At 70.8% G+C, this 56,638-nt stretch carries 55 protein-coding genes (2 of these 55 only partly in view); 26 read left to right on the top strand and 29 right to left on the bottom strand.

Translation table 11 applies throughout. The annotated features are described in order from the left end of the window. On the bottom strand, positions 1 to 593 hold the start of the coding sequence (locus EV382_RS19810) for a penicillin-binding transpeptidase domain-containing protein (protein WP_130404024.1). Its footprint begins 1,372 nt before the window's first position; 593 of the gene's 1,965 nt are visible here — the first part of the coding sequence; the start codon lies at positions 591 to 593; its stop codon lies beyond the left edge, outside the window. A gap of 288 nt (positions 594 to 881) precedes the next feature. On the opposite strand from EV382_RS19810, the gene EV382_RS19805 reads away from it, so the two are divergent. Then, positions 882 to 5,963, top strand: a complete 5,082-nt coding sequence (locus EV382_RS19805; RefSeq protein ID WP_130404022.1) for an NAD-glutamate dehydrogenase — start codon at positions 882 to 884, stop codon at positions 5,961 to 5,963. Between the two features lie 71 nt (positions 5,964 to 6,034). Here EV382_RS19805 and EV382_RS19800 read toward each other — a convergent pair whose 3' ends face one another. Continuing rightward, entirely contained in the window at positions 6,035 to 6,739 is a 705-nt protein-coding gene (locus EV382_RS19800; protein WP_130404020.1) for a class F sortase, read from the bottom strand. 1 nt (position 6,740) lies between these two features. Beyond that, positions 6,741 to 7,829, bottom strand: a complete 1,089-nt coding sequence (locus EV382_RS19795) for a hypothetical protein (RefSeq protein ID WP_130404018.1) — start codon at positions 7,827 to 7,829, stop codon at positions 6,741 to 6,743. A 598-nt stretch (positions 7,830 to 8,427) separates the two neighbouring features. On the opposite strand from EV382_RS19795, the gene EV382_RS19790 reads away from it, so the two are divergent. Next, the gene (locus EV382_RS19790; protein WP_130404016.1) at positions 8,428 to 10,206 is read left to right on the top strand and encodes a glycoside hydrolase family 6 protein; all 1,779 of its coding nucleotides are present in this window, start codon (positions 8,428 to 8,430) and stop codon (positions 10,204 to 10,206) included. A 122-nt stretch (positions 10,207 to 10,328) separates the two neighbouring features. Here EV382_RS19790 and EV382_RS19785 read toward each other — a convergent pair whose 3' ends face one another. The 5 genes from EV382_RS19785 to EV382_RS19765 all read right to left on the bottom strand — a co-directional run bounded on the left by EV382_RS19785 (position 10,329) and on the right by EV382_RS19765 (position 14,522). Next, the gene (locus EV382_RS19785) at positions 10,329 to 10,715 is read right to left on the bottom strand and encodes a hypothetical protein (RefSeq protein WP_130404014.1); all 387 of its coding nucleotides are present in this window, start codon (positions 10,713 to 10,715) and stop codon (positions 10,329 to 10,331) included. Between the two features lie 128 nt (positions 10,716 to 10,843). Next, positions 10,844 to 11,152, bottom strand: coding sequence for a hypothetical protein (locus tag EV382_RS19780; protein ID WP_130404012.1), 309 nt, complete (start codon positions 11,150 to 11,152; stop codon positions 10,844 to 10,846). 16 nt (positions 11,153 to 11,168) lie between these two features. Further along, the gene (locus EV382_RS19775; protein WP_130404010.1) at positions 11,169 to 12,827 is read right to left on the bottom strand and encodes a sodium:solute symporter family protein; all 1,659 of its coding nucleotides are present in this window, start codon (positions 12,825 to 12,827) and stop codon (positions 11,169 to 11,171) included. 127 nt (positions 12,828 to 12,954) lie between these two features. Continuing rightward, complete coding sequence (locus EV382_RS19770; protein ID WP_130404008.1) at positions 12,955 to 13,917, bottom strand: hypothetical protein; 963 nt, start codon at positions 13,915 to 13,917, stop codon at positions 12,955 to 12,957. Positions 13,918 to 13,928: 11 nt separating this feature from the next. Further along, positions 13,929 to 14,522: a hypothetical protein gene (locus EV382_RS19765; protein ID WP_130409017.1), complete on the bottom strand. Its 594-nt coding sequence runs from the start codon at positions 14,520 to 14,522 to the stop codon at positions 13,929 to 13,931. A 135-nt stretch (positions 14,523 to 14,657) separates the two neighbouring features. Here EV382_RS19765 and EV382_RS19760 point away from each other — a divergent pair, with 135 nt between their 5' ends. The 8 genes from EV382_RS19760 to EV382_RS19725 all read left to right on the top strand — a co-directional run bounded on the left by EV382_RS19760 (position 14,658) and on the right by EV382_RS19725 (position 24,866). Beyond that, positions 14,658 to 16,145, top strand: a complete 1,488-nt coding sequence (locus tag EV382_RS19760) for a catalase (protein ID WP_130404006.1) — start codon at positions 14,658 to 14,660, stop codon at positions 16,143 to 16,145. A 226-nt stretch (positions 16,146 to 16,371) separates the two neighbouring features. Next, positions 16,372 to 18,747, top strand: coding sequence for a sensor histidine kinase (locus tag EV382_RS19755; RefSeq protein WP_130404004.1), 2,376 nt, complete (start codon positions 16,372 to 16,374; stop codon positions 18,745 to 18,747). Then, positions 18,747 to 19,169, top strand: coding sequence for a roadblock/LC7 domain-containing protein (locus EV382_RS19750; protein WP_130404002.1), 423 nt, complete (start codon positions 18,747 to 18,749; stop codon positions 19,167 to 19,169). Before EV382_RS19755 ends, EV382_RS19750 begins: the two co-directional genes overlap by 1 nt. Then, complete coding sequence (locus EV382_RS19745) at positions 19,159 to 19,545, top strand: DUF742 domain-containing protein (protein ID WP_130404000.1); 387 nt, start codon at positions 19,159 to 19,161, stop codon at positions 19,543 to 19,545. The genes EV382_RS19750 and EV382_RS19745 overlap by 11 nt, the downstream gene beginning before the upstream one ends. After that, positions 19,526 to 20,128 (top strand): GTP-binding protein, encoded by a 603-nt coding sequence (locus EV382_RS19740; RefSeq protein WP_130403998.1) that lies wholly within the window; start codon positions 19,526 to 19,528, stop codon positions 20,126 to 20,128. Before EV382_RS19745 ends, EV382_RS19740 begins: the two co-directional genes overlap by 20 nt. Positions 20,129 to 20,215: 87 nt before the next feature. After that, a complete protein-coding gene (locus tag EV382_RS19735; RefSeq protein WP_208758456.1) occupies positions 20,216 to 21,253 on the top strand; it encodes a lactonase family protein in 1,038 nt (345 codons plus the stop codon). 157 nt (positions 21,254 to 21,410) lie between these two features. Next, positions 21,411 to 23,168, top strand: coding sequence for a substrate-binding domain-containing protein (locus EV382_RS19730; protein WP_130403994.1), 1,758 nt, complete (start codon positions 21,411 to 21,413; stop codon positions 23,166 to 23,168). A gap of 216 nt (positions 23,169 to 23,384) precedes the next feature. Then, positions 23,385 to 24,866 carry a sugar transferase gene (locus EV382_RS19725; RefSeq protein WP_130403992.1) on the top strand — a complete coding sequence of 494 codons (1,482 nt, stop codon included), beginning with the start codon at positions 23,385 to 23,387 and terminating at the stop codon, positions 24,864 to 24,866. A 7-nt stretch (positions 24,867 to 24,873) separates the two neighbouring features. Here EV382_RS19725 and EV382_RS19720 read toward each other — a convergent pair whose 3' ends face one another. Continuing rightward, a complete protein-coding gene (locus tag EV382_RS19720; protein ID WP_130403990.1) occupies positions 24,874 to 26,004 on the bottom strand; it encodes a PP2C family protein-serine/threonine phosphatase in 1,131 nt (376 codons plus the stop codon). Positions 26,005 to 26,100: 96 nt separating this feature from the next. On the opposite strand from EV382_RS19720, the gene EV382_RS19715 reads away from it, so the two are divergent. Continuing rightward, a complete protein-coding gene (locus tag EV382_RS19715) occupies positions 26,101 to 26,727 on the top strand; it encodes a MarR family winged helix-turn-helix transcriptional regulator (RefSeq protein ID WP_130403988.1) in 627 nt (208 codons plus the stop codon). 28 nt (positions 26,728 to 26,755) lie between these two features. On the opposite strand, the gene EV382_RS19710 is transcribed toward EV382_RS19715, so the two are convergent. Beyond that, complete coding sequence (locus EV382_RS19710; protein WP_244236763.1) at positions 26,756 to 27,181, bottom strand: PP2C family protein-serine/threonine phosphatase; 426 nt, start codon at positions 27,179 to 27,181, stop codon at positions 26,756 to 26,758. Positions 27,182 to 27,248: 67 nt separating this feature from the next. Next, a complete protein-coding gene (locus EV382_RS19705; protein ID WP_208758455.1) occupies positions 27,249 to 28,487 on the bottom strand; it encodes an ROK family transcriptional regulator in 1,239 nt (412 codons plus the stop codon). 78 nt (positions 28,488 to 28,565) lie between these two features. Between EV382_RS19705 and xylA the strand changes: the two genes are divergently transcribed. The 3 genes from xylA to EV382_RS19690 all read left to right on the top strand — a co-directional run bounded on the left by xylA (position 28,566) and on the right by EV382_RS19690 (position 32,717). Beyond that, entirely contained in the window at positions 28,566 to 29,753 is a 1,188-nt protein-coding gene (gene xylA / locus EV382_RS19700; protein WP_130403984.1) for a xylose isomerase, read from the top strand. 9 nt (positions 29,754 to 29,762) lie between these two features. Beyond that, entirely contained in the window at positions 29,763 to 31,190 is a 1,428-nt protein-coding gene (gene xylB / locus EV382_RS19695) for a xylulokinase (RefSeq protein ID WP_130403982.1), read from the top strand. A gap of 93 nt (positions 31,191 to 31,283) precedes the next feature. Further along, positions 31,284 to 32,717, top strand: coding sequence for an MFS transporter (locus EV382_RS19690; protein WP_130403980.1), 1,434 nt, complete (start codon positions 31,284 to 31,286; stop codon positions 32,715 to 32,717). 318 nt (positions 32,718 to 33,035) lie between these two features. Here the strand turns inward: EV382_RS19690 and EV382_RS19685 are convergent, their stop codons facing one another. The 5 genes from EV382_RS19685 to EV382_RS19665 all read right to left on the bottom strand — a co-directional run bounded on the left by EV382_RS19685 (position 33,036) and on the right by EV382_RS19665 (position 39,292). After that, positions 33,036 to 34,709, bottom strand: coding sequence for a glycoside hydrolase family 13 protein (locus EV382_RS19685; protein ID WP_130403978.1), 1,674 nt, complete (start codon positions 34,707 to 34,709; stop codon positions 33,036 to 33,038). A gap of 33 nt (positions 34,710 to 34,742) precedes the next feature. Next, complete coding sequence (locus tag EV382_RS19680) at positions 34,743 to 35,789, bottom strand: LacI family DNA-binding transcriptional regulator (RefSeq protein WP_130403976.1); 1,047 nt, start codon at positions 35,787 to 35,789, stop codon at positions 34,743 to 34,745. Between the two features lie 69 nt (positions 35,790 to 35,858). After that, positions 35,859 to 36,827: a carbohydrate ABC transporter permease gene (locus tag EV382_RS19675; RefSeq protein ID WP_130403974.1), complete on the bottom strand. Its 969-nt coding sequence runs from the start codon at positions 36,825 to 36,827 to the stop codon at positions 35,859 to 35,861. Position 36,828: 1 nt separating this feature from the next. Next, positions 36,829 to 37,875 carry a carbohydrate ABC transporter permease gene (locus EV382_RS19670; protein ID WP_130403972.1) on the bottom strand — a complete coding sequence of 349 codons (1,047 nt, stop codon included), beginning with the start codon at positions 37,873 to 37,875 and terminating at the stop codon, positions 36,829 to 36,831. 70 nt (positions 37,876 to 37,945) lie between these two features. Continuing rightward, positions 37,946 to 39,292, bottom strand: a complete 1,347-nt coding sequence (locus EV382_RS19665) for an ABC transporter substrate-binding protein (protein WP_130403970.1) — start codon at positions 39,290 to 39,292, stop codon at positions 37,946 to 37,948. Positions 39,293 to 39,542: 250 nt separating this feature from the next. Here EV382_RS19665 and EV382_RS19660 point away from each other — a divergent pair, with 250 nt between their 5' ends. Next, on the top strand, positions 39,543 to 40,316 hold the full coding sequence (locus tag EV382_RS19660) for a M23 family metallopeptidase (RefSeq protein ID WP_130403968.1): 774 nt from the start codon (positions 39,543 to 39,545) through the stop codon (positions 40,314 to 40,316). A gap of 50 nt (positions 40,317 to 40,366) precedes the next feature. On the opposite strand, the gene EV382_RS19655 is transcribed toward EV382_RS19660, so the two are convergent. From EV382_RS19655 to EV382_RS19640, 5 genes are all read right to left on the bottom strand, one after another. Further along, positions 40,367 to 40,861, bottom strand: a complete 495-nt coding sequence (locus tag EV382_RS19655; RefSeq protein ID WP_130403966.1) for a TspO/MBR family protein — start codon at positions 40,859 to 40,861, stop codon at positions 40,367 to 40,369. A 139-nt stretch (positions 40,862 to 41,000) separates the two neighbouring features. Beyond that, the gene (locus tag EV382_RS32840; protein WP_165435832.1) at positions 41,001 to 41,144 is read right to left on the bottom strand and encodes a GPGG-motif small membrane protein; all 144 of its coding nucleotides are present in this window, start codon (positions 41,142 to 41,144) and stop codon (positions 41,001 to 41,003) included. Continuing rightward, positions 41,135 to 41,911 carry a metallophosphoesterase family protein gene (locus tag EV382_RS19650; RefSeq protein WP_130403964.1) on the bottom strand — a complete coding sequence of 259 codons (777 nt, stop codon included), beginning with the start codon at positions 41,909 to 41,911 and terminating at the stop codon, positions 41,135 to 41,137. The genes EV382_RS32840 and EV382_RS19650 overlap by 10 nt, the downstream gene beginning before the upstream one ends. 10 nt (positions 41,912 to 41,921) lie before the next feature. After that, positions 41,922 to 42,203 carry a hypothetical protein gene (locus EV382_RS19645; protein WP_130403962.1) on the bottom strand — a complete coding sequence of 94 codons (282 nt, stop codon included), beginning with the start codon at positions 42,201 to 42,203 and terminating at the stop codon, positions 41,922 to 41,924. Then, positions 42,200 to 42,784 (bottom strand): nucleotidyltransferase, encoded by a 585-nt coding sequence (locus tag EV382_RS19640; protein WP_130403960.1) that lies wholly within the window; start codon positions 42,782 to 42,784, stop codon positions 42,200 to 42,202. Before EV382_RS19640 ends, EV382_RS19645 begins: the two co-directional genes overlap by 4 nt. 138 nt (positions 42,785 to 42,922) lie before the next feature. On the opposite strand from EV382_RS19640, the gene EV382_RS19635 reads away from it, so the two are divergent. Beyond that, a complete protein-coding gene (locus EV382_RS19635) occupies positions 42,923 to 43,636 on the top strand; it encodes a dTMP kinase (protein ID WP_130403958.1) in 714 nt (237 codons plus the stop codon). On the opposite strand, the gene EV382_RS19630 is transcribed toward EV382_RS19635, so the two are convergent. After that, positions 43,621 to 44,313, bottom strand: a complete 693-nt coding sequence (locus tag EV382_RS19630; protein WP_130403956.1) for an SDR family NAD(P)-dependent oxidoreductase — start codon at positions 44,311 to 44,313, stop codon at positions 43,621 to 43,623. The two genes, EV382_RS19635 and EV382_RS19630, sit on opposite strands and share 16 nt — an antisense overlap. Positions 44,314 to 44,721: 408 nt before the next feature. Here EV382_RS19630 and EV382_RS19625 point away from each other — a divergent pair, with 408 nt between their 5' ends. From EV382_RS19625 to EV382_RS19615, 3 genes are all read left to right on the top strand, one after another. Continuing rightward, the gene (locus EV382_RS19625) at positions 44,722 to 45,636 is read left to right on the top strand and encodes a MurR/RpiR family transcriptional regulator (protein WP_030488123.1); all 915 of its coding nucleotides are present in this window, start codon (positions 44,722 to 44,724) and stop codon (positions 45,634 to 45,636) included. Then, complete coding sequence (gene murQ / locus EV382_RS19620) at positions 45,633 to 46,574, top strand: N-acetylmuramic acid 6-phosphate etherase (RefSeq protein WP_130403954.1); 942 nt, start codon at positions 45,633 to 45,635, stop codon at positions 46,572 to 46,574. Before EV382_RS19625 ends, murQ begins: the two co-directional genes overlap by 4 nt. Before the next feature lie 377 nt (positions 46,575 to 46,951). Continuing rightward, entirely contained in the window at positions 46,952 to 47,941 is a 990-nt protein-coding gene (locus tag EV382_RS19615; RefSeq protein WP_196919428.1) for a sigma-70 family RNA polymerase sigma factor, read from the top strand. Positions 47,942 to 48,013: 72 nt separating this feature from the next. On the opposite strand, the gene EV382_RS19610 is transcribed toward EV382_RS19615, so the two are convergent. Continuing rightward, positions 48,014 to 48,988, bottom strand: a complete 975-nt coding sequence (locus EV382_RS19610) for a C40 family peptidase (RefSeq protein WP_130403952.1) — start codon at positions 48,986 to 48,988, stop codon at positions 48,014 to 48,016. Positions 48,989 to 49,487: 499 nt separating this feature from the next. On the opposite strand from EV382_RS19610, the gene EV382_RS19605 reads away from it, so the two are divergent. Both EV382_RS19605 and EV382_RS19600 read left to right on the top strand, forming a co-directional pair. Further along, positions 49,488 to 50,009 (top strand): DUF6232 family protein, encoded by a 522-nt coding sequence (locus tag EV382_RS19605; protein ID WP_130403950.1) that lies wholly within the window; start codon positions 49,488 to 49,490, stop codon positions 50,007 to 50,009. A 40-nt stretch (positions 50,010 to 50,049) separates the two neighbouring features. Continuing rightward, positions 50,050 to 50,607, top strand: a complete 558-nt coding sequence (locus EV382_RS19600; protein WP_130403948.1) for a DUF3592 domain-containing protein — start codon at positions 50,050 to 50,052, stop codon at positions 50,605 to 50,607. A gap of 36 nt (positions 50,608 to 50,643) precedes the next feature. Here the strand turns inward: EV382_RS19600 and EV382_RS19595 are convergent, their stop codons facing one another. Next, positions 50,644 to 50,979, bottom strand: coding sequence for a DUF3817 domain-containing protein (locus tag EV382_RS19595; RefSeq protein WP_130403946.1), 336 nt, complete (start codon positions 50,977 to 50,979; stop codon positions 50,644 to 50,646). 25 nt (positions 50,980 to 51,004) lie between these two features. After that, on the bottom strand, positions 51,005 to 51,427 hold the full coding sequence (locus EV382_RS19590) for a hypothetical protein (protein ID WP_208758454.1): 423 nt from the start codon (positions 51,425 to 51,427) through the stop codon (positions 51,005 to 51,007). Between the two features lie 131 nt (positions 51,428 to 51,558). On the opposite strand from EV382_RS19590, the gene EV382_RS19585 reads away from it, so the two are divergent. The 3 genes from EV382_RS19585 to EV382_RS19575 are packed head-to-tail and all read left to right on the top strand — an operon-like array spanning position 51,559 to position 52,827. Beyond that, a complete protein-coding gene (locus EV382_RS19585) occupies positions 51,559 to 51,900 on the top strand; it encodes a DUF6158 family protein (protein WP_425271996.1) in 342 nt (113 codons plus the stop codon). Next, on the top strand, positions 51,900 to 52,238 hold the full coding sequence (locus EV382_RS19580; RefSeq protein ID WP_130403942.1) for a hypothetical protein: 339 nt from the start codon (positions 51,900 to 51,902) through the stop codon (positions 52,236 to 52,238). The genes EV382_RS19585 and EV382_RS19580 overlap by 1 nt, the downstream gene beginning before the upstream one ends. Positions 52,239 to 52,290: 52 nt before the next feature. Beyond that, the gene (locus tag EV382_RS19575) at positions 52,291 to 52,827 is read left to right on the top strand and encodes a DUF1360 domain-containing protein (RefSeq protein WP_130403940.1); all 537 of its coding nucleotides are present in this window, start codon (positions 52,291 to 52,293) and stop codon (positions 52,825 to 52,827) included. Positions 52,828 to 52,875: 48 nt separating this feature from the next. Here the strand turns inward: EV382_RS19575 and EV382_RS19570 are convergent, their stop codons facing one another. The 3 genes from EV382_RS19570 to EV382_RS19560 all read right to left on the bottom strand — a co-directional run bounded on the left by EV382_RS19570 (position 52,876) and on the right by EV382_RS19560 (position 54,908). Then, positions 52,876 to 53,070 (bottom strand): hypothetical protein, encoded by a 195-nt coding sequence (locus tag EV382_RS19570; protein ID WP_053653058.1) that lies wholly within the window; start codon positions 53,068 to 53,070, stop codon positions 52,876 to 52,878. Between the two features lie 23 nt (positions 53,071 to 53,093). After that, a complete protein-coding gene (locus tag EV382_RS19565) occupies positions 53,094 to 53,327 on the bottom strand; it encodes a hypothetical protein (protein ID WP_425271995.1) in 234 nt (77 codons plus the stop codon). A gap of 486 nt (positions 53,328 to 53,813) precedes the next feature. Next, the gene (locus EV382_RS19560; protein ID WP_130403936.1) at positions 53,814 to 54,908 is read right to left on the bottom strand and encodes a 3-deoxy-7-phosphoheptulonate synthase; all 1,095 of its coding nucleotides are present in this window, start codon (positions 54,906 to 54,908) and stop codon (positions 53,814 to 53,816) included. Between the two features lie 273 nt (positions 54,909 to 55,181). On the opposite strand from EV382_RS19560, the gene EV382_RS19555 reads away from it, so the two are divergent. Beyond that, complete coding sequence (locus EV382_RS19555; RefSeq protein ID WP_130403934.1) at positions 55,182 to 55,400, top strand: hypothetical protein; 219 nt, start codon at positions 55,182 to 55,184, stop codon at positions 55,398 to 55,400. Here the strand turns inward: EV382_RS19555 and EV382_RS19550 are convergent. Next, on the bottom strand, positions 55,367 to 56,104 hold the full coding sequence (locus EV382_RS19550) for a phosphodiesterase (protein WP_130403932.1): 738 nt from the start codon (positions 56,102 to 56,104) through the stop codon (positions 55,367 to 55,369). The genes EV382_RS19555 and EV382_RS19550 overlap by 34 nt on opposite strands. Positions 56,105 to 56,205: 101 nt before the next feature. On the opposite strand from EV382_RS19550, the gene EV382_RS19545 reads away from it, so the two are divergent. Continuing rightward, positions 56,206 to 56,638: the start of a M16 family metallopeptidase gene (locus EV382_RS19545; RefSeq protein ID WP_130403930.1), read on the top strand. Its footprint extends 857 nt past the window's final position; 433 of the gene's 1,290 nt are visible here — the first part of the coding sequence; its start codon is at positions 56,206 to 56,208; its stop codon lies beyond the right edge, outside the window.

The raw sequence follows: 56,638 nt of genomic DNA, 5'->3' as shown, positions 1-56,638 counted from the left end.
AGCTTCTTGAGGTCGGCGACGCCGTTGGGCTGCACACCCACCCGCACCACCGGGCGCGGGGTCACGAGCGGCTTCCCCGCGTTGTCCAACACCGCGGCGCGGGCCCCGACGTCGCGGCGCAGCGCCAACCGGTCACCCTTGGTGAGCTGCTCGTGCACCACCGTCGGCTCCCAGATCACCTGCCACTGGTCGTCGTCGCCGTGGGCGAGCCGCACCTCCCGGTCGTACGCCCAGCGGGTCTGACCGGGCAGGGTCCACTCCACCTGGACCGTCGTGGTCGCGATGTCCTTGGTGATCTTCGGCTCGCCGCGACGGGTCAGCGTGGGCGGGGTGGCGGCCAGCTCACCGGAGAGGTCCTTGATCTCGCGAGCCACGTCGGCTGACGGCAGTTTCGCGCCGAGCGGGTCGATCATGCCGACCGCCTGGAGGTCACCGCTGCGCCAACCCGCGAGGAAGGCGTCGAGGGTGCGTTGCGGCCCGTCGTCACCCGAGCAACCGACCAGGACGCCCGCCGCGAGCAGCGCCGTGGTGGCGGCGGCGGCCAGGCGGCGGGCGGGGTTCGGCCGATGGGGCCGGGGGTACGACAAGGCCATGAAGCTGGTCCTTCCGATCTTTGACTGCCCCCGCACGGTAGTACGCGAAGAGCGTCCCCAACGTCCCCAGGTGCTCAGCCGCGCTCAAAGACGCGGGCTACCCGTGTGATGAACATCGCGTGGCGGGGTATCCCGCAGCCGGCCAACCTCGGACCCGCAACGGGTGAAAGGACAAAGTCCCGATCCGGACGTCTGGTCAGTGGTCCGCCGACGAAGGCGCAGAACGGCAGGGCCTAGGCTGGGCGGCAGAGTGACCCACAACGCGGTGGGTCGAGGGGAGTGGCACCGATGGACCGGCGTCCGGCGATCAAACCGGAACCCGACCTCCGGCCGGATGACTCCGGCCGGGACGACGACAGCTTCGATTCGGCGACCGACGGGGACGGCTACGGCCGACTCGACACGGGCGTCACCGGGCTGACCGGGTCGAGCATCGACACCATCTACGAACTGGGCCTGCCGACCGAGGCGTTGGCCGACGACGTGGACGATGCCGACCTCGACGAACCAGTTCCCAACGCGGAGCGCCTGGTGGCCCAGGCCGTCGCGCTCGCGGGGGACGACCACGACGCGGCGACCCTTGTCGGCCGTTTCTGGCGGTTCGCCCCGGACGAGGAGCTGGTCGGCTTCACGGCGGAGGAGATGCTCGACGCGGCCCGGGCACACCGGGACCTGGCCCAGCAGCGGGTGCCGGGCGAGTTGAAGCTGCGGATCCACGAACCGCACGCGGACCAGCACCACACGGTCGTCGAGATCGTCACGGACGACATGCCGTTCCTGGTCGACTCGGTGACGGCGCTGCTCAACTCGTACCACCTCGACGTGCACCTGCTGGTGCACCCGCTGGTGGTGGTGCGGCGTGAGCCGCTGGGCCGACTCACCGAGGTCTCCGCGGATGTGGAGCCGGACGACGCGATCTCCGGCGACATCATCGAGAGCTGGATGCGGATCGAGATCGACCCGGTCCGGGACGCGGCCGAACGGGATCGGCTGCGCCGCGAGTTGCAGCGGGTGCTCACCGACGTGCGCGAGGCGGTGGAGGACTGGCCGAAGATGCGGCAGCGGGCCCTCGCGCTCGCCGACGAGCTGGCGTCCGCCCGTACGTCCGACAACCGCCCACCGGTGCCGGAGAAGGACATCACCGACTCGGTGGAGCTGCTGCGGTGGCTCGCCCACGACCACTTCACCTTCCTCGGCTACCGGGAGTACCGGCTGGTCGACGCCCCCGGGGGCGACGCGACCGACCCGGTCGACGGCAAGGCCCTCGAAGCGGTGCTCGGCACCGGGCTGGGCATCCTGCGCTCCGATTCGCCGGAAGCGCGGTCGCTGTCGTCGATGACGCCGGAGGCGCACGAGAAGGTGCTGGAGAAGCGCCTGCTCATCATCACCAAGGCCAACTCCCGGGCCACCGTGCACCGCTCGGCGTACCTGGACTACATCGGCTTCAAGATCTTCAACTCCGCCGGTGAGGTGATCGGTGAGCGGCGCTTCCTGGGCCTCTTCTCGACGGCCGCCTACCGGACCAGCGTCCGCGAGCTCCCGGTGGTACGCCGCAAGGTGGCCGAAGTGCTGGACCGCTCCGGCCTGAGCCAGCGCAGCCACTCCGGCAAGGATCTGATCCAGATCCTGGAGACCTACCCGCGCGACGAGCTGTTCCAGATCAAGACCGACGACCTGTACCACGCGGTGATCGGCGTGCTGCGGATGGCCGGCCGCCGGCAACTGCGGGTCTTCCTGCGTCGGGACGCCTACGGGCGGTTCATCTCCTGCCTGATCTACCTGCCCCGGGACCGGTTCACCACGCAGAACCGCCTGCGCATGCAGGACATCCTGCTGCGTGAGCTGAACGGTGTCGGGGTGGACTACACCACCCGCGTCACCGAGTCGATGCTCGCCCGGGTGCACTTCATCGTGCGTACCGACCCGACCCGGCCGCCCGGCGACATCGACGCCGACCTGCTGGCCGAGGAGTTGGCCGACGCCACCCGGCTGTGGGACGACGACTACCGGTTGGTGCTGGAGCGCAAGCTCGGCGACGAGCAGGCCAAGCACCTGTTCACCCGGTACGCCGACGCGTTCCCGGAGGGCTACAAGGACGGGCACACGCCGTACGAGGCGATGAAGGACCTGGCGAAGCTGGAGCTGCTGGAGGAGCCCGGCCAGCTGGAGATGCACCTGTTCCGCAAGCAGTTGGCGCCCCGACCGGGCACCCGGGTGCCGGGCGCCGACCTGGCCGAGGCGATGGACGTCCGGTTCAAGGTCTACCGGTACGGCGAACCGATGATGCTCTCCGCCGTGCTGCCGGTGCTGCACTCCCTCGGCGTACGGGTGGTCGACGAGCACCCGTACGAGGTGGACCGGATCGACGGTCGGGTCTACCTGTACGACTTCGGCCTCATGCTGCCCGAGGGGCATCAGGAGTTGGCCGAGGTGCGCCCGCACGTGGAGAACGCGTTCGCGGCGGCCTGGCGCGGCGAGGCCGAGGTGGACCGGTTCAACGAGCTGGTGCTGCGCGGCGGGTTGACCTGGCGGCAGGTGGTGGTGCTGCGGGCGTACGCGAAGTACCTGCGGCAGGCCGGCACGGTCTTCTCCCAGGACTACATGGAACAGACCTTCATCGCGTACCCGAAGCTCGCCGCGTTGCTGGTGGAGCTCTTCGAGACCCGGTTCGCTCCGGGTGAGTTGAGCGCCGAGCAGAGGCAGCAGCGCAGCGGTGAGCTGGTGGAGACGATCCGGGGCGCGCTGGACGATGTGGCGAGCCTCGACCAGGATCGGATCCTGCGGTCGTACCTGACGTTGATCGAGGCGACCCTGCGGACGAGCTTCTACCAGAAGCGCGCCGACGGGCGGCCGAAGGCGTACGTCGCGTTCAAGCTCGACCCGCAGGCCATTCCGGACCTGCCCGCGCCGCGACCGAAGTTCGAGATCTTCGTCTACTCGCCCCGGTTCGAGGGTGTGCACCTGCGGTTCGGGCCGGTGGCCCGGGGCGGGTTGCGGTGGTCCGACCGTCGGGAGGACTTCCGTACCGAGGTGCTGGGCCTGGTCAAGGCGCAGATGGTGAAGAACACCGTGATCGTGCCGGTCGGCGCCAAGGGCGGCTTCGTGCTGAAGCAGAAGCCGGGTGACCGGGACGAGGCGGTCGCCTGTTACCAGGAGTTCGTCGGCGCGATGCTGGACGTCACCGACAACATCGTCAGCGGGCAGATCGTGCCGCCCGAGGACGTGGTCCGGCACGACGGCGACGACCCGTACCTGGTGGTGGCGGCCGACAAGGGCACCGCGACCTTCTCCGACATCGCCAACGAGATCTCCAAGGCGCACAACTTCTGGATGGGCGACGCGTTCGCGTCCGGCGGATCCGCCGGCTACGACCACAAGAAGATGGGCATCACCGCCCGGGGTGCCTGGGAGTCGGTCAAGCGCCACTTCCGGGAGCTGGGCCACGACACCCAGACCCAGGACTTCACAGTGGTCGGCGTCGGTGACATGTCCGGCGACGTGTTCGGCAACGGGATGCTGCTCTCCGAGCACATCCGGCTGGTGGCCGCCTTCGACCACCGGCACATCTTCCTCGACCCGGAGCCGGACGCCGCCACCTCGTACGCGGAGCGCCGGCGGCTGTTCGACCTGCCCCGGTCCTCCTGGGAGGACTACAACCCGGAGCTGATCTCGGCAGGTGGGGGCATCTTCCCGCGGACCGCGAAGTCCATCCCGATCACGCCGCAGGTCCGGGCGGCGATCGGCCTGGACGACGACGTCACGCAGATGTCGCCGCAGGACCTGATGAAGGCGATCGTCACCGCTCCGGTGGACCTGTTCTGGAACGGCGGCATCGGCACCTACGTCAAGGCCTCCAGCCAGACCAACGCCGAGGTGGGCGACAAGTCCAACGACGCGATCCGGGTGGACGGGCGCAACCTGCGCTGCCGGGTGGCGGGCGAGGGCGGCAACCTGGGCTGGACCCAGCTCGGCCGGATCGAGTACGCGTTGACCGGTGGCCGGATCTACACGGACTTCATCGACAACGCGGCCGGGGTGGACACCTCCGACCACGAGGTGAACATCAAGATCCTGCTCAACACGGCGGTGGCCGACGGCGAGCTGAGCATGGCCGAGCGGGACGAGCTGCTGGCCGGGATGACCGACGAGGTCGCCGAGCTGGTGCTGCGGGACAACTACGACCAGGCTCGGGCGATCAACAACGCTCAGGCCCAGGCCGCCTCGCTGCTGCCGGTGCACCGCCGGATGATCAACGAGCTGGAGCGTTCGGGCGGGTTGGACCGGGCGCTGGAGGCGCTGCCGCCGGACGAGGAGCTGGCGGTCCGGAGCGAATCCGGCCTGACCGCGCCGGAGTTCGCGGTGCTGCTCGCGTACGTGAAGATCGTCCTGGAGCGGGAGATCCTCACCGACGGGTTGGCCGACGAGGAGTGGACGACCGACGTCCTGGTCAACTACTTCCCGACGCCGATGCGCGAGCGCTTCGCCGACCGGATGGGCCGGCACCGGCTGCGCCGGGACATCGTCACCACCGTGCTGGTCAACGAAGCGATCAACCGCGGTGGCATCTCGTTCATCTTCCGGGTGGTCGAGGAGACGGCGGCCAGCGCGGCGGACGTGATCCGGGCGTACGTGGTGGTCAGCGAGGTGTTCGGCCTGCGCGACCTGTGGGACGCGGTCGAGGCGCTGGACAACAAGGTGGCGCCGGAGCTACAGACCAGCGTCTACCTGGACACCCGCCGGCTGCTCGACCGGGCGGTGCGGTGGCTGGTCTCCAACCGGCGCTCGCCGATCGACGTGCCGGCCGAGATCGCCCGCCTGCGGGACGGGGTGACCCGGCTGCTGCCGGGGCTGGAGGAGCTGTTCTACGGCAACGAGCGCCAGGGCATCGCCGCGCACATGGACTCGATGACCGAGCGTGGGCTGCCCCGCGACCTGGCCGAGCGGGCGACCCGGCTGATGTACAGCTTCGGCCTGATGGACGTGGTGGAGACCGCGAACGCCAGCGGGCGGGACGTCAGCGAGGTGGCCTCGGTCTACTTCGTGCTGTCCGACCTGTTCCGGGTGGACTCGCTGCTGTCGAAGATCTCCCTGCTGCCGCGGGAGGACCGCTGGCAGACCCTCGCACGGATGGCGCTGCGCTACGACCTGTACGCCGCGCTGGCCGCGCTCACCGCGGAGGTGCTCGACTCCACCCCGGGTGACCTGCCGCCGCACGAGCGGGTGCAGCAGTGGGAGCAGTCGAACGCCACCTCCATCCACCGCGCCCGCCGGGCGATGGGGGAGTTCGACGAGTCGCGGGCGGATCTCGCCGCCCTGTCGGTGCTGCTGCGCCAGATCCGCACCCTGGTGCGGACCTCCGCCGCCGCCTGAGTCAGTGCGCCGGACGCGGTCCGGCCGGTCGGGGTGACCCGACCGGCCGGACCGCGGTTCGTTCGTCGTGGTCACGCCGCCAAGGTGGCGAAGACGACGATGTTGTCCGGGTAGCTCTTCGCGGCCTCGTCGAACTGACCGCCGCAGGTGACCACCCGCAGGCTGGGTCGGTCGCTCGGTCCGTACACCAACTCGGTGGGGAAGGCCGTCTTCGGGTACGCCTTGACCGAGTCGACCGTGAAGGTGGCCGGGACTCCGTCGGCGCGGCGCACGGTGATGGTGTCGCCGGGGGTGAGCGCGCCGAGGTCGAAGAAGACGGCCGGGCCGAGCACCGCCGAATCCACGTGCCCGACGATGACCGCGTTGCCCGTCTCACCTGGGCTGGCACCGGGCTCGTACCACCCGGCCTGGTCGGCCTGGTCCAGTGGAGGGACCTGGACGGTGCCGTCCGGGTTGGTGCCCAGCGACATGATCGTCGCGTCGACGCCGATCCGGGGGATCTCGATACTGGTCGGCGCAGAGCGGGCCAACCCGGCCGGGGCGTCTCCCGGACCGACCGGCTGCCCGTCGACGGCTGGGGCGTCGTCGGCGATACTCGCCGGCCCCGTGACGTCGGGGCCGGCCTGGGCCAGCGGCTGCGGCGGTCGGGGAGTGGGCGTGGTCTTCAGGGAGGCGCCGATCATGCCGGCGCCGATCATGGCCATGGTGACGACGACGGCCGTGCCGGCGGCACGCCACGGTCTCCCGCGGCGGCCGCCGGCCGGTGTCGTCGTCACGTCAGACGAGCGAACCATCGGTCCGCCGACGACGCATCAGCACGATCCCGCCGAGCGCGGCAGCGCCGAGCAGGCCCGCCCCGCCGGCAGCCATGCCCCGGTCGGTGCTGGTGCTGACGCCGCCGTCACCACCGTCGACACCGCCGTGCGGCAGCACGACGAGCTCGCCCTCGCCGCAGGAGCCCTTGAGCTCGTAGCGGCCCGGCTTGGCGTCCTTGTCGACCTTGGCTTCGCCGTAGTAGACGAACTCGCGCTCCTTGTCCCAGTCGCGCTTGTCCGAGCCGTGCTCGTCCTTGCTGTCCCAGCCCTTGTCGGAGCCGTAGTCGGAGCCGTGCTCGTCCTTGGACTCCCAGCCCTTGTCGGAGCCGTACTCGGAGCCGTGCTCGTCCTTGGACTCCCAGCCCTTGTCGGAGCCGTAGTCGGAGCCGTGCTCGTCCTTGGACTCCCAGCCCTTGTCGGAGCCGTACTCGGAGCCGTGCTCGTCCTTGCTCTCCCAGCCCTTGTCCGAGCCGTAGTCCGAGCCGTGCTCGTCCTTGGACTCCCAGTCCTTCTTGTCACGGCCTTCTTCGGCGTCCTGGCCGTGCTCCTCGCCCTTCCAGTCCTTGCGGTCCTCGTCGCCGTAGGCGTCGGCGGCAGCGCCGCCACCCTGGCCGCCCTTGTACTCGTCCTTGCCCTTGTCGTCCTTGCCCTTGTCGTCCTTGCCGTGCTCGTCCTTGCCCTTGTCGTCCTTGCCCTTGTCGTCCTTGCCCTCGTGGTCCTTGCCCTTGTCGTCCTTGCCGTGCTCGTCCTTGCCCTTGTCGTGGTCGGAGGAGTCCTCCTCGCGCCACTCGCGGTCCTCACCCCGGTCTTCATGCGCCGGCTTGAGCTTGACCTTGCCGGTGACCTTGGACCACACGAACGCGTGCTCCTGCCGATCCGGGCAGATCTCGAGGAGCTTGACCTCGTCGCCGGCCTTCACGACGTGCGGCTTGGCGTAGACCTTGCCATCGTCGTGGCCGTCGGCCGCCGCGATTCCCGGTGCGAACACCAGGAGCGACGCGCCGCCGAGCGCGGCGCCCGCAACGACCTTCCCGAGCATCTTCTTAGCCATGACCTGCGTCACTCCATCCCCTGTTGTCCTGAGCTCGGCGACAACCGAGCTAAGACCGACGTTAGACCGTTTCATGACTTATGAAGTGAAAGATTCGCGTTTTGACCTTTGATCCAAGTAAGAGGTGAAGGGGTGCTACGTGGCTTTCGCCGCCCGGGGTGCCGTCTTCGGCGTCCGCCGGTCTTCTGGGCGGGCTGCGGCGTTCGGTGCCCGGCGTTCCCGCCCGCCCCGGTCATCCGGTAGCGGCTGCTCCGGGACGCCCGTGGTCGCTCGGGCGGGCTCGGGGGTATCGTCCGAAACGGCTCGGGCAACGCATCGAGCCATTGCCATGGAAGCGCTCCCATGCAAGAATCGGCGAACGCGGTTCAGAGAGCCACACCGTGCAGGCAGGGGGTCGAGGGCACCCGGTTTCACCGGGGCGACATCCCGCCGCCGATCGACCGGCCGACGCTTCGGCTGGGCACCACCACCATCGCCCGTCCGGGTCGGGCGCCCCCCAAGAATCCCGTTGGCGCCGGCGGCCGTCCGTGTAGGACGCCTACCGGGCCGTCCCGCCGGGCCGCACCTGGGCCCGGTCTCGCCCAAGGAGATCAGTGGCATGAATGTGTGGAGAAGGCTATCCGGCCCACGCCGGGCCCTCGCGCTCGCCGGCGCGGGTGCCCTGGTCGCGGGTGGGCTCGTCACGATTCCGGTTACCGCGGCGCACGCCGCGACGCAGTGCGACATCGCGTACACGAGCAATGACTGGCCCGGCGGTTTCACCGCGAACATCACCATCAAGAACGTCGGCGACCCGCTGAACGGCTGGACGCTGGGCTGGACCTTCCCCAACTCCGGCCAGCGGGTGCAGCAGGGCTGGTCGGCCACGTACACCCAGTCCGGCAGCCAGGTCACCGCCCGGAGCATGTCCTACAACGGCACCCTGGCCACCGGTGCGTCGACGAGCATCGGCTTCAACGGCGCGTGGAGCGGCAGCAACCCCAAGCCGACCTCGTTCACCCTGAACGGTGTGGTCTGCAACGGTGGCACCACGACCCCGCCGACCGATCCGCCGACCGATCCGCCGACCGACCCCCCGACGGATCCGCCGACCGACCCGCCGACCACCAACCCGCCCGGCGCCAAGGTCGACAACCCGTACTCCGGGGTGCCCGGCTACGTGAACCCGGAGTGGAAGGCCAAGGCGGACGCCGAGACCGGCGGTAGCCGGATCTCCAACAACCCCACCGCCGTCTGGCTGGACCGGATCGCCGCGATCAACGGCACCCCGGACAGCAGCTCCAACGGAGCCTTCGGGGTGCGTGACCACCTGGACGAGGCGCTGCGCCAGGGCGCCGGTTACATCCAGTTCGTGATCTACAACCTGCCCGGCCGCGACTGCTCCGCGCTCGCCTCCAACGGTGAGCTGGGCCCGGACGAGCTGCCCAAGTACAAGGCCGAGTACATCGACCCGATCGCCGCGATCCAGGGTGAATCGAAGTACAGCAGCCTGCGGATCATCAACATCATCGAGATCGACTCGCTGCCGAACCTGGTCACCAACACGTCCGATCAGGCCGGCGGCACGGTCATGTGCGACACGGTCAAGGCCAACGGCGCATACGTCAACGGTGTCGGCTACGCCCTCGCCAAGCTCGGCGCGATCGGCAACGTCTACAACTACATCGACGCGGGTCACCACGGCTGGCTCGGCTGGGACTCCAACTTCGTCCCGACCGCCAACATCCTGAAGACCGCCGCGGTCGCCTCGGGCAGCACGGTCAACAACGTGCACGGCTTCATCACCAACACCGCGAACTACTCGGCGCTGCGTGAGCCGTACTTCAAGATCACCGACAACGTCAACGGTCAGTCGGTGCGGCAGTCCAAGTGGGTCGACTGGAACTTCTACGTCGACGAGCTGTCGTTCGCCCAGGCGTTCCGCAATCAGCTGGTCTCGGTCGGCTTCAACTCCAACATCGGCATGCTGATCGACACCTCCCGCAACGGCTGGGGTGGCTCCGCACGGCCCACCGGGCCGGGTGCCACGACCAGCGTCGACACGTACGTCAACGGGGGTCGGATCGACCGCCGGGCCCACCTCGGCAACTGGTGCAACCAGGCCGGCGCAGGCCTCGGCGAGCGGCCCCGGGCCAACCCGGAGACGGGCATTGACGCCTACGTCTGGGTGAAGCCGCCGGGTGAGTCGGACGGCTCCAGCAAGGAGATCCCGAACAACGAGGGCAAGGGCTTCGACCGGATGTGCGACCCGACGTACGGCGGTAACGCCCGCAACGGCAACAACCCGTCCGGGGCGCTGGACAACGCGCCGATCTCCGGTGCGTGGTTCTCCGCCCAGTTCCAGGAGCTCATGCGTAACGCGTACCCGGCGCTCTGACCGGAACGCTTCCGCGCTTACCCGCCACCGGCAGTAGGTGAGGCACTGCCGGCGGCAGGTTCCCCCGGGTCCCCGGCCCGACCGTCACAGGTCGGGTCGGGGACCCCCCTTTCGGGGCCCGATCAGGGCACCGTGCGTTCGATCGCGGCCCGACCCTGCTCGGCCAGGTCACGGCGGGCCTTGTCCAGGTTCTCCGGGGTCAGGTCCTGACCGCGGGCCATCACCAGGTCCTCCGGTTCCCAGGGCTGTTCGCCGCCGGTGCGGATGTTGTCCCCACCCGCGCCGGTGCCCGTCCCGGTCGCCCCGGTGCCGGCGGCGTACGGATCGCCGATCAGCTCGTCGGTGTCCGGTGCCAGGTCGGCGGGTCGGCCGCGGGGCTCGGCGAAGCCCGGCGTGTCCCGGTCGGGGCCGCCCCCGGTCCGCAGCTGCGGCACGGTGGCGTCATCATCCACCGCCGACGCCACCTCGGGGCTCTCCTCCAACGGCGGCTGGCGTTCGCGATCGGTCATGGTGCTGCCTCCTGGGTCCGACACGGTGCCTGCTGTCCCTCGCGTACCCCCTTGTGCCGCGCTCATGCCGCACGGCCCGGCGGTCAACCACCGGGCCGTGCACAGGACCTGCTCGTCGAGTCGGACGGTCAGCTGTCGGGCTGCTGCTCGTTGGGGGCCGGCGGTTCCGCCGGGCGCAGCCACTGCCAGAGCAGCATGAGCAGGCCGAACACGAGCATCACCAGCCCGGCCCAGAGGTTGATCCGGACGCCTTCGGCCTTGTCGATCTCGGCCCGGCTGTCGAAGATGCCGATCAGCGTCACGATGATCCCGTACGCGACGAAGAGGCCACCGATCACCCGGCGGATGTCGAACAGCCGGGCCGCGGCGGAGCGCCGCTGCGCCTCCTGCGTCTCGTCGATCAGTGGGTCCTGTGCCGGCTGGCCGTCGTTGCTCATCTGCCGACTCCTTTCCTCAGAAGACCGGGATGTAGAAGAGGGCGGCCAGCGCGACCGCGATCAGACCGAGCAGCACCGGGGAGCGGTACCAGGCGGCGTCCCCGGCGAGCACGTCGCCCTTCAGGTCGACGCCGCCCATGCCGTACACCAGTCCGCGCAGCTCCTCGTCCCGCTTGGGGGCGGTGAGCGGGGTGATGATCGCGGCGACCACCACCGCCGTGACGAACGCGAGACCGGCACCCCAGAAGCTCTCCTCCAGGTCGGAGTTGAAGTCGACCACGCCGCCCTTGTAGAGCAGGTAGAGGCTCAGCGACACCAGGGTCCCCAGCAGCAGCGACCAGAAGCCGGCCAGGGCGGTCATCCGCTTCCAGAACATGCCGACGATGAACGTGGCGAACAGCGGCGCGTTGAAGACGGAGAAGAGCGCCTGGATGTAGTTCATGATGTTGCTGAAGCCGGCTGCGATGAACGCGGTGCCGATGCCGACCACCACGGCCGCGACCGTCGCCCACCGACCGACCCGCAGGTAGTACTCGTCCGACCGGTCCCGCCGGACGTACGCCTGCCAGATGTCGTAGGTGAAGACGGTGTTGAAACCGCTCACGTTGGCCGCCATGCCGGCCATGAACGAGGCGAGCAGACCGGTGACCGCCACCCCGAGCACGCCGTTGGGGAGCAGGTCGCGCATCAGCAGCGGAATGGCGTTGTTGTACTGCAGGTCGCCGCTCTCCGCGCCGAGCCCCTTCACCGTGACCAGGGCGACCAGGCCGGGGATGACCGTGACCAGGGGGATGAACAGCTTCGGGTACGCGGCGATGATCGGCGTACGTCGGGCGGCGCTCATGTTCTTCGCGGAGAGGGCGCGCTGCACCTCGGCGAAGTTCGTCGTCCAGTAGCCGAACGACAGCACGAAGCCCAGGCCGAAGACGATGCCGATCCAGTGCGCGCCCAGCGGGTTCGCCGTGCTGCCGGTGTCCTGCCACGCGTGCAGGCCCGCCTCACCGAGCTTGGAGTCGCGGACGGCGTCCATCAGACCGTTCCACCCGCCGACCTTCACCAGGCCGATCACGGTGACCGGGATGAGGCCGGCGAGGATGACGAAGAACTGGAGCACCTCGTTGTAGATGGCCCCGGACAGGCCGCCGATGGTGATGTACGCCAGCACGATCGCCGCACCGACCACGATCGCCGTCCACAGCGGCCAACCGAGCAGCGCCTGCATGACGAGGGCCAGCGCGTAGAGGTTCACCCCGGCGATCAGCACCTGGGCGACGGCGAAGCTGAGCGCGTTGAGCAGGTGGGTGGGGCGGTTGAACCGCAGCCGCAGGTATTCCGGCACGCTGCGGACCTTGGAGCCGTAGTAGAAGGGCATCATCACGATGCCCAGGAAGACCATCGCCGGGACCGCGCCGATCCAGTAGTAGTGGACCGTCATGACGCCGTACTGGGCCCCGTTCGCGGCCATTCCGATGATTTCCAACGCGCCCAGGTTCGCCGAGACGAAGGCGAGACCGGTCACCCAGGCGGGCAGGGATCGGCCGGAGAGGAAGAAGTCGACGCTGGTCCGGATCGCGCGGCGCGCGGCGAAGCCGACCCCGAGGACGGTGACGAAGTACAGCGCCAGGATCAGGTAGTCCAGGCCATTCATGTTGAGCCGAAGGCCCTCGCCGTCCATCCCGTCACCTCTCGTCGACGTTCGCACTGGTTGGCGTGCGCGCGCCCTATTACCCCGTACGCACGGTTTCACTCCTGCGAAAAGGCGCCCCGGCCGTGTGGCCGGGGCGCCTTTTCTGATCGGTGACTCAGCGACCGAGTACGCGGTCCAGGAAGTCCCGGTAGTTGCGGACCGCCATCCGCAGTTGCTCGGTGTCGGCCGAGCCGGCGTCCTGCCACCCGCCCAGCGTGGTCTTCTGCGCCGCCAGCGCCGAGGAGAGGGCCTGGATGGCCTCCTCCACCAGCGACTGCGCTTCACCGGCCGCCGCCTGCGGGTCGTCGACGAAGCGCAGCTGCACGTCCCGCCAGCGGTCCCGGAAGCCCTGCGCGGTGTCCGGGTCGAGGAGCGTGGCCGGCTCGGCGGCGACGGTCGACCCGGCGGGTCGGTGTGTTCCGGCGGACTCCAACGTGGGGCTGGTGTCGTCGCCGGCGACCGGTTCGCCGTCCGCGTCCGGGTCGACCATCTCCGGCGTCGCGCTGCCGTAGCCCGCCGCGCCCGCGGTGGCGGCGTCCCGATCGCCGCTCAGATCGCTGCGCCGCTCGGGGCCGCCGTCCGTGCTGCCCGGCGCGACGACGGTCCGTGCCGACGTGTCCGCGTCGGTGCGGTCGTCGAGGTCGGCGCTGTCGTCGTCGAGGTCCGTGTCGCGGCGGTGCAGTTCGGCGGTGGGGTCGGCGCGCAGACCTTCCCGCTCGCCGTCCTCGGCGCCGTCGCCCGGCTGAGCGGTCCGCTCGGCCCGGGGGTCGGGCTGGTCCTGTGGGCGTGGGCTGGCCAGCGCCGAGGCGGCCACCGCGTCGGCCACCGTGGTGGCGCCGAACGTCGTGGGCAACGGCCCCGGCTCGTGGAAATCGCCCTCGTCGGTGGACCGGTCGTCGCGCCGGTGGCGCGGGTCGGAGTCGTCGGCGGCCTGCTCGTCGAAGGTGCCCCGCTCGTCGAGGGCGTCCTCCGGGACGTCGGAGCGGCCGGCCCGGTCGCTGGCCGGAGGTACCGGCACGGGCGCGGACCGAACTGCCTCCGGGTGGTCGTTGCTCACCTGCTGCTCTTCCTGGCGCATCGGTGGCCTCCTCAGCGGCTCGTGGCGTCGTGGTCCGGGTGATGGCGCTGTTCGGGTGTGCGGTGGCCGACCGGCTCCTCGCCGAGCAGATCGGCGAAGAGCGCGCGGTAGTGCACGACCGCCTGCCGCAGCTCCTCGGTGTCGGCCTCGCCCCGGGAGTTGCGCAGGTGGATCTCGTGCGCGTCCCGGTAGTTGGTCAACGTGCGGGCGTGCTCGACGGAGAGGTGGGCGATCTGGTCGGAGAAGTCACCGGTCGGGTAGCCCTGCTCCTCGATGAGTCGGGTGACCAGTTCGTCCGCGTCGCCCACGGTCTCGCCGGGGGAGTCGATGAAACGGACCTGGAGTTCCTCCCAGGCGGCGGTGTAGCGGGCCCGGGACTCCGGGCTCAACGGGGTGAGCGTCAGCTCGGCGTGCCGGCGTTCCCGGTCGCGCAGTTCGCGCTCCGCGGCGGACCTGCTGTCCTGTTCCGCCACCACCCGGTCGTACTCCGGGCCGAACCGGTTGCGCAGCGCGCGACGGTTGTTGAGTGAGCGGGCGGCCACGGCCAGCGCCGCGGCAATCACCAGCACGACGAGCACGATGACGATGATCTGCGTGGGCGACATGGGCTCCTCCTTCGTCATCTGCTATTCCCTCCGCGCAGTGATCGCCAATCCCGATCCGAGGCACTTTCCTGACCGGCCGCACTTGTGGGCCCGCCGAAACTTGACTCATTCCAGACAGGGCGATTGGGTGGGGTGATGCACCCACAGACCGGTAAGTCGATCCTCACCACCCGGCAGGGTCACCCCGTGCACAACAACCAGCAGCAGCGGACGGTTGGCTCGCGCGGCCCGGCCACGCTGGAGAACTACCACTTCCTGGAGAAGATCAGTCACTTCGACCGGGAGCGGATCCCGGAGCGTGTGGTGCATGCGCGGGGTTTCGTCGCCCACGGCGAGTTCGAGGCGTACGGGACCATCGGCGACGAGCCGGCCGCGACGTACACCCGGGCCAAGCTGTTCCAGGTCAAGGGCGCAAAGACGCCGCTGAGCGTACGTTTCTCCACCGTCATCGGTGGTCGGGACTCCTCCGAGGCCACCCGCGACCCGCGTGGCTTCGCGGTGAAGTTCCGCACCGAGGACGGCAACTGGGACCTGGTCGGCAACAACCTGCCGGTCTTCTTCATCCGGGACGCGATCAAGTTCCCGGACGTCATCCACGCGCTGAAGCCGGACCCGGTGACCTTCCGTCAGGAGCCGAACCGGATCTTCGACTTCATGTCCAACACCCCCGAGTCGATGCACATGCTGACCTGGCTGTTCAGCCCACGCGGCATCCCGGCCAACTACCGGACGCAGGACGGCTTCGGCGTGAACACCTACCGGATGGTCAACGCCGCCGGCGAGGGCGTGCTGGTCAAGTACCACTGGGTGTCGCAGCAGGGCGTCGAGTCGTTGACCGAGGAGCAGGCCGCGGCCATCCAGGCGACCGAGTTGGGGCACGCCTCCAAGGACCTCTACGAGGCCATCCAGCGCGGCGAGTGCCCCCGGTGGGAGCTGTGCGTCCAGATCATGGGCGACGACGAGCACCCGGAACTGGACTTCGACCCCCTGGACGACACCAAGACCTGGCCGCAGGACGCGTTCCCGCTGCGCCCGGTCGGCATGATGACGCTCAACCGCAACGTGAGCAACGTCCACAACGAGAACGAGCAGATCGCCTTCGGCGCCGGCGTGCTCGTCGACGGGCTGGACTTCTCCGACGACAAGATGCTGGTCGGGCGGACGTTCTCCTACTCGGACACCCAGCGCTACCGGGTCGGCCCGAACTACCTCCAACTGCCGATCAACGCGCCGCGTGAGGACGTCCCGGTCAACACCAACCAGGACGGTGGCCCGATGTCCTACCGGGTGGACAACCGGGCCGGCAACCCGCACATCACCTTCGAGCCGTCCTCGGTGGCCGGTCTCGACCAGGCCGACGAGTCGTACCGGGAGTACCGGCCGTTCGTCTCCGGTCAGGTCATCCGAGCCCCGATCGACCGGCAGAACAACTACGCCCAGGCCGGTGAGCGTTTCCGCACCATGCCCCAGTGGGAACGCGACGACCTGGTGAAGAACCTGGTCAACCTGTTGGGCCAGTGCGACAAGCAGATCCAGGAGAAGATGGTCTGGCACTTCAGCCAGTGCGACGACGGCTACGGTCGGCGGGTCGCCGAAGGCCTCGGCATCGCCGACCACTCGTGATCCTCGCCGCCCACGAACGCCCCGCCGGGGCATTCGCCATTCCCACCCTCCGCACATCCCGGAGCGTCGATGTGGGCGCGACGGGCGGTAGTGCAACCGCCGACGATTACGTATCCTGCCCAAGGCGCCCGCGCCGGTGCCCGGCGAACGGCCGGGCGCGCAGCCGGCCGGCGCGTTGCCCGGCGGTGCCGGCGCCCCTCCTGCCACCCTGTACGGGCGAGGTCTGATGAAAACCCGCGACTGGCCGATCCGCTCGAAGCTGACCGCGTTGGTCGTCGCACCAGTGACCGCGCTGCTGGCACTGTGGATCTTCGCGACCACACTGACCTTCGGTCCGGCCCTGAACCTGCTCTCCGCCCGCACCCTCCTGTACGACCTGGGTCGGCCCGGCGAGACGGTCGTCACCGAGCTGCAACGGGAGCGCCGGCTCTCGGTGGTGCAGCTCGCCGGCAGCACCGAGCTGCCCGCCCTCGCCGAACAGCGCGGGCGCACCGATCGGGCGATCGCCGAACTGCGCCGCCGGGTGGACTCCGAAGCCTTGCGCGACGCCGCTGACGACCTGCTGGAAACCCGGATCGACCAGCTGATCACCGCCCTGGCGGCGCTACCCAGCGGACGGACGTTCATCGACGACCGCAAGGTGGACCGGGCCGGCGCGATCGGCCTCTACAGCGGCATGGTCTCCGCCGCCTTCCAGGCGTTCGCCGGAATGGCCACCCTGACCGACCCGGACCTCAACCGGCAGGCGCTGGCGCTCACCGCGCTGGGCCGCTCCCGGGAACTGCTCGGTCAGGCCGACGCGCTGCTGGCCGGCGCGCTGACCGCCGGACGGTTCGCCGAAGGGGAACACACCCAGCTCGTCCAGGCCATCGGCAACCAACGGTGGCTCACCGAGAACGCCGTGGCGGACCTGCCCGAGAGCAGTCGGCTCGCGTACCAACGGTTGACCGAGGGCGAGGCGTTCACCCGGCTGAGTCGGATGCAGGACGCGCTCGTCGTACCCGACCGGTCCGGTCGGCCGGCGGTCGACGCGGCGTCCTGGCAGGCCAGCCAGGACGCGGTGCAGCAGCAGTTGCGGGACTTCGAGCTGTCCGAGGCCGACGCTCTCACCGACCGCTCGGTGCCGATGGCGGTCCGCATCCTGGTGCGGCTCGCCGCCGCCGGCGTGCTCGGGCTCGTCGCCGTTGTCGTCTCGGTGCTGGTGGCGCTGCGGGTCGGCCGTACCCTGGCCCGACGGCTCAGCAGCGTCCGCACCGCCGCGCTGGAACTGGCCGAGCACCGGCTGCCCGACGTGGTGACCCGGCTGCGCCGGGGCGAGCAGGTCGACGTCGCCCGGGAAGCGCCGCCGCTGGAGTACGGCCACGACGAGATCGGCGAGGTCGGGCGCGCCTTCACCGAGGTGCAGCGCACCGCCGTCCAGGCCGCGGTGGACGAGGTCACCCTGCGCCGCGGGCTCAACGAGGTCTTCCTCAACATCGCCCGGCGGAGCCAGAGCCTGGTGCATCGTCAGCTGCACCTGCTGGACCGGATGGAACGCCGCAGCGAGGACCCGGACGAACTGGCCGAGCTGTTCCAGGTCGACCACCTGGCCACCCGGCTCCGCCGGCACGCCGAGGACCTGGTCATCCTCGCCGGCTCCGCGCCGGGCCGGGGTTGGCGGAACCCGGTCGCGATGGTCGACCTGATCCGCGGCGCGATCTCCGAGGTCGAGGCGTACGAACGGGTGGACATCACCACCGTGCAACCGGCCGGCGTGCTGGGGCGGGCGGTCGGCGACGTCATCCACCTGCTCGCCGAGCTGGTCGAAAACGCCACCGCCTTCTCCCCGCCGGACACCCGGGTCACCGTCACCGGGGCGCAGGTGGCCAACGGGTACGCCCTGGAGATCACCGACCAGGGGCTGGGCATGTCCGAGACGGCGCTGGAGACCGCCAACACCCGGCTGGCCAGCTCGCCCGAGTTCGACCCGGCGCAGAGCGCCCGACTCGGACTGTTCGTGGTGGCCCGGTTGGCGGCCCGGCACGGCGTACGGGTGCGGTTGCGTTCCGCCGGGGAGGGCGGCGTGACCGCCGTGGTGCTGGTCCCCAGTGACCTGGTCACCACCGAACCACCGGCCGGCCCGGACCCTGCCACGCTCGGTGCCGCGTCGGCGGACCCGAGCCGGCGGCTGGCGCGGACGGCGCGTCGGGGCGCGGTCACCCGCCCGCGTACCCGCCCGCCGACGGCCCCCTCCGCCAGCACCGCCCCGCCCGCCCCACCCGCCGGAGCGCCGACCTCGGCCACCCCGCCTGCCGTGGGGCGCGACGGCGGGGCGGCGACCCCCGACGAGCCGGACGACGAGCTGGATGGCCTGCCCCAGCGGGTGCGACGTCGTACCCCCGCCGCCCAACCCCGCTCGACCGCCACCGACACGCCGTCGCCCCGCTCGCCGGAGGAGGTCCGTCAGGTGATGGCGGCGCTACAGGCCGGCACGGCGCGCGGACGCGCCACCGCCATCACCCCGAAAGCGCCGACCGCGCCGACCGGTCCGGCGGCCCCGCCGGCCACCACCGACCCGCCGCCGACCCCCGAACCCCCGACCGCGACTGAGAGGGACGCCTAGTGCGGCATTCGACGAAGCAGAGCGCCGGCCTCGACTGGTTGCTCGACGAACTGGTGCAACGGGTACCGGCCGCCCGGCAGGCGGTGGTGCTCTCCGCCGACGGCCTGCTGCTCGGCCGTTCGACCGAGCTGGAGCGCTCCGACGCCGAACACCTCTGTGCGCTCGCCGCCGGCTTCTCCAGCCTCGCCCGAGGGGCCAGCCAGCATGTGGACGGCGGCCCGGTCCGGCAGACCGTGGTGGAGATGGAGTCGGCGTACCTCTTCGTCACCGCCGCCGGGCAGGGCGCCAGCCTGGCCGTGGTGAGCGACGCCGACGCGGACATCGGGCTGGTCGCGTACGAGATGGCCATGCTGGTGATCCGGGTGGGGGAGAGCCTCGCCGCGCCGGCCCGATCGGCAGCGGGTGCCGGAGATGCGGACTGAGCCGCCCGGGCCGCAGCATGAGTGGCTCGACGGTGACGCCGGCCCGGTGATGCGCCCGTACACGCTCACCGGCGGCCGGGTACGCTCCGCCGTCGACGGTTTCAACCTGGTCGCATTCGTGTTGGCCGCCGCCGGCGATGCGGCAAGCCATCCGCACGTGCTGCCGGAGCACCGACGGCTGGTCGCGTTGGCCCGTCAGCCGGTGTCGGTGGCCGAACTGGCCGCCGAGCTGGACCTCGCGGTCGGCGTGGTCCGGGTCCTGCTCGGTGATCTCCTCGCCGAGGGACTGGTCACGGTGCACGAGCCGCCGACCGCCGGCATCCTTCCCGACGACGACATCCTCAAGGCGGTGGTCAGTGGACTCCGTGCGCTATGACCAGGTGCGCACCAGCACCACCATCCCGCTGGCCCTGAAGATCCTCATCGCGGGAGGCTTCGGGGCTGGCAAGACGACGTTGGTGAGCGCCCTGAGTGAGGTTCGTCCGTTGCAGACCGAGGAGGTGTTGACCGGTGCCGGGATCGGCACCGACGACATCTCCGGCGTGGAGGGCAAGTCCACCACCACGGTGGCGATGGACTTCGGCCGGATCACCATCAACGACGACCTGCAGGTCTACCTGTTCGGCACACCGGGTCAGGACCGGTTCTGGTTCCTCTGGGACGAGCTGGCCTTCGGCGCGCTCGGTGCGGTGGTGCTCGCCGACACCCGGCGACTGGCCGACTGCTTCCCCTCCATCGACTACTTCGAGCAGCGCGGCATCCCGTTCGTGGTGGGCGTGAACTGTTTCGACGACTCCCGCCGGTTCAACCTGGAGACCGTACGTCGAGCGCTCGACCTGGACCCGGACGTGCCGATGGTGCTCTGCGACGCCCGGGACCGGCAGTCCGGGAAGATGGTGTTGATCTCTCTGGTGGAGCACGTCGCCCGGCAGCGCGGCGAGCCGGTGCCGGCGGCCTGAGAACCGGGCCGAAAAGCTGGTTAACGGGCCGGCAACGCGGGCAGCCTCTGGTTGGATCAACGGAGGATGCCGGCGGAGGAGTTGGACGTGAGCGGTCAGGGCGAGGTCGTCCACATCGGGGGCTACACCGCGCAGAGCGGTGGACGGGGCAGCGGCATCGTCGCGGCGCACCGCGACCCGCGGACCGGGGCGCTGACCCCGCTCGGCACGGTGGCGGCCACGCCGTCCCCCTCCTTCCTGGCGCGGCACCCCAGCGAGCCGGTGCTCTACGCGGTCAACGAGCTGACGGACGGGGAGGTCAGCGCCTGGCAGGTCGGGGCGGACGGCGCGTTGGACCCGCTCGGCAGCCAACCGACCGGCGGCGCGGAGCCCTGCCACCTGGCGGTGCTGCCCGGCGGCGGTCACCTGCTGGCGGCCAACTACGGCAGCGGCAGCATCGCGGTCTTTCCGCTCGACCCGCGGGGGGTGCCCGGCGAGCGCACCGACCTGGTGGTGCACGAGGGGCACGGGCCCGACCCGGAACGCCAGGACCACGCCCACGCGCACATGGTCTCGCCGGGAGCGGGTCGGGGGCCGGTCTTCGCCGTGGATCTCGGCACCGACTCGGTCTACCGCTACGACCTGGACGACGCGACCGGACGACTGGTGCCGCGTGCGCCGCGGATTCGTACCACGCCCGGCACCGGCCCCCGGCACCTGGCCCGACACCCGGACGGACGGCGCTGCTACCTCGTCGGTGAGCTGGACGCCTCGGTCACCGCCTATGACCTGACCGACGACGGCGCGTTGCACCAACGCGGGCGGGTCGAGGCGAGCGGGCGGACCGGTCACGTCCAACCCTCGGAGGTCGCGGTCGCCCCGGACGGCCGGTTCCTCTACGTCGCCAACCGTGGGGTGGGGACCGTGGCGGTCTTCACCCTGGCCGGGGCGTTGCCGGAACTGGTGACCGAAGTGGACACCGGCGGCGAGTGGCCCCGGCACTTCGCCCTGATCGGGGCGCACCTCTACGTCGCCGACGAGCGGGCGGACATGGTGCGGGTGTTCCGGCGCGACGCCGACACCGGCGTCCTGGACGCGGTCGGCGAGCCGGTGCCGGTGCCGAGCCCGACGTGCGTGCTGCCCTGAACTCCACAGTGCGGACATGAGGTTGACCCTCGTTTGACGACGCCACGAGGCTGCTCCGTCACTCTGTGTTGTAAAAAGGGGGGCAACTGTTTCTCCTCCGTAACTTTAGGCCGAACGGATGTGGCAGAGACCGCACCTAGTACGCAAGATGGTCACCGTGTCAGCAGGCCGCCATCGCATGCGTTCGAAACTCCACCTAGCCGCCGCCGCCGCAACGGCCGGGGTGCTCGTCGTCACGACCGGCGCGTGGTTCGGCTATCGGGAGTTGATCCAACCCAGCTGCTCGGGGGAGATCCGCCTTGCCGTGGCGGTCGCCTCCGAACTCGCGCCGGCAGTGGACGCCGCCGCGTCCCAGTGGGTCAAGGACGGCGCGGCGGTAGGCCCGACCTGCATCCGGGTCGACGTCTCCGCGTCCGACCCGGTCGACGTGGCGGCCGTGGTGGCGGCCAAGCACGGCGCGGTGCTGGCCGGTGTGGGGCAGGCCAGTGGCACCGCCGTCAGCCCGGACGTCTGGGTGCCCGACTCCTCGACCTGGCTGCTGCGGTTGAAGAAGGACGCGACCGCGTTCGCCCCGACCAACGGGGCGTCCATCGCACGTAGCCCGATCGTCGTCGCGATGCCCGAGCCGACCGCCCTCCGGCTGGGTTGGCCGGACAAGAAGTTCAACTGGACCGACCTGCTCAAGCTGGTCAACAACCCGGGCACGCCGCTGCGGACCGGGATCGTCGAGCCGACTCGCGACGCGGCCGGTCTCTCCGGACTGCTCTCGTTGACCGCAGCCGCCAACGGCGCTGGTGGCAACGCCCAGCGCAACACCGTCGGCGCGCTGCGCGCACTGGCCACCGGGCGCTCCTCGCTCCGCAACGACCTGCTGGCCCGCTTCCCGACAGCCAACGACGCGACCTCCATCGCCAGTGCTCTCGGTGCGGCGGCCCTGTCCGAAGAAGACGTGATCGCCTTCAACAGCAAGAAGCCGCCGGTGCCGCTCGCCGCGCTCTACATGGAGCCGGCGCCGATGCCGCTGGACTACCCGTACGCGGTGCTGCCCGGCATCGAGCCGAGCAAGGCGTCGGCGGCCCGGGTGCTGTTCGAGCTGCTCACCAGCCCTTCCTTCCGGGACCGGCTCGCCGCGCAGTCGCTGCGTGCGCCAGACGGCAACTGGGGTGAGGGCTTCAAAGCGCCGCAGGGTGCGCCGAGCCCGTCCGGTGGCGCGCCCACCGCGCCGGCGAACGGCGGCACCGCGGCGGGTGGCCTGGACCCGGCCGCCATCCAGCGGGTCGTCTCCAGTTGGTCCATCGCCACCCAGTCCGGTCGGATGCTGGCCGTCATCGACGTCTCCGGCTCGATGAAGGACGAGGTGCCGAGCGCCAACAACCGCAGTCGGGAGGAGGTCACCGTCGACGCGGCCCGCCGCGGCCTCGGCCTCTTCGACGACTCCTGGTCGATCGGTCTGTGGACCTTCTCCACCAAGCTGGTCGGCAGCCGGGACTACCGGGAGCTGGTGCCCATCGGCCCGCTGTCCAGTCAGCGAGGCCAGTTGGAGGGCGCGCTCGCCACCATCAAGCCCTCCAGCGGCGACACCGGCCTCTACGACACCACGCTGGCCGCGTACCAGGCGGTGCAGGAAAACTGGCAGCCCGGCCGGGTCAACTCGATCGTGCTGTTCACCGACGGCAAGAACGAGGACGACAACGGCCTCACCCAGCAGCAGCTGCTCGGCAAGCTCAAGCAGCTCGCCGACCCGGAGCGGCCGGTCCAGGTCATCATGATCGGTATCGGTGAGGGCGTCAGCAAGGCGGAGCTGGAGTCGATCACCAAGGTGACCGGTGGGGACGTCTTCGTCACCAAGGACCCGAGCGAGATCGGCAGCATCTTCCTCAGCGCCATCGCGCGACGCCCCCCAGCGCCCCGCTGACCCGACGCTCAAACGTCGAGGGGTCTGCCCGACCGTCGATTCGGTGTGGCAGGCCCCTTTGCGGCCACCGAGTTGTTGAAGAAAAGTGACGGCAATACGTCGGAAGCAATCGGCGGTCATAGTTGTCAAGGCAGGATGTCGACTGTTCCGGCATGGTCGGTCCGCCTACGGTCCGACCCGTCGGCCGGGGCCATCCTGTACAGAGGGGGAGGGCCGGTGAGCGTGGCGACACTCTTGACCCCCGCCACGTCGGCGGAGCCGGACGGTCGACGCACCGGGCTGGTGGCGCGCGCCGACGAACGGTCCTACGTCCGGGTCCTGGTCGTGCTGGACACCAGCATCCTCATCATCGCGCTGCTGATCGGGTACGTCGCCCGTTTCGGTGAAGGTGAGCCGACCGGCTCGGAGATCCCGTACGTGCTCGTCGCCCCGGGCCTGGTGCTGGCCTGGCTGATCTCGCTCAAGGCGCTCGGCTGCTACGACGACCGGGTGATCGGCTACGGCGCGGACGAGTACCGGCGGGTCAGCTCGGCCAGCCTGCGGTTGGCCGGGGCGATCGCCATCATCGGTTACATCGCCGACGTCGGCGTCTCCCGGGGTTTCCTGGGCATCTCCTTCGCGGTGGGCACCGTCGGGCTGGAGGTGGCCCGTTTCGCCGCCCGCAAGCGGCTGCACCGGGCCCGCTCGCTCGGCGCCGGCTGGTCCCGCAAGGTGCTGGTGGTCGGCGACACCGCCCACGTGCTGGAGTTGGTCCACACACTGCGGCGCGAGCCGTACGCCGGCTACCAGGTGGTGGGCGCCTGCATCCCGGACGCGCTGCTCGCGCCGGTGGCACAGCGGCTGGGCGACGTGCCGGTGGTGGGCTCGTTCCGGGGCATCCCGGAGGCCGCCACCGCGATCGGCGCGGACACGGTCGCGGTGACCGCCTCCGGCGAGCTGACCGCGACCCGGCTGCGCCGCCTCGGCTGGCAGTTGGAGGGGACCGGCGTCGACCTGGTCGTCGCACCCGCGCTGACCGACGTCGCCGGCCCGCGGATCCACACCCGCCCGGTCGCCGGCCTGCCGCTGATCCACGTCGAGGCACCCGAGTTCCGCGGAGCCCGCAAGCTGGTCAAAGGTCTCGTCGACAGGTCCGTCTCGTCGCTGGCGCTGGCGATGCTGCTGCCGCTGATCGCCATCATCGCCCTGGCCATCAAACTGGACAGCCGAGGCCCGGTGCTGTTCCGGCAGGTCCGGGTCGGCCGGGGCGGGCAGGAGTTCGGCGTGTTCAAGTTCCGCACCATGGTGGTGAACGCGGACGCGCTGCTCGCCGAGTTGGCCGCGCGTAACGAGACCGACGGCCTGATGTTCAAGATGCGCCAGGACCCGCGGGTGACCCGCGTCGGCCGGCTCCTGCGCAAATGGTCCCTGGATGAGCTGCCGCAGCTGGTGAACGTCCTGCTGGGTCAGATGAGCCTGGTCGGGCCGCGCCCGCCGCTGCCGTCGGAGGTGGCCCGCTACGACGGCGACGTGGCCCGGCGGCTACTGGTCAAGCCGGGTATGACCGGCCTGTGGCAGGTCAGTGGCCGCTCTGACCTGAGCTGGGAGGACGGCATCCGGCTCGACCTCTACTACGTGGAGAACTGGTCCCTCGCCGCCGACCTCACCATTCTGTGGAAGACCTTCGGCGCGGTGCTGAACGGTCGCGGAGCGTACTGACCGCCGGTCACGGTTGCGGGCCGGTCCAGTCCAGGCAGACAACCACCGCGTCGTCGACCAGGTCACCGGCCACGAACGCGCGCAGATCACCGATCAGCGACCGGACGGCGTCCAGGGGTGCCATCGGCCCGGTCCGCCGCAGGAACCGGTCCAGCGCCGTCTCGCCGTAGCGCGCCTGCTGGCTGGTGGCGTCCACCACCCCGTCGCTGACCACGAAGACGCGGTCGCCGCGCTCCAGCGGGAACCTCTGCTCGTGGTAGTCGGTCGCCTCGAACATGCCCAGCGGGAACTGCGCCTCCAGGGGCTGCTCGGTGACCTCCCCGTCGCGAAGCAGAACCAGCCGGGGCGACCCGGCGTCCACCACGGTCATCATCCCGGAGCGCAGGTCCAACTCCATCAGCAACGCGGAGAGGTGCTGCTCGCCCCGGTACAGGTCGTAGATTGCCTGATCGGCGAGGGCGGCCTGGTCGGCCAGGCCCAGCCCGGCCCGACGCGCGTTGCGCAGCGCGTGGGTGCCCAGCGAGGTGAGCAGGGAGGCGGCCACGCCCTCACCGGTGCCGTTGATGGTGGACAACCAGAGCCGTTCCCCGTCGTCGGACCAGTCGAAGCTGTCGCCGCGCACCGCGTACGCCGGCTCCAACTGCCCGGCCAGGCTGAACGACGGACGGATCCGGCTGCGCCCGGGGAGCAGGTCCCACTGCATCTCGGCGGCCAGGGTGAGACGTTGGCTGCGCCGGGCCGCCCGATAGACGTCGGTGCCAGCGGAGACCGCCGCCACCTCGTGGGCGAGCGCGGTGGCGACCTCAGCCAGCGCGGTGAGAGCCTCCCGGTCGTCCGGCACGGGAGACAGGCGCAGCACCCCTCGGCGTTCGCCACGCATGGTGACCGGGATCCAGGCGGCCCCATCGATCAGTATCGGCGACTGGTGGTCGAAGGCGCGCCAGGCCGGGTGCCCGGGGTTCGTGATCGAATCACCCTCGGTGAGGGGCAGCAGCTCCGCGAGCCGATAGTCGACCTGGTATAGCTCGACGTCGGTGATGCCGTACGACCGGGCGAGCACCTCCCCGACACCACCGACGAGCCGGTCAGCTGGTGCCTCGTTCAGGGCGCGTCGTGCCTGATTGACCGGTTCGCTCATCCTCGCTCCTCGCGCAAAGCTCGACCACCAGTGGGTTCGGAGTAGTCTCGGGCCACCATGGCCGAACTGAACGGTCCGACGGACCCTGAGACGAGTATGGCTGCCACGCTGGACGCGGCAGCCGCTGCCCTGCTGGGCATCTGGGAGTCTGCCCGGGAGGGGACCGCCAACCGGGTCTCCGGCGCACAGTTGCGGGCGGTGATGGTGGTGGAGCAGTCCGACGGGATCAACCTGCGTCGGCTCGCCACCCGACTCGACATGCTGCTCAGCTCCGCCAGCCGCCTCTGCGACCGGCTGGTCGCCGCCGGCATGTTGGAGCGCGAGCCGGGCCGCTTCGACCGCCGGGAGATCTCGCTGCACCTCACCCCGGAGGCCCGCCGGCTCCTCGCCGACCTGCGGGCCGACCGCCAGGCCCAACTCGCCGCCGTGCTGGCCGGGATGAGCCCGGAGGGCCGCGACGCGCTGCTGGGCGGGATGCGGGAGTTCGACGAGACCGCCCGCCGCCAGCAGGCGCGCAACGCGTCGACGCCGGGCGAGTCGACGGGCCCGGGGCACTGGCCGGACGGTCCGGACCGGCCCGGCGGAGAGTCGGGGGACTGGTCGGTCGAGTCGGGCCGGCAGACCCGAGCGGTGTGGACGGGTGCGTCGGGCGGCCCGGAGCGATCGGTCGGCACCACCCGGGAATGGCCGGCCGGCGACCCGCCGGTGGCGCGTACCGCCTGATCACGCCGGCCGGGCCTCCGCCCGCCGGTCAGGGCGGTGCCGACGCGCCCACGGCCAGCATCGCGATGTCGTCGTGGGCCTGCCCGTCCAGCCAGTCGTCGACCGCCCGGAGCACCCGGTCGATCAGCGCCGCCGGCGGTTGCCCGGCCGCCGCCACCAACGCGGCACGCAGCCGCGCCTCACCGAACATCGCCGCGTCGCGCGGGCCGCGCGCCCCGGTCACCCCATCGGTGTACGCGAGCAGCAGGTCGCCCGGATCGGGGTGCACCCGGGTCTCGGCGAACCGTGCGGCGGTCAGCGCCCCCACCGGCATGCCACCGACCGGGACCGGGGTGACCGTGCCGTCGGCGGTGACCAGCAGTGGCGCGGGGTGCCGGGCTGGCGGGTCACGGTCACCGCCCGACGCCGGCTCGCGTCTGACGACGTGTGCACATGCTGACTCTCGACTCCTCACCGGGGATCGTTGCCTGGCAGCAAGGGTACCGATCCGCCCCGACAGCAGGCGCCGACGCCGGTGGCGATCAGCTGGAGCGCGCCAACCAGCCGGCGGGCTGGGCGACGATCCGGCGGGCCACCGAACCGGCGGCGCCCACCGCGGCGGCCTCCGCGCCGAGGGTCGAGGGCCGGACCGTGACCGGCGACCAGGCCGCGGTGAGCACCCGGGCGCTGATCTCGGCGAGGACCGGGGGGCACAGCCAGGGTGCGAGCGCCGCGTAACCGCCACCGAGCACCACGGTGTCCAGGTCGAGCAGGTTGACGACACCGGCCACCGCCACGCCGAGTGCCGTTCCGGCGTCGTGCAACGCCCGCAGCGCGTCGGCGTCGCCGGCCTCGGCCAACTCGGCCAGCCGGGCCGTCGCGGTGTCCGCGGGAAGCTCCGCCCGGGCCAGCCCGGCGGCGGACACGATTGCCTCCTGGCCGGCGTACTGCTCCAGGCAACCCTGCCCTCCGCAGCGGCACGGACGGCCCTCGGGGTGCACCGGGAGGTGCCCGATCTCGCCGCTCCACCCGCGTACGCCGCGAAACAGCGCGCCGTCCAGCACGATGCCGGCACCGATGCCCACCTCACCGGAGATGTGCAGAAAGCTGGTCGGGCCGGGTGGCTGGGAGTGCAGCTCACCGAGCGCGGCGAGGTTGGCCTCGTTGTCCACCATCAACGCGGGCACGCCGGGCACCTGCTCGATCAGCGGAGGGTGTTCGGCGAGCAGCGCGGGCACCGGCACGTCGTGCCAGCCGAGGTTCGGCGCGAGCCGGACCACCCCGGCGTCGTCCACCAGACCGGGCACCGCGAGCGCGGCGCCGGCCAGGGTGAGGCCGTCTCGGGCGGCGTCGTCGCGGGCCGCGCCGGCCATCTCGACCAGGCGGGCCAGGGCGTCGGCGGGGGCCACCGGGCGTAGGTCGGCCCGGTGCACCGTGCGGTGCCGGACCTGGCCGGCGAGATCCACCACGCAGACCGCCAGGTAGTCGACGTTGACCTCGAGGCCGAGCCCGGCGGGCCCCTGATCGGCCAGGACCAGCCCGCGCGCCGGGCGGCCGGCACCCGAGCGGGGTGCCGGGTCGGACTCGCTGACCAGTTGTCCGGCGAGCAGGTCCTCGACCACCGCGGATACGGTGGCTCTGGTCAGGCCGGTGGCGGTCGCCAGGTCGGCCCGGGAGGGAGGTCGGTCGGCTGCGGCGATCCGGCCGAGGACCAGGGCGAGGTTGAGCTCGCGCAGACTGCCCTGACGGGCTGCGCCGGCCGGGGCGTGGGTGAGGCTCACCCCTTGACAGTGCCATAGGGTGGGCAAATAATTCAATCGCTGAACAAATAGCGGACAACACCACCCCGGAGGTCGCTCATGGCACCCCGTCCCACCCCCGCCGACAAGTTCTCCTTCGGGCTCTGGACCGTCGGCTGGCAGGCCCGTGACCCGTTCGGTGACGCCACCCGCCCCGAGCTCGACGCGGTCGAGGCGGTGCACCGGCTCGCCGAGCTGGGCGCGTACGGCATCACCTTCCACGACGACGACCTGATCCCGTTCGGGGCCGACGCCGCCACCCGGGACCAGCACATCGCCCGGTTCCGCAAGGCCCTCGACGAGACCGGGCTCGTGGTGCCGATGGTCACCACCAACCTCTTCACCCACCCGATCTTCAAGGACGGCGGCTTCACCAGCAACGACCGCGACGTCCGCCGCTTCGCCCTGCGCAAGGTGCTGCGCCAGGTCGACCTGGCCGCCGAGCTGGGCGCGAGCACCTTCGTGATGTGGGGTGGCCGCGAGGGCTCCGAGTACGACCTCGCCAAGGACGTCCAGGCCGCCCTGGACCGCTACCGCGAGGCGGTCAACCTGCTCACCCAGTACGCCATCGACAAGGGCTACAACCTGCGGTTCGCCCTGGAGCCCAAGCCCAACGAGCCGCGCGGCGACATCCTGCTGCCGACCATCGGGCACGCGCTCGGCTTCATCTCCCAGCTCGAGCACCCGGAGATGGTCGGCCTCAACCCGGAGGTCGGGCACGAGCAGATGGCCGGGCTCAACTACGCCCACGGCATCGCCCAGGCGCTCTGGCAGGGCAAGCTGTTCCACCTGGACCTCAACGGTCAGCGCGGCATCAAGTACGACCAGGACCTGGTCTTCGGCCACGGTGACCTGATGAACGCGTTCGCCCTGGTGGATCTCCTCGAGAACGGTGGCCCCAACGGCGGGCCGACCTACGACGGGCCGCGGCACTTCGACTACAAGCCGTCGCGCACTGAGGACATGGACGGGGTGTGGGCCTCCGCGGCGGCCAACATGAGCACCTACCTGCTGCTCAAGGAGCGCGCGGCGGCGTTCCGCGCCGACCCCGAGGTGATCGAGGCGCTGGCCGCCAGCAAGGTCGGCGAGCTGAGCACGCCGACGCTCGGCGATGGCGAGGGCTACGAGGAGTTCCTGGCCGACCGGTCCGCGTTCGAGGATGTCGACGTCGACGCGGTGGCCGCCCGGGGCTTCGCCTTCGTCCGGCTCAACCAGCTCGCCGTCGAGCACCTGCTCGGCGCGCGCTGAGGCCCCGCCATGCCGTTGGTCGCAGGCGTTGACTCGTCCACGCAGTCCTGCAAGGTGGTGATCCGGGACGCGGAGACCGGCGCTCTGCTGCGGCAGGGCCGGGCACCGCACCCGGACGGCACGGAGGTCGACCCGGAAGCCTGGTGGCAGGCGCTGCGCAGCGCCGCCGACCAGGCCGGCGGGCTGGCCGACGTGGCGGCGATCTCCGTCGCCGGCCAGCAGCACGGCATGGTGTGTCTCGACGAGGACGGCCGGGTGGTCCGCCCGGCGCTGCTGTGGAACGACACCCGATCCGCCGACGCCGCCGCCGACCTCATCGAGGAGGCCGGCGGCGGCTCGGTCGGGAGCCGGTTCTGGGCCGACGCCACCGGCAGCGTTCCGGTGGCCAGCTTCACCATCACCAAACTGCGGTGGCTGGCCCGGCACGAGCCGGAGCTGGCCGCCCGGGTGGCCGCCGTCTGCCTGCCCCACGACTGGCTGACCTGGCGGCTGGCCGGCGCACCCGGGTTGGGCGCGCTGCGTACCGACCGGGGCGACGCCAGCGGCACGGGTTACTGGTCACCGGCGACCGGCGAGTACCGACTGGACCTGCTGGAGCGGGGCTTCGGTCGGCGCCTGGTGGTGCCTGAGGTGCTCGGTCCGGCCGAGTCGGCGGGGAAGCTCGCCGACGGGCTGGGCGGGCCGGGTGGTGCGCTGCTCGGCGCGGGCACCGGGGACAACGCTGCCGCCGCGCTGGGTGTCGGTGCCGGCCCGGGTGACGTGGTCGTGTCGATCGGCACCTCCGGCACCGTGTTCAGCATCGCCGACGTGCCGGCCGCCGACCAGAGCGGCGCCGTCGCGGGCTTCGCCGACGCGTCCGGCCGTTTCCTGCCCCTGGTCTGCACGCTCAACGCGGCCCGGGTGCTGGACGCCGCCGCCGCGATGCTCGGCGTCAACCTGGACGAGCTGGCAGAGCTGGCGCTCTCCGCGCCGGCTGGGGCGGACGGGCTGGTCATGGTGCCTTACCTGGAGGGTGAGCGGACGCCGAACCGACCGCTCGCCACCGGCGCGGTGCACGGTCTGACCCTGCGCACGTCGACCCCCGCGCACCTGGCCCGGGCCGCCGTGGAGGGCATGCTCTGCGCGCTCGCCGACGGCCTGGACGCGTTGACCGCGCAGGGTGCCACCGTCCGCCGGGTCATCCTGGTCGGCGGCGGGGCCCGGTCGGCCGCGGTGCGTCAGATCGCCCCGCAGGTCTTCGGCTGCCCGGTCGTCGTCCCACCAGCCGGGGAATACGTCGCCGACGGCGCCGCCCGGCAGGCCGCCTGGGTCGCCCTCGGTGGCGACGCGCCGCCGGCCTGGGCCGTGGAGGGCACCGAGGAGTACGCGGCGGCAGCCGTCCCCGCCGTCCGCGACCAGTACGCCGCGGCACGTGGTCTGGTGCTCGACCGGCGCTGAGCGTCGGGATCGACACGGGTGGGTGTGGGTCAACGGTGACCCACACCCACCCGCGTGACGACCTCCGGCACGGAGTCTGATTGGCTGCCGGTCATGACGGTGACCAGTGGCGGCCCCGGCCCGCGCCCGCACGGCCGGGGCGGTGGGCCGGCGCACCGGTTGTACAGCGTCGTGGTGTTCGTGCTGCTCGCCTCACTGGACAACGTGGCGATCGGGCTGGTCCCCCCGCTGTACGGCCCGATCTCCGACGCGTTCGACGTGTCGGGGCGGCTGCTCGGGGTGGTCACCGCGGTCAGCTTCCTGGTGAGCGCTGTCGCGGCGGTGGGCTGGGCGTACGTCGGGGACCGGACCAACCGCAAGCCGCTGCTCATGGTGGGCACGCTCCTCTGGGCGACGGGCACCGGTGGTAGCGCGCTTGCCGACGGCTACCTGATGTTCCTGGCCGCGCAGTTGGTCGCTGCGGTCGGCCTCGGCGCGGTCGGCTCGGTGGGTTTCTCGGTGGTCACCGACCTGATCTCACCGACCCGACGTGGGCTGGTGATGAGCTTCTGGGGACTCTCCCAGGGAGTCGGCACCCTCGCGGGCACCCTCGTCGGCGGGCTGCTCGGGGCGGCCGACTGGCGGCGGCCGTTCCTGCTGCTGACCGGTGTCGGCCTGGCCGCCACCCTGGCCTACCTGTTCACGTACGACATTCGGCGTGGGCAGAGCGAGCCGGAGCTGGCCAGCCGGCTCGACGCGGGCGCCGAGTACGACTACCGGATCAGCCGCGCCGACCTGCCGCGCATTCTGGCCCGGCGGACCAACCGGTGGCTGATCCTGCAGGGTCTGACCGCGCAGGCCGCGTTCGGCTCCCTGGTCTGGCTGCCGGTGCTCTTCGCCGAGCGGGCCGAGGCCCAGGGTTACTCGACGTCGACGGCGGTGGTGGTGGGCAGCGTTTTCGCCACCCTGTTCCAGCTCGGTGGGGTGCTGTCCATCGTGGGTGGGTTGATCGGCGACGCGGTGCAACGGCGTACGCCGCGGGGGCGGGCACTCGTCGCCTCGGTCGGCATCCTCGCCGCGCTGCCGTTCTACCTGGTGCTGTTCTTCGTCCCGGTGACCATCGACGTGCCGGACGGCGCGACCGGCGGCGCGGTGGTCGGTGCGGTGCTGGCGAGTGTGTTCACCGAGCCGTCGGTCGGGCTGAGCCTGCTCACCGCGATCGTGGCGCTCGCGTTGACCTCGGCCAACTCGCCGAACTGGTTCGCGCTGATCGCCGACGTCAACCCACCGGAGCACCGGGGCACGGTCTACAGCCTGGGCAACCTGGTGAACGGGGTCGGTCGCGCGGCCGGCAACGGATTGGTCGGGGTGGCCTTCCAGGCACTGCGAACGGCGTTCCCGCCGCCGCTGAACTTCGCCGTCGGGCTGGCCGCGTTCCAGCTCTTCTTCATACCTACCGGTGTCATGTACTGGCTCGCCTCGCGCACCTCACCGGCGGACATCGACAACGTGCACGACCTGCTGCACGACCGAGCCGACCACCTCTGACCGCGCCCCCGCGCGCCCGCCCCGCGCCCCCGCCTGCCCGGGGGCCACCCCCAGCCTATCCGGTCGATCATGGACTTGTGGTGCCCGGTTCGGTGACTCGTGGGGGTTTTGTCACCCACCACAACTCCATGATCGACGAGGCTGGGCGGGTGGCACGCGCGGGAGCATCCGACGCGGATGCTCCGTCGGCGCGGGGCGCGGGGGTGAATCGTTTACGACATCAGCTCCACAGCGGGCCGGTCCACACCGACCAGCCCGCCCGCGAGTATCGCTCGGCGGGACGGGCCGGTCGGTGTGGACGGGCCGGTCGACGCGAGATCAGCCGCGCAGCCAGACGGTCACGTCGGTCGGGACCGCACCGTCCTCGTCCAGGGCCGCGCTGGCGGCGAGGACCTCGGCATCGGCCGGCACCGGCACCGGGGCGGCACCGAAGTTGGTCAGCACGGTCAGCTCACCATTGCGGAAGCTCAGCACCTCGTCGCCGGAGGACAACCACTCCAGGGTGCCGCGGCCCAGCCCGTGCGCACGACGCAACCGCAGCGCGGTGCGGTACAGCTCGTACGTCGAGCCGGGCACGTCGCGCTGGCGGTCCAGCGCGTACTCCGCCCAGAGCGCGGGCTGCGGCAGCCAGCTCGCGTCGCTGGGCCCGAAGCCGTACGACGGGGCGTCGGCCTCCCACGGGATCGGCACCCGGCAGCCGTCCCGGCCGCGCTGGGTGTGCCCGGTGCGGACCCAGGTCGGGTCCTGCCGGGCCTCGTCGGGCAGCGTGGTGTGCTCGGGCAGCCCCAGCTCCTCGCCCTGGTAGAGGTACGCCGAGCCGGGCAGGGCGAGCATCAGCAGGGTGGCCGCCCGGGCCCGGCGCAGGCCGAGCGCGGCGTCCGGCTGCGGGTCGCCGATGCCGATGCCGTTGGGCCGTACGGTGCCGACCGGCAGGCCGAGCCGGGAGGCGTGCCGGACCACGTCGTGGTTGGACAGCACCCAGGTGGTCGGCGCGCCGACCGAGTCGGTCGCCTCCAACGAGCGGGTGATCACCGCGTACTGGGCCGGTGCGGTCCACGCGGCGAGCAGGTACTCGAAGTTGAACGCCTGGTGCATCTCGTCCGGGCGGACGTAGCGGGCCAGCCGCTCGGCCGGCTCCACCCAGGCCTCGGCGACCAGCACCCGCTCACCCGGGTAGCTGTCCAGAACCTGCCGCCACTGCCGGTAGATCTCGTGCACACCGTCCTGGTCCCACATCGGTGGGCGAGGCTTGTCGATCTCGTTGCCGGAGAGGATCTCCTGCGGCTCCTGCCAGTCGGCCAGGTCGGCCTGCTTGACCAGGCCGTGTGCCACGTCGACCCGGAAGCCGTCCACCCCACGGTCCAACCAGAACCGCAACACGTCCAGGAACTCGGCGTGCACCTCGGGGTTGTCCCAGTTGAGGTCCGGCTGGCCGGTGTCGAACAGGTGCAGGTACCACTGGCCGGGCTGCCCGTCGGCGTCGGCGGTCCGGGTCCAGGCGGGGCCACCGAAGACGCTCTGCCAGTCGTTCGGCGGCTGGTCGCCGGCCGGTCCGCGGCCGTCCCGGAAGATGTACCGGGACCGTTCCGGGCTGCCGGGCGCGGCCGGCAGCGCGGCCTGGAACCAGCGGTGCGCCGAGGACGTGTGGTTCGGAACCAGGTCGACGATCACCCGCAGGTTGCGGGACCGGGCCTCGGCGATCAGCTTGTCGGCGTCGGCGAGGGTGCCGAACAGCGGGTCGACGTCCCGGTAGTCGGCCACGTCGTAGCCGGCGTCGGCCTGCGGCGAGGGGTAGAAGGGAGAGAGCCAGACCGCGTCCACGCCCAGCTCAACCAGGTGGTCGAGGCGGGCGGTGATGCCGGGCAGGTCACCGATCCCGTCCCCGTCCGAGTCGGCGAACGAGCGGGGGTAGATCTGGTAGATGGCGGCCTCGGTCCACCAGCCGGTGATCGGCTGACCGGAGGGGGTCTGCTGCGTCGGATCGGTGTTCAGGGTCTTCTCCCGTGTTGCGCTGTGGTTAGGCTTTCAGTGTGCCCGGGGTGGTGCGGTCGACTCCCGCACCACCAGGCGAGTGGGCAGGATCACCGGCGTGTCGCAGTCGGTGCTCTGGTGCCCGGCAATGGGGCCCGGAGGTCGGGCTTCGAGGGGGTCGAGCAGCATCCGGGCGGCTAGTCGGCCCTGCTCGGCGGCGGGCTGGGCGATGGTGCTGAGCCCGAGGATGCCGGCCAGGTCGTGGTCGTCGATGCCGATGACGCTGACGTCCTGCGGCACCCGTAGTCCGGCGTCGCGCAGCGTGGTCATCGCGCCCATCGCCATCTCGTCGCAGGCGGCGACGATCGCGGTCGGTGGTTCGCCGCGGGCCAGCAACTCGACGGTGGCCCGGCTGCCGCCTTCGATGGTGAAGGTGGACTCGACGTCCAGGCTCGGGTCGGTTCGCAGACCCGCGGCCCGCAACTCCGCCTGGTAGCCCCGGCGGCGGTCGAGGTGGGTGGTGAACGCCAACTCGTCATCCCCGTCACCGGAGATGTGTGCGATCCGCCGGTGGCCGAGGTCGATCAGGTGTCGGGTGGCGGCCCGGGCGGCGGCCACGTCGTCGATGCGTACGCACGGCCAGTTGGGCACCCTGCTGCCCGAGCTGATGGTCACCCCGGGCAGTTCAAGCGCGGCCAGCGCGGTCAGGTCGGCCGGCCGCAGGGGCGTGGCGACCAGCATGAGGGCGTCCACCCGCTTGTGCAGGTTGGCCGTCCGCAGGACCCGCTGGCGGATCTGCTCCCGGCCGCCCAGGTTGTAGAGCAGCAGGTCGTAGCCGGACTCGTGGAGGTACTCCTCGACCGCCTCGACGACGGTGCTGAAGAACCATCGGTTGATCCGGGGGACCACCACCGCGACCGTGCCGGTCCGGCCACCGGCGAGCCGGGATGCGCTCGGTGAGACCTCGTAGTCGAGCTGTTCGGCGGCGGCGAGTACCCGGCGTCGGGTGGCCGCCGAGACCGTCGGCAGCCCGCGCAGGGCCCGCGAGACGGTGGCCGTGGACACCCCGGCCAACCGGGCCACATCATCGATCTTCGTCACGGTTTCTCCCGCTCGGTGCCCGACTCGCCCGCCGCCGCCCGAGGGGCCAGGCGGCGGCGGGCGAGCGGGTCAGCCCTTGACGCTGCCGGCGAGCAGACCTCGCACGAAGTAGCGCTGCAGGGACAGGAACACGATGAGCGGTACGACGATGGACACGAATGCTCCGGCCGTCAGCCGTTGCCACTCGTTGCCCCGCGTGCCGGCCATCTCGGCCAGCTTCACGGTGAGCGGGGCGGTCTCGTCGCCGCCACCGGCGAAGATCAGTGCGACCAGCAGGTCGTTCCAGACCCAGAGGAACTGGAAGATGCCGATCGCGGCCAGCGCCGGGGTGATCAGCGGCAGCACGATGGTGCGGAAGATCTTCGGGTGGGTGGCCCCGTCGACCCGGGCCGCCTCCATCAGATCTCCGGGTAGTTGCGAGATGAAGTTGTGCAGCAGGTAGACGGCGAACGGGAGCGCGAAGCAGGTGTGGGCGAACCACACCTGGGCGAACTTCTGTTCGTCGACCAGATCCCAGGCCGGCATCAGGGTGATGCCGCCGAGGGTGACACCGGTGGAGAAGAACTTCAGCAGCGGCACCAAGGCCATCTGCAACGGCACGATCTGCAACGCGAAGATCGCGATGTAGAGCCAGTCCCGGCCGCGGAAGTTGATCCAGGCCAGCGCGTACGCGGCCAGACACGCGAACGCGAGCGGGAAGAGCACCGACGGGATGGTGATCGCCAGGGAGTTGATGAAGGAACCGGCGAGCTGCCCGGAGGACGACGACCGCCCGAACAGGACCTGCTGGTAGTTCTCCAGAGTGAACTGCGGGTTGGTGAAGAACGTCCACCAGCCGGTGGTCTTGATCTCGTCCTCCGGCCGGAACGACGAGACGAAGAGGCCGAAGGTCGGGATGGTCCAGACCACCGCGATGACGATCGACACGAGCGTCGCGGTACGGCTGGTCAACCGCTTGCGGACCCGCCCGGCGGTGGTGGAGGGGGTGCCACTGGTCTGCTGGGTGCCCGTGGCAACGGTGGGCGTTGCGGTCGTCATCTCAGCCCTCCCGCTGTTGACGGAGGTTGCGGATCTGGTAGATCACGATGGGAATGACCAGGATGAAGAGGAAGACCGCCAGCGCGGAGCCCTGGCCGCTCTCGCCGTACCGGAAGGCCTGGTTGTACATCTCGTTGGCGATCACGCTGGTGTCGTAGTTGCCGTTGGTCGCGGTCCGGACGATGTCGAAGACCTTGAGCGTGGCGATCGACAGGGTCACCACCACGACGATCAGCGCCGGGCGGATGGTCGGCATGGTGATCTGCCAGTACATCTGCCACGGGTTGACGCCGTCGAGTCGGGCGGCTTCCACGATGTCGGCGGGGATCGCCTTGATCGCGGCGGAGAGCACCACCATGGCGAAACCGGCCTGGATCCAGATCATGATGACGATCAGCAGCAGCGTGTTCATCGGTGATTCCAGCAGCCACTGCTTCGGCTCACCGCCGAGGCTGACCACGATCTGGTTGAGCAGGCCGATCTGGTCGCCTTCGCCGCGGTAGGCGTAGACGAACTTCCAGATGATGCTGGCCCCGACGAAGGAGATCGCCATGGGCAGGAAGATCAGCGACTTGGCCACGGCCTCGAACCGGACCTTGTCCACCATGATGGCGTAGATCAGACCGAACGCGGTCGCCACCAGCGGGACCAGGAGCACCCAGATCAGGCTGTTGGCCAGGACCCGGACGATCGAGTCTTCGGAGAACATCCAACTGTAGTTGCGCAACCCCACCCAGTTGGTGCTGGTCCGGTCCATCAGGGACAGCAGCACGGTGCGGATGGCCGGCACGACCAGGCCGATGGTGAGCAGCAGCAGCGTCGGCAACAGGAAGAAGAGGGCGAACAGGCCCTCCCGTTGCTTGGGCCGTCGGGACAGCGGGGCTCCGCTCGCGGAGGCGGCAACGAGCTGCGCCTCCCGCCGGCGGGCGAACCAGGCCGGCACGACGTCGAGCAGGAGGAGCAGACCGCCCACCACCAACACGAAGGCGATCAGCCCGTACATCAGCATGAGGAGCTTCGGCTGCTGATCGGCGAAGTCGAACTCCATCAACCCTCCCTATCGGGTCCGCCTCGGCCGGTGGCCCGGCCCGCGTGCGCGGACCGGGCCACCGCCGGGATCACTTCGGCCAGCTGCTCTCGATGCCCTGGAGCACCGGGGCGGTCTGCTTACCGTTCAGCCAGTCGACCATGCCCTTCCAGAACGTTCCCGCGCCGACGGCGGCCGGCATCAGGTCGGATCCGTCGAAGCGGAAGGTGCCGGTCTTGTCCTGGAGGATCTGGACGGAGAGCTTGTCGATCGGGCTGGCCACGTTGGCGATGTCCAGCTTGTTGTTCGCCGTGACCCAGTTGCCGAGCTTCGCGCGGCTGTTGACGTACTCGGCGGAGGCGAGGTAGGTCTGCACCGCCTGAACCTCGGGACGGTCCGCGTACGCGACGACGAACTCGCCCGCGCCCAGGACCGGCTTGCCCTTGGCCGGGTCGATCGCCGGGAAGTAGAAGGCGAACGCGTCGCCGTCCTCGGCGACCTTGGTGCCCTCGGGGAACTGGTTGGCGTAGAACGACGCCTGCCGGTGCATCGCGCACTTGCCGTTGGTCACCGGCACGCCCGCCTCCTGGAAGGAGGTGGTGGTGATGCTCTTGACGCCGCCGAAGCCGCCGTTGACGTACTTCTCGTTCTTGAGGATGCTGCCGGCGCGGTCAACCGCGTCGACGATCTTCGGGTCGTTGAACGGGATGGCGTGCGTGGTCCACTGGTCGTAGACCTCGGGGCCCTGCGTACGCAGGATCACGTCCTCGATCCAGTCGGTGGCCGGCCAGCCGGTGGCGTCACCGGACTCGACGCCCACGCACCACGGCTTCATGCCGCTCGCCGCGATCTTGTCGCTCAGGGCGATGAGCTGGTCCCAGGTGGTCGGAACCTCCCAGCCCTTCTCCTTGAACGTCTTCGGCGAGTACCAGACGAAGGACTTCACGTTGGCGCCGAGCGGCACGCCGTAGAGCGTCCCGTTGACGGTGCCGTACTTCAGCCAGTCGGCCGGCATGTTCTGCTCGGCCAGGGCCTTGGTGTCGGCGCTGAGGGACTTCAGCTTGCCGGCGTCGGCGAACCGCTTCACCAGGCCCGGCTGGGGCACGAAGGCGATGTCGGGGGCGTTGCCGCCGTCGACCCGCACGGGGAGTTGCGCCTCGAACTCGCCGCTGCCCTCGTAGTCGATCTCGATGCCGGTGCAGTCGGTGAACTGCGACCAGGAGCGCTCCAGCAGGTCGGCCTCGGCGTCACGGATGGACGCGTAGATCGAGACCTTCTTGCCGTCGTGGCCCTCGTACTTGTCGTATGCGGCGCACTCCGCGGAGCCCGCTTTGCTGCTCTTCTTGTCGTCGCCGGTACCGCAGGCGGTGGCGCTGAGCGCCAGCCCGAGTACACCGGCGATCACGAAGGCCTGGCGTGGTCTGGTAAAGACCGCCATGCCGTCCTCCTTCCTAGCCGGCGCGGTCGTGCTGGTGACCCGTCGCCGGTCCGATTGGGCGTGCACACATGTAAGCGCTTGCATCCGGCGCGGTCCACCCCCTGTCAGACACGAGCGAGTAACAATCCGGAAACCTGCAGGCTGCCTGGTGGGCGCGCTGGCGGGGCATGCCGAGGGCTCTTTCGAAGATTGGCGATATCTGTCAGGCTGAACGCAACAGATCGAAGGTTTTCAACATAGGAGGAGCTGTATGCGAAAGCGATGGATCAGCCTGCTGGTGACGGGTCTCTTGGTCGGGGGCGCGCTGGCTCCGGCGACGCCTGCGCTGGCCGCGCCAACCTTCCGGGTGCCGTTCCCGTGCGGGCAGACCTGGTCCGGGCAGACCCGGTCGGGCCACAGTCCGGCGTACGCCATCGACTTCAACCGCACCAACGACTCCGGCGACCCGGTGGTCGCCAGCGCACCCGGCACCGTCGACCGGGTCACCGACCTCGGCGGCACCAGCTACGGCAAATACGTCCGAATCAACCACGGGGGCGGTTACAGCACCTACTACGCGCACCTCAGCGGCTTCAACGTCTCGGTCGGGCAGACGGTCGGGTACGGCAAGGTGATCGGCTGGGTCGGCAGCACCGGGGGATCGACCGGCCCACACCTGCACTACGAGCAGCGCCTCAACGGCGCCGACATCCAGGTCCGCTTCAACGGCAGCCTCGCGCTCTACTGGGGCACCAGGAACTACACCAGTGGCAACGGGTGCGCCTCGGGCAGCGGCAACGGCACTGTCAACACCAGCGGCACCCCGCTGACCGTCCGCTCCGGGCCCGGCACCGGGTACGCCTCGGTCGGCACCGTCGCCGACGGCACCCGGGTGACCATCGCCTGCCAGACCAGTGGCACCACCGTCACCGGCACGTACGGCACCAGTTCGATCTGGGACCGGATCGGCTCCGGCCGCTTCATCGCGGACGCGTACGTCTACACCGGTCACGACGGCTACATCCCCAACGTCCCCCGCTGCTGACCAGGGAACGACAGCGCCCCGACGGGTGCTGCCCGTCGGGGACCGCCCGGTCAGTTGTTCAGCTGCCAGATCGACAGGTTCAGCGCGGCGGCGAAGGTGACCCAGGCCCAGTACGGCAGCAACAGCGATGCCGCCACCCGGGACACCCGGGCGAAGAGCACCACGGTCAGGCCGATGGCCAGCCACATCAGCACGATCTCGGCGAACGCCAGGCCGTACCGCCCCGCGCCGAAGAACAGCGGAGTCCAGATCGCGTTGAGCACCAGTTGGGCGGTCCACGCCCAGAGGGCGGTGGAGAAGCCGACCCGCCGCCACACCAGCCAACCGGCCACCGCGATCAGTGCGTAGAGCACCGACCAGACCGGGCCGAAGAGCCACGAGGGCGGTGCCCAGCCGGGCTGCCGCAGGCTCGCGTACTCGTCGGTGGTGCCCTGCACGCCCAGCCCGCCGATCGCGGCCGCGACGACGACCGCCGCGGCGAAGCCGGCCAGGGCCCACCACGTTCGCCGCCCGGATCTCGCCGACGCGTTCCGAGATATCTCCATGCTCAAGATGTTTCCGCCCGCGCACGACTCAAACCCGGACGCAAAGCGCCGGGACCGCCGTCGACCGGTGCTCCTGTCGGGAGGACGAAGCTCCGATCGCGGCGACCCCGGCGGGTCCCGGTGTTACGGCTGACGAACGTTAATTGAAGATGCTGACGCCACCAGGGCCGACCAACAGCCCGACGATGATGAGGACGATGCCCCACAGGATCTGCCGGCGGAACAGCGCGAGAATGCCGGCGACCACGAGTACGACTGCGAGAATCCAGAGAATCAGCTCCATGACCTCTGACTACCCGACTGGCCGATTGGGGAAACCTGGTCGGTGTCGAGTTGATCGCCAACGTGGAAGACGCTGTACGCCTGCTTGATCACCGGGTGCGCGACGTTGCGGACGCGTACCCCGCCCGGGGTCGTGCCGCGCTCGGTGCCGGCGTGCGCGTGCCCGTGCACGGCCAGCGCCGTGGGCGCCGAGTCGATCGCCTGTCCCAACTGGTACGACCCGAGGAACGGGTAGATCTCCAACGGTTCGCCGGCCAGCGTGTCCGGCACCGGTGAGTAGTGGGTGAGCGCGACCAGCATGTCGCAGTCCAGCGAGCGCAGCGCCGCACCGAGCTGGTCCGCACTGTCGGTGGTGGTCCGCACGAAGGCCTTCATCTCCGGCTCGCCGAAGTCACTCGCGCACCGCCCGGCGAACCCGCCGCCGAAACCCTTCACGCCGGCGATGCCGAGCCGCCCACCCGCGCAGTCCAGCACGACGCCGTTGCCCTCCAGCACGGTGATGCCCGCGTCCTCCAGCACCTTGACCACCTGTGGCACCTGGTCACACTGGTGGTCGTGGTTGCCCAGCACGGTCACCACCGGTACAGCCAACCCACCGAACTCCTGGGCCACGCAGCGCGCCTCGGCCTCGGTGCCGTGCCGGGTCAGGTCCCCGGCCAGCAGCAGCACATCGGCGCACTCCGGCAACTCCTCCAACGCCGGTCGGAACCGGCCGACCACGTCCTCGTCCAGATGCACGTCGCCCACGGCGGCGATCCGGATCACCATGGAACCTCCCTCAGGGCAGTTGCTCGATCTCCGTGGGCGCCTGGGTGCGGATCACCCCGATGTCGCTGGTGATCGGCACGTCCGGGAAGCGCTCGGACACCCGACGCAGGATCTCGTCGCGCCGGTGGGTGCTCTCCACCTCGCCGTCGAGCACGAGGGCGCGTTCCCGGCGGACCACGGTGATTCCCTGTTCGGCCACGGCGGGGTCCTCGGCGAGCAGCCGCTGGATCTCGGCTTCGATGTACTCGTCCGGTGGCCCGGTGCCGATGTCGATGTCGCGATGCTGGGTCACGATGTCCCCTCTCCTGGCTGGGTGCCGGCGGCCGGCACCACCTCCAGCCGGTCCAGCAGCACCAGGAACGCCTCGGCGTACGGCGAGTGCTGCGTTTCCTTACGTACCCGTTCCCAGTCGATCTGCTCCCGCAGCGAGCGGGCCAGCGGCAGGCCGCGGGCGAAGTCGCAGTAGTGCTGGGAGAAGCTGAGCAGTTTGTGCACCATCAGCTGGGTGGCGGACAGCACCGGCATGTGAATCGCGTCGACCGGCCGGATGACGGTGTCGGCGAACGTCTCTTCGGTCACCGGTGTCTCGATCGGCCGGTGGATCAGGTCCACCATCCGGCCGTCGTCGAAGACCTTGACCAGCCAGTCCTCCGGTGGACGCTCGGCGACGAAGCCGGCGGCCACCAGCGCCTCCAGCGCCTGGTCGACGTCGGCCTCCCGGATCAGGAAGTCGACGTCGTGGTCACTGGAGTGGCCGCCGTGGGCGTAGACGGCGAAGCTGCCGCCCAGAGCGAACGGAATCTCGGACTGCTTGAGCACGGCGGCGACCTTCTTGAGGGTGTGCACAAGACTTTCGTCCCCGCGCTCAGCCATCTAATTTCCTCCGTCGTCGTGTTGGTGGACCGGCGGTTGGATTTCGAACTCCGGTACCCGGCATTCCGGTCGGCCACACCTGCCGGTGTCGCGGTTGGGTGACAACAGGGGTGAAGCACCACAAACCTCGCGGACCAGATGCGGGGGTCGGATAATCTATGGAAGGTGGCCAGACCATCGGGGGTGCGACGACGCAAGGCCCGATTGCGCACCGTCGCCCTGATCGGCATCGACGGTTCGGGCAAGACCACTCAGGCACACCGGCTGGCTGACGCGCTGACCGCCGCCGGCCGCCCCGCCACCTACCGCCGCAACGCCAGCGGTCGACGCTGGCTCGGCCGGCTCGCCCGCCGGCTCGGCCGACCGGACGCGCAACGGCTCGTCGGGCGCGACGGTGTGCTGGCCGTGGAGTCGGTGCTGCGCTGGCTCGCCATCGCCATGGCCCTGCTCAGCTGTCTGCTCACCGGCCGGACAGCGGTGATGGACCGCTACGCGGCCTGCCAGTACGCGAGCATCCGCGCGCACGGCGGGCAGCGCTGGGAGCGGCTCGCCCGGGCCGGTTACCGGCTGTTCCCGACACCGCAGGTGACCTTCCTCCTCGCCGTCGACCCGGCGGAGGCGTACCGGCGCATCGAGGAACGCGGCACCGACCACGAGACGATGGGCTGGCTGACCGCCGCCGACACCGCCTACCGGGCACTGCCCGAATACCCCAGCTTCGTGCTGGTGGACGCGGGTCGCCCGGCTGAGGAGGTCAGCGAGCAGATTCAGGCGCACCTGGAGACCTGGCTGCCGCCGTCCGGGCCGGCCGGGGACGAGCGCGGCCCGGTGGCGGCTCAGGCCCGCCCGTAGACCGGAACGGTGGCCCCACTGGTCGGGGCGGATTCGGCCGACGCGAGGAACCGGATCACCGGCGCGATCTCGGCCGGGGTCACCCACCGGGAATGGTCGGCGTCGGGCTGGGCGGCCCGGTTCGCCGGGGTGTCGATGACACTGGGCAGCACGGTGTTGCAGCGTACGTTCTGCGACCGGTACTCCACCGCGACCGCGTTGGCGAAGGCCAGCACCGCCGCCTTGGCGGTCGAGTAACCGGCGGCGCCACGGAACGGGGCGACCGCCGCGCGGGCCGAGACGCAGACCACCGCGCCGCCGCCGGCCGCCACCAGGTGCGGCAGCGCGGCCTGGGTGACCAGGTAGGTCGGCCGCAGGTTGACGGTGAGCATCCGCTCGAACTCCTCGACCGGGGTCTCGTGCACCAGCCCGCCGCTGGCGTACCCGCCGACGAGGTTGACCACCGCGCGCAGCGGCGCCGCCGGCTCCGCGGTCGCGGCCTCGACCGCCTGCGCCGCGCCCGCCGGGTCGCCCAGGTCCGCGACGACCCGGACCGGTCCGGCCGCCGCCGGCTCCGACCCGGGCCGGGCTGTCCGCTCCGGTACGACCACCCGCCAGCCCGCCTCGACGAACGCGGTGACCACCGCCCCGCCAAGCCCGCCGAACCCCCCGGTCACCAACACGCTGCCCTCAGCCATACCTCTCACGCTAGTCCCCACCCCACCTCCGCCCCCTCCCGTCGATCATGACGTTTATTCGATCAGGAGTTCCTGGTCTCCCACGACGTACGCGAGTGGTCGGGGGAGCGGGCGCTGCCGCTCTGGGCGCTCCTGCCGGAGAGCACTGACCTGATGGACGGGACGTTCGTCCGGCCCTCGACGCCGGGCTGACGGTCCGTCCGTTGGTCGACACCGTTCGGGCGACCGCGTCCTGGATGGCCGCACACCCGGCGGCCGTCCGGCAGGGTGGACTCGACCCGGCGGATGAGGCGGCGATCCTGCGGAGGTGGCAGGCTGTGCGGGACCGGTGATCCCGGCTGATCGAAGTTTCCCCCACCTCGGACAGTCATAGTTGACGCTCACGCCAGGTGAAAGTAAGTTTCATCCGTGGCGAAGAGTCCGAAGATTTCTGCGAGTCACGAGCCCGGTGGTCTGATCGTCCACATCAGCGGGCTGTTGCCATCGCTGTCGCCCGCCGAGCAGCGGGTCGCCCGGTTGGTCGTCTCCGACCCGGCGGCCGCCGCCCGGCGGACAATCACCGACCTCGCCACCGCCGCCGAGACGTCAGAGGCGACCGTCATCCGGTTCTGCCGTTCGGTGGGCATGGACGGTTACCCCCAGCTGCGCATTCGCCTCGCGGCCGAGGCCGCCCGCCGGATCGAGCCACCGGACGCCCGCGTGGTCGGCGGTGACATCCCGCCCGGCGCCGACCTCGCCCAGATCATCGCCACCATCGCGTTCAACGACGCCCGCGCCGTCGAGGAGACTGCCGAGCAACTCGACCCGGCCGTCTGCGAGCAGGTCGTCGAGGCGATCAGCGGCGCCGGCCGGATCGACATCTACGGCGCCGGCGCCAGTGGGTTCGTCGCCTCGGACTTTCAGCAGAAGCTGCACCGCATCGGCCGGATCGCCTTCTACTTCCCGGACGTGCACACCGCACTGACCTCGGCCGCCCTGCTCGGCCGGGGGGACGTGGCGATCGGCATCTCGCACACCGGCACCACCTCCGACGTGATCGAGGTGCTGGAGCAGGCCCGTACCCGCGGTGCCGCGACCGTGGCGTTGACCAACTTCCCGCGCTCGCCGATCACCGACGTGGCGGACTTCGTGCTGACCACGGCGGCCCGGGAGACCACCTACCGCTCCGGCGCGACGGCCAGCCGGCTGGCCCAACTCACCGTGGTCGACTGCCTCTTCGTCGGTGTCGCCGCCCGTAACCGGGCCCGGGCCCGCAAGGCACTCGAGGCGACCGCCGAGGCGGTCCAGTCGCACCGGGTGGGTGCCAACCGGAGGCGGGCATGACAGCCGGTGCGGAGATGCCCGCACCGTCCACCCGGCCGACCGTCCGGGTGGGTGCCCCCACCGAACGACGCAACCCCCTCAGCGTCGACCTGGACCTGATGTCGACCCGGGACGTGCTCACCGTCATCAACGAGGCGGACCGCCGGGTGCCGGCGGCGGTCGCCGCGGTGCTCGACGAGATCGCCACCACCGTCGACCTGGCGGTAGCGGCGCTTCGCGGCGGCCACCGGGTGCACTACTTCGGGGCCGGCACCTCCGGCCGACTCGGCGTGCTCGACGCGGCCGAACTGGCACCCACCTTCAACTCGCCCCGACACTGGTTCTGCGCGCACCTCGCAGGCGGCCCGGACGCCATGTGGCGGGCCGTGGAGGACGCCGAGGACGATGACCGGGGCGGCGCGGTCGAAGCGGCCAGTTGTGTACGTGCCGGGGACCTGGTGGTTGGTCTGGCGGCCAGCGGACGCACGCCGTACGTCCTCGGGGCGCTTGCCGCAGCCCGCGCCAAGGGCGCGTCGACAGTGCTGCTCTGCGCCAATCCGGAGGCGGAGGCCGCCCGGTCGGTCGACGTGTTCATCGGGGTGGACACCGGACCCGAGGTGGTCACCGGGTCGACCCGGATGAAGGCGGGCACCGCGCAGAAGTTGGTGCTCAACACGTTCTCCACCGCCGTCATGGTGCGCCTGGGGCGGGTCTACTCGAACCTCATGATCGACATGGTGGCCACCAACGCGAAACTCCGCGGCCGAATGATCTCGATTCTGGTCGAGGCCACCGGCTGCTCGGAGGAGCTCTCCCGGCAGGCCCTCACCCAGGCCGACGGCGACCTGAAGACGGCGCTCGTCGCCCTCGTCTCTGGCGCCGAGATCGACGCCGCCCGGGCCGCCCTGGCCCGCTCGGCCGACCAGGTGCGCGGCGCCCTCGCCCTGCTCGCCTCCTAGCGCCGCCCGCCCCGGGAAGCGAACGGGGCTTCGGATTGTTCATCTGGCCGGGGGGTAATAACACCCCCGTGGATGAACCGACCGGTCCGCCGGTGCGTATCTGCCAGTGACCAGGATCGCATCGCGGTGGTGACCCGGGTCGCTGTGCCCCCACGGCGGGCGGTGTTGCCATGGTGCGGTAACCCGTACGTGGTGCCCAGTGGCGAGCCACCCGATGGGGTGCTGACAGCAAACATGGACCGTGCTCTCAGCTACTACTCAGGCATTCGTGACACTTTCGACTCACGACGAGGAATCCCCGACACGTCTCATCTGTTGTGTAGGTGTCAGCACCGATGGGCACAGCAGAAGTTACCAGGGGCTGACAGGTGTGGGGAATGGCAAGGAACCGGGCAACCGGCGCGAGCGAGGGGACCGTGGGCAACGTGGACAAGAACATCGGCATGCGAACCGACGAGGTTGCCGAGGAGCGCGACCTGGTCGGCGTCTACCTGCACGAGATCTCCCGGACGCCACTGCTGGACGCCGCCAAGGAGGTCGACCTCTCCAAGGCGATCGAGGCCGGCCTCTACGCCGAGCACCTGCTCGGTGAGGAAGCCGTCCCCGCCGGTGTCGACCGGGCCGACCTGGAATGGCTGGTCGTCGAGGGGGAGCGGGCGAAGGACCTCTTCATCCGCGCCAACCTCCGACTGGTCGTGTCGATCGCCCGACGCTACGTGCGCTCGGGGATGCCCATGCTGGATCTGATCCAGGAGGGCAACACCGGCCTCGTCCGGGCGGTCGAGAAGTTCGACTACGAGCGCGGCTACAAGTTCTCCACCTACGCCACCTGGTGGATCCGACAGGCGATCAGCCGGGCGATCGCCCAGCAGGAGCGCACCGTCCGGCTCCCGGTGCACCTGGTGGAGGACGTCAACCGGATGCGCAACGTGGCGCGGCAGCTGACCCGTGAGTTGGGCAGCGACCCGGAGCCCGAGCAGATCGCCACCGCCCTCGGCGTCACCGTCGAGCGGGTGAACGAGCTGCGCCGCTGGTCGCAGGACACCGTTTCGCTGGACACCCCGGTGGGCGACGACGGCGACACGAACCTCGGTGACCTGGTCGCCGACAGTGACGCGCCGTCGCCGGAGGACATCGTCCTCAGCGGCCTGGAGCGGCAGCGCATCGAGGGGCTGCTCAACCACCTCGACGACCGGTCCGCCGGCATCATGCGGGCCCGCTACGGGCTGGAGGACGGCCGGGAGCACTCGCTCACCGAGGTGGCGTCCCGGTTCTCGCTGTCCCGCGAGCGGATCCGGCAGCTGGAGATCCAGGCCCTCGGCCGGCTCCGTGAGCTGGCCCGGGCGGAGGGGCTACAGGCAGCCTGACCTGGTAGTAATGACGGCGAACGGCCGGCGTCCGATAGGGGGACGCCGGCCGTTCGCCGTTGTCGATCAGGGTCAGCGAACCCTGCCGTAACCCTGGATGGACATCATGTTCATGCCGCGCTTGAGCACGTTGCGACCGGCGCTGGGGGCGTCGATCACCTGACCGTCGCCCACGTAGAGCGCGACGTGCCCGAGCCCGCTGTAGAAGACCAGGTCGCCGGGGCGTAGGTCGCCCCGCCCGATGCGGGTGACCGCACTCCACTGCATCCGGGTGTTGTGCGGCAGGGACTTCCCCGCCGCCCGCCAGGCCGCCGAGGTCAACCCGGAACAGTCGTAACCGTTCGGCCCGTCGCCCGCCCAGACGTACGGCTTGCCGATCGCGCCGAACGCGTAGCGCACCGCCGTACCGGCAGCACCGGACACGGCCGGCACGTTCTTGGCCCCGTTCCCCGCCGTCGGCTCGGGTCGCTCGGTGGCGGCCCCGTACGCCTGCCGGCGCAGCTCGTACAGTTTGGCCAGGTCGTGTTCGATCTGCTTCTTCGCAGCGGCGAGCTGGCGGGCCTGTGCGGCCTGCCGGGTCAGGGTGGCGTTGAGGCGCGCCTTCTCGTCGAGCAGCCGCTGCTGGTCAGTGGTGAAGCCGGAGATGCGCTCCTGCCGTTGGCGGGTCAGCTGCTCGATCGCGCCGAGCCGGTCCAGCAGGGCGGCCGAGCCGCCGGGACGCAACAGGGCGTCCGCGGTGCGCAGGCCGCCACTCTTGTACGCGGTGGAGGCGAGCTCGGCCACGTCGGCCCGGCTCTGCTCGACCTGCTGTTCGAGCGGGCCGATGCGGGTCTGTAATCGGGCCACGGCGGCCTCGTTTGTCTTGATCTCCTCACGCAGCTTGTTGTACGACTCGACGACCCGCTCCAACTCGGTCGAGGACGTCTCGATCCGGCGGGTCAGGTCGGCGGGGGACGGCTCGGCCTGGGCCGCCGCCGTCGGGGCGATCAGCGCGGCCGACATGCCGACCAGCGCCACGGTGCGCAGCAGATTTCTCAGGGATGACAAGAGCGGAAGGCCCCTCTCCCACGGCCGCCGGGGCTGCTGACGCCCTCGACGACACCGGCCGGGGCCACCCGGGCGGACGGCACTTGGGCCGGACCGGCTCGCCCAACCTAACCCGGGACGGATGTCGCTCGCAGTTGAAGCAGGGGCGAAAGTTGGGAGAGTTGCAGCTCGTGCCCCTGGGCTGGGTGTCGCCATCGTGACTGATGACGCTCGGCGTGTGCGGGAGGCGGTGCCCTATTCGGGAGTTCTGACGGATATACGACGTTCGTCGTTCCGGGCATATGCCGCCGGATTCCTAGCCCCCATAACCGATAAAACCTGAAATGGATGCTGTTTCTCGACGATGTCACCCGGTGGGGAGCTGTCGGGAGTTCGCAAATGCCCAGGTCGACTGGCATTGCCGCAACACAATGAAGTTCGGAGCCGGGAATCCCGTCGACAGGCAGCGATGACTGTCGCCGACGGTCCGCTCGGCCAACCGTCCCCCGCGGGAGGAACCGTGAATCGTGAAGGCGCAAAGACGCGACCGCCGCGAACGGTGCCGGGTGCCCGGTCGACCCTGCTGTACGCGCGGCCCGGCATCATCGTCACCGTCGACAGGTTCACCGTCGGCCGGAACAGTTACCGGGTCGCCGACCTGACCCATCTGCGTACCACCCGAGGCCCGCACGACCGGATCGCCGTCCGGGCCGTGGTCATCACCGCCAGCATGCTCGGCGGTGTGGGGGTGCTCCTCGGCTTCACCGGCGGTCTGCAACACCTCACCGCCGGGGCGTACCTGATCCTCGGCGCGGTGTTCCTGCTCCCCGCCGCCCTCGCCCTGATCGGAGATCGCTGGCGGCCACCGCCCCACGAGCTGTGGGGGTGGTACCAGGGAACGGAGGTGCTGCTGTTCAGCGCCGACGACGAACGGCAGTTCGGCCAGGTCACCCGGTCACTGCTGAGGGCCAGGGAGGTCAACCGCTACGGCAGTTGGGTCGACCCGCTCGCCTCAGCGGACCCGTGGCGACCCAACCGGTGACCAGCCCAGGCGATCCCTGACTGACTGACCAGTCTGGGTCGTGCTGGCCCCGGCGAACTACGGTGGGGCCCTCGACGGGGAGGCGTGGTTGGGAAAGCCGAGGGTTGGCGTTGGTGCGCGTGGCAGCGGTGCCGGGCGCGTCCGATTCAAGGTCGGCCTGATGGCCGGTGCCCTCCTGCTGGCAGGCATTGCCCTGCTCGGTGGCTCGCTCGGTTATCGATGGCACGTCTCGGCCGAGGCTGACCGGTTGCGGAGCGATGGCGTGCCGACCACGGCCACCATCGTCGACCGCTCCGGTGGCGGCGGCCGAGGCAGCGGAGTCGACCGTATCGAGATCACTTATCTGTACGACGGGGTGCAGTACGAGAAGTGGATTCCGTGCGCCGGCCTGACGGGTTGTCACCGCACGCCGGGACCGCGGGTGGCGATCCGCGTCGACCCCGCCGATCCGGAACGGTTCGTAGCCGAGAACGGGCACACCAGCGGTTCACTGTCGTTCCTGATGTCCTGGACGCTGATTCCGATCGGTCTGGTGCTGACCGTTATCGGGGCCGGTCTGCTGTTCGTGGTGCTGAAGGACAAGGACAACTGGGCCTGAGGGCACGCCGAAATTCGAGACCGACGGCGCGACAGGTCAGGCCGGGTGGCTGGCGACGGTCTCCGGGGTGCGCTCCGCCGGTCGGGCCAGCCACCCGCTGACCCGGCGCTCGGCGTAGAAGGAGACGAAGGGCACCGTGCCGGCCAGCATCACCAGCAGCATCCGCTTCAGCGGCCAGTCGGCTCGGCGGCTCAGGTCGAACGCGGCCACCAGATAGATCATGTAGAGGAAGCCGTGCGCCGGGCCGATCGTCTCCACGACGACGGGGTTGTCGAACGCGTACTTCAGCGGCATGCCGATCACGACCAGCAGGATCAGCACCACGCCCACGATCCAGGCGATCACGCGGTACCGGGTAAGGGCAGCGCCCACCTTCGTCCGTCCTTCCGAGCCCGGCTCAGCCGGGATAGTCGCCGGGCCGAGCGCCCGGGTTGGCGTTCAACCATGACAGGTAGTGGTTGTAGGCGGCCAGGTCGGTGTCCTCGACGACATCACCGGTGGCCGGCACCCGGGACACCCGCACCGGTCGGCGTACCGCCGGTCGGGACCCGGTGGTGACCTCCGACGCCGGCTCGACGACCGTCTCCTCGGGCGGCGCGTCGGCCTCCGCCGCCCGGCGGCGGGCGAGCTTCACCTCACGCCACCAGATGTAGACCACGAAGCCAGCGAAGATCGGCCACTCGACCGCGTACCCCCAGCTCAGGCTGTTGCCGGCGGCGGCCCGGCTGACCTGCCACCAGCCCAGCCCGAGGAAACCCACGACCAGCACGACCATGGCCACATGGCGCACGATCCACGCCGGGGTCCAGAGCCGCCTCATGGCATCGAGGGTACCGGGGACGTCGCCGCTCTCCGACACCGTGTCGTAGTTGCCGCCGTGCCGGCGTGGTTTGGCAGCACCACGCCTGGGCAATCGTCTAGACGCCAGCCCAAACGAGATCAAGGGGGGCGATCATGACCGGATCGGTACGTGAGGACGGCTTTGCGTCCAGCGGCAGCGCGGATATGAGCCCGGAACAGCGGGTGCCCGAGTGGGACGGCGATGAGCGCGTCGACCCCGCCGGCGTTCCCGGCCTCGACGGCGACCTGCTCGGGATCGACCCGACGGAGCTGACCGACGAGGACCTGATCCGCGAGATGCACAGCCTGCACCGCACCCGCCTGGACACCCTGCGGCACGCGGCGGACTCCGCGCTCGCCAACCACCTGCGACGCACGGCGGAGCTGGAGACCGAGTACCTGGCCCGCCACCCGGGTCGTGAGGTCGATCCCAGCCGCCTGCGGGACGCCTGATGGCGGCGCGCGCGGTGCGCGGCATGTCCGCGCCACCCGAGGTGGTCTTCAGCACGGCCACCGACCCCGACCGTGCCTCGGCCTGGCTGCCGGAGCCGCTACGGGGCGACGGCAGCCCTCCCACCGAGATCAGCGGCGAGGAGCTGCGTGCCCGCTGGGGCCGAGGCGACGCCGACGACTGGTCCGCCGAGATCCGGGTCGAGCCGGCGGATTCCGGCGGTGCCCGGATCCAGCTCGACCTGGCCGACGGGTCGGGCGGGGCCGGGCCGGACCAGCTGGCCGACGAGGCACTCACCAACCTGGCCCGCGAGGTCGCCGACAACCTTCAGGCCGGCTGAACCCAGACAGCGGTACGCCGCTCCGCACCACCACGACATGTGAGGAGATCGGGTGAGCGACACTGGCCTGCGGCATAAGGCCGCCCGGCTGCGCCGGGCGTACGCGCCGCACGAACACCGGCCGCTCGGCGGCTACCTGGTGGCGATGGGCGCCTACGCCGGGGTGACCGGGGCGCTCGCCAGCCTGGTCAAGGCGACCGGTCGGCCGGTGCCGGAGCGGCCAGCCCCGTCCGACGTGGTGCTGCTCTCCATCGCCACGCACAAGCTGAGCCGGTTGCTGTCCAAGGACGCGGTGACCAGCCCGCTGCGGGCGCCGTTCACCCGCTACGACCGCCCGATCGGCAGCGGCGAGGTGATGGAGCAGGTCCGCGACTCGGGCAGCCCCACCCGGCACGCCATCGGCGAGCTGCTGAGCTGCCCGTTCTGTCTGGCGGTCTGGGTGGCCACCGGGCTGACCGGAGGCCTGGTGCTCGCGCCCCGGCTCACCCGCCTGGTGGCCACCGCGCTGACGGCGGTCGCCGCGTCCGACTTCCTCCAGATGGCGTACGCGACGGCGCAGCAGGCCGCCGAGGGTGGGCACGACGACTGAAAGCCGAGAAAGGGGGCCGGCGCGGGCCGGCCCCCTTCCTCGTACGCCTCAGCGCTGCATACCGGACCAACCGTGCGGCGACTCCGGCTCCCGTTCGTCCTCGTCCGCCCCGGTGATGATGTCCCGATCCACCGCCGTCTTGTCGTGCTCGTTGGCGAAATCCGGCTCGGGCGTGGTGTCCCGCCCCTTCGGGGGCTGACCCAGCGCCGGCACCTTCTCGTCGTGGTCCTCGTGGTGCGTCATGTCGGTGTCCCTTCTGCGGTCGCTCACCCGATGGAACCGCCCAGCAGGTCGCTGGCCTCGTCCACCGCGTATTCGCCCTCGGGAAGCGCGTCAATGCGGGCGAGCAGGTCCGGCGGCAGTTCGGCGGCCACAGCCTGGCGATAGATCTCCGCCTGAGTGACCCGCTCCTGCGCCCGATAGATGTCGTCGAGCAGGTCGTCGAGGGCTCGCGTGTCCGGCTCGCCGGCCACGGATGCGTCATCGGTCACGTCGATCAGCTACCCGGGGCAGAATCGGTCAAACGTCACGCCACAGGGCCGGCCGCCGCCTCCGGCCATCCGCCATGCGATTTGCCTTTGCTCTGCACCCGTCCGTGCGCCAGTTACGGAACGTGTGCGCCTTTACGGACCGTGCGCGGCGCGTCGGCGGGTGCAGAGCAAAGCGGCGCCATGGGCAGGTGGAGAGCAAGGCGGCGCATCGGCGGGTGCAGAGCAAAGGGGGGATAGGACGGAGGGGAGGGGCACGGTCAGTCGGGCCGGGCCGGGGTTCGAAGGGCTACAGACAGCGCCGCCCCCGGCCTTGTGGGCCGGGGGCGGCGCTGGTGTCGGTGTGTAGGTCGCCTCTCGGCGAGTGGCGCTACGCGGCTCCAGCCGGACGGTATTCCGCGAAGGCTATTTAGGTGAGGCCCGGGGACACTGGACACACCGACACCCCAGTCAACGAGCCGACCCCCACTCGTGTTCCGAGTGCCGCCGTGTCGGCGGTCACACCGTCGTCGGCAGGGTGGCCCGGCGGGCCCGCACCGCCGAGGCGAGGTGGTCGAGCACCTCGGCGGTGTCGTCCCAGCCGAGGCAGGCGTCGGTGACGGACCGGCCGTACTCCAACTTCCGGGTCGGGTCGAGTTCCTGCCGACCGGGCAGCAGGAACGACTCCAGCATCACGCCGGTGATCCCACGCTGGCCGGCGGCCAGCTGGGCGGCCACGTCCGCGGCGACCAGCGGCTGGTTGCGGTGGTCCTTGCCGCTGTTGGCGTGACTGGCATCGATCACCAGCCGCTCCGGCAGGTCGGCCGCGCGGAGCAGGTCGAGCGCCCCGGCCACCGACTCGGCGTCGTAGTTGGGCCGGCCGCCCCCGCCGCGCAGCACCAGGTGCCCGTCGGTGTTGCCGCGGGTGTGCATGATCGCCGGCGTGCCGGAGAAGTCGATGCCGGGGAAGACGTGCGGCACGCCGGCGGCGCGGATCGCGTCCACGGCCGTGCCGATGCTGCCGTCCGGGCGGTTCTTCATCCCGATCGGCATGGACAGGCCGGAGGCGAGCTGGCGGTGCACCTGGCTCTCCACGGTGCGGGCGCCGATCGCGCCCCAGGCCACCGTGTCCGCGATGTACTGCGGGGTGATCGGATCGAGGAACTCGCAACCCACCGGCAGGCCGAGACGTAGCACGTCGAGCAGGAGCGCCCGAGCCAGCCGCAGGCCGGTGTTGACGTCCCCGCTGCCGTCCAGGCCCGGATCGTTGATCAGGCCCTTCCATCCGACCGTGGAGCGGGGCTTCTCGAAGTAGACCCGCATGACGATCAACAGGTCGTCGGCGAGCCGGTCGGCCGCCGTCCGCAGCCGCTGCGCGTAGTCGAGGGCGGCGGCCGGATCATGCACCGAGCAGGGGCCGACAACCACCAGCAGGCGGTCGTCCTCGCGGTCCAGGACGCGCCCGACCGCGCGGCGGCCGGTCAGCACGGCCGACGCGAGCGGGGCGTCCAAGGGCAACTCGTGGTGCAGCAGGGCGGGTGTGGTCAGCGGCACGACACGGTCGATCCGCTGATCGCTGACCCGATCGGTCTCCGGGGTCGTCACGGTGGGCATCCTTCCGCCGACCGTGCCCGGGGCCGGTGCCCGGGACGAGCCGGCTGCTCGTACGCAAAAGGGCAGGAACGACAGCTCCTGCCCAGCCGGCTCGGTCCGTGGTGACGTCAGTTCATGGTGAAGTCACCGGCGTGCGAGCCGGCTGCCTAAACCATCGATAGGAACGCGTCACCGGACCAGCGTACCCGACCGGACGCGGTCGCCCGGCCGGTCGTCCCAAGATGCGGGGCGAAGATCGCGTGCCGGGGCTGCGGTCGGGGTAACAGGGGTGCCATGACAGATGAGCAGAGCGATCAGGAGCGGATGGAGTCCCGTGCGCACCACCTCCTGCCCGAGGAGGAAGCGGTGGGCAGCGACGATCCGGAGGCGCAGGCGGAGGCCATCCTCGCCGAATCGGACATCCGGGCGGCGGACCAGAACGCCGCGCCGGACACGGTGCTGGAACGTCGTACCTCGGATCAGACCGTGGCCGCGGTCGAACCGCCGGACTGAGCGGTCGCCCCGCGGGCCCGGCGCGACCCCCGGTAGGTGTGGTCGCGCAGCCAGCCCAGCGGACCTGCCATCCGCAGCTCGGGTGGCAGGTTGTGCGTCGGGTCGAACGCGAGCGCCGCGTCCTGCTCGGCGCTGAGCTGGCTGCCGAGGCTGACCTCCCCGACCAGCCGCCACGGCCCCACGGCTGACGCGACCGCGAGCACCAGGCGCGGAGTGTCCCGCCGGGTCGCAGCGGCCGCCGCCGCCAGGCTGCGCCCGAGGTCGGCCGAGTCGGGGTCGGCCAACGCGGCCAGCCACAGCCGACGTCGTCCCGCGCGGTAGCAGGTGATCGTGCTGTACGTGCCGGTGAAGCGGCGTCGGGGCAGCGGCAGGCTCCGCAGCACCGGGGCCGCGCCGCTGGAGCTGACCAACAGGTCGAACGGTCGGCCGGCGTCGCGGTGCAGGCGCAGCGCGAGGCCCAGGACGTCGGGCCAGCTGCCGGGCGTTGGCGTTCCCTTGGAGAGCCGGACGGTGGTCCGGTACCGGCCGGGCTGGTCCAGCAGGGCGACCCCGGTGGGCGGTCCGGGCGTACCCCAGATCACCGTCTCGCCGACGAAGGAGCGACCGGCCGGATGCAGCAGCCGGCCGCGGCGCAGCCTGCCGAGTGCGGTGCTGGCGCGTTCGACGGCGGTGGCGGCCCGGGACGGAGGCCTGGTGAGGGTCATTCCGCTCCGATACCCCGAGCGGCGGCTCCGATGCGGCCGGCTCGGCTCGCCGACCGACCGCACGTCACCTTTCCGCCCCCGAGATCGGATAGCGTCGGGGCATGCCCGACAGTGGTTACCCCTGGCCCATTCAGACGTCCCGACTGGACAACGGCCTGCGTGTGGTGGTGAGTGAGGATCGCACCGCGCCCGCCGTGGCCGTCAACCTCTGGTACGACGTCGGCTCCCGGCACGAGCCGGCCGGGCAGACCGGTTTCGCGCACCTCTTCGAGCACCTGATGTTCGAGGGTTCGGTGAACGTGGCGAAGACCGAGCACATGAAGCTGATCCAGGGTTCCGGTGGCTCGCTCAACGCCACCACCAACCCGGACCGGACCAACTACTTCGAGACGGTCCCGGCCGAGCACCTGGAGCTGGCGCTGTGGTTGGAAGCCGACCGGATGGGCGGCCTGGTCCCCGCCCTCACCCAGGAGACGCTGGACAACCAGCGGGACGTGGTGAAGAACGAGCGCCGGCAGCGCTACGAGAACGTTC

The organism is Micromonospora violae, from assembly GCF_004217135.1.
Lineage (GTDB): Bacteria > Actinomycetota > Actinomycetes > Mycobacteriales > Micromonosporaceae > Micromonospora > Micromonospora violae.
The sequence above is the reverse complement of the archived record's forward strand: the minus strand, read 5'-3'. Positions and strand labels throughout refer to the sequence as shown.

Bases quoted from the DNA above. Each gene is read 5' to 3' on its own strand.
- EV382_RS19675 (WP_130403974.1), bottom strand. From the start codon at position 36,827: ATGACGACCGCAACGCCCACCGTTGCCACGGGCACCCAGCAGACCAGT.
- EV382_RS19780 (WP_130404012.1), bottom strand. From the start codon at position 11,152: ATGAGCAACGACGGCCAGCCGGCACAGGACCCACTGATCGACGAGACG.
- EV382_RS19745 (WP_130404000.1), top strand. From the start codon at position 19,159: ATGCGGACTGAGCCGCCCGGGCCGCAGCATGAGTGGCTCGACGGTGAC.
- EV382_RS19765 (WP_130409017.1), bottom strand. From the start codon at position 14,522: ATGTCGCCCACGCAGATCATCGTCATCGTGCTCGTCGTGCTGGTGATT.
- EV382_RS19795 (WP_130404018.1), bottom strand. From the start codon at position 7,829: ATGGCTAAGAAGATGCTCGGGAAGGTCGTTGCGGGCGCCGCGCTCGGC.
- EV382_RS19670 (WP_130403972.1), bottom strand. From the start codon at position 37,875: ATGGAGTTCGACTTCGCCGATCAGCAGCCGAAGCTCCTCATGCTGATG.
- EV382_RS19805 (WP_130404022.1), top strand. From the start codon at position 882: ATGGACCGGCGTCCGGCGATCAAACCGGAACCCGACCTCCGGCCGGAT.
- murQ (WP_130403954.1), top strand. From the start codon at position 45,633: ATGACAGCCGGTGCGGAGATGCCCGCACCGTCCACCCGGCCGACCGTC.
- EV382_RS19560 (WP_130403936.1), bottom strand. From the start codon at position 54,908: ATGCCCACCGTGACGACCCCGGAGACCGATCGGGTCAGCGATCAGCGG.
- EV382_RS19590 (WP_208758454.1), bottom strand. From the start codon at position 51,427: ATGAGGCGGCTCTGGACCCCGGCGTGGATCGTGCGCCATGTGGCCATG.
- EV382_RS19630 (WP_130403956.1), bottom strand. From the start codon at position 44,313: ATGGCTGAGGGCAGCGTGTTGGTGACCGGGGGGTTCGGCGGGCTTGGC.
- EV382_RS19760 (WP_130404006.1), top strand. From the start codon at position 14,658: ATGCACCCACAGACCGGTAAGTCGATCCTCACCACCCGGCAGGGTCAC.
- EV382_RS19635 (WP_130403958.1), top strand. From the start codon at position 42,923: ATGCGGGGGTCGGATAATCTATGGAAGGTGGCCAGACCATCGGGGGTG.
- EV382_RS19660 (WP_130403968.1), top strand. From the start codon at position 39,543: ATGCGAAAGCGATGGATCAGCCTGCTGGTGACGGGTCTCTTGGTCGGG.
- EV382_RS19755 (WP_130404004.1), top strand. From the start codon at position 16,372: ATGAAAACCCGCGACTGGCCGATCCGCTCGAAGCTGACCGCGTTGGTC.
- EV382_RS19615 (WP_196919428.1), top strand. From the start codon at position 46,952: ATGGCAAGGAACCGGGCAACCGGCGCGAGCGAGGGGACCGTGGGCAAC.
- xylA (WP_130403984.1), top strand. From the start codon at position 28,566: ATGGCACCCCGTCCCACCCCCGCCGACAAGTTCTCCTTCGGGCTCTGG.
- EV382_RS19715 (WP_130403988.1), top strand. From the start codon at position 26,101: ATGGCTGCCACGCTGGACGCGGCAGCCGCTGCCCTGCTGGGCATCTGG.
- EV382_RS19655 (WP_130403966.1), bottom strand. From the start codon at position 40,861: ATGGAGATATCTCGGAACGCGTCGGCGAGATCCGGGCGGCGAACGTGG.
- EV382_RS19775 (WP_130404010.1), bottom strand. From the start codon at position 12,827: ATGGACGGCGAGGGCCTTCGGCTCAACATGAATGGCCTGGACTACCTG.
- EV382_RS19650 (WP_130403964.1), bottom strand. From the start codon at position 41,911: ATGGTGATCCGGATCGCCGCCGTGGGCGACGTGCATCTGGACGAGGAC.
- EV382_RS19580 (WP_130403942.1), top strand. From the start codon at position 51,900: ATGGCGGCGCGCGCGGTGCGCGGCATGTCCGCGCCACCCGAGGTGGTC.
- EV382_RS19770 (WP_130404008.1), bottom strand. From the start codon at position 13,917: ATGCGCCAGGAAGAGCAGCAGGTGAGCAACGACCACCCGGAGGCAGTT.
- xylB (WP_130403982.1), top strand. From the start codon at position 29,763: ATGCCGTTGGTCGCAGGCGTTGACTCGTCCACGCAGTCCTGCAAGGTG.
- EV382_RS19570 (WP_053653058.1), bottom strand. From the start codon at position 53,070: ATGACGCACCACGAGGACCACGACGAGAAGGTGCCGGCGCTGGGTCAG.
- EV382_RS19665 (WP_130403970.1), bottom strand. From the start codon at position 39,292: ATGGCGGTCTTTACCAGACCACGCCAGGCCTTCGTGATCGCCGGTGTA.
- EV382_RS19555 (WP_130403934.1), top strand. From the start codon at position 55,182: ATGACAGATGAGCAGAGCGATCAGGAGCGGATGGAGTCCCGTGCGCAC.
- EV382_RS19640 (WP_130403960.1), bottom strand. From the start codon at position 42,784: ATGGCTGAGCGCGGGGACGAAAGTCTTGTGCACACCCTCAAGAAGGTC.
- EV382_RS19550 (WP_130403932.1), bottom strand. From the start codon at position 56,104: ATGACCCTCACCAGGCCTCCGTCCCGGGCCGCCACCGCCGTCGAACGC.
- EV382_RS19690 (WP_130403980.1), top strand. From the start codon at position 31,284: ATGACGGTGACCAGTGGCGGCCCCGGCCCGCGCCCGCACGGCCGGGGC.
- EV382_RS19720 (WP_130403990.1), bottom strand. From the start codon at position 26,004: ATGAGCGAACCGGTCAATCAGGCACGACGCGCCCTGAACGAGGCACCA.
- EV382_RS19790 (WP_130404016.1), top strand. From the start codon at position 8,428: ATGAATGTGTGGAGAAGGCTATCCGGCCCACGCCGGGCCCTCGCGCTC.
- EV382_RS19785 (WP_130404014.1), bottom strand. From the start codon at position 10,715: ATGACCGATCGCGAACGCCAGCCGCCGTTGGAGGAGAGCCCCGAGGTG.
- EV382_RS32840 (WP_165435832.1), bottom strand. From the start codon at position 41,144: ATGGAGCTGATTCTCTGGATTCTCGCAGTCGTACTCGTGGTCGCCGGC.